A 57,671-nucleotide genomic window follows, 5' to 3' on the forward strand; every position below is an offset into this window, starting at 1 on the left:
CGTCACTAAAGCTTCCGCTTGAGCGCGGGCTAAATCAGGAGAACGACCAGTGGACGCTTCAATATAATGCGTCAGTTCAGAAATAAAGTGCTCGATTTCGCGGGCTACCGCGGCTCTAAAAGCTGCCGAAGTGCCTGAGCGTTCATGCAGCAAAATACGAAACACGTTAGGGTTAGAATCCAGCACTTCCATAAAGGTTTCCACTGAAATTCGGATAACACTGCCACCCGCTTCAGCGCGCTGGCGCCCTTTGCGCATCATCTGGCGCAAGGTTAAGCCGCCCTCATCCACCATGGTCAGACCTAATTCATTCATGTCTTTAAAGTGGCGATAGAAAGAAGTGGGCGCAATATTGGCCTCACGAGCGACTTCACGCAAACTCAAGCTAGAAAAACTCCGCTCCGCACTTAATTGATTAAATGCGGCATCCACTAATGCTCGCCGTGTCTTCTCTTTTTGCTGCGCGCGGATCCCCATGCTGTCTTCCATATTGAGATTGATTTAGCGAATGATACCGTTTTTATTGAGTAAACACAGCCCTCAGTCTTGACCGAAAATCGAACAAAGGCTAAATTAGCTTACAGATGTACGCTCATTTAACATGGAAGCCTTGATGCGCAAACCCCCGATTATTTGGACCAATGTTCTAATCTTCTCAATCACTTTCGCCATTGCCTTTATTTTCGTTCCTTGGCGTGCCATCATCCATGGCTTCGATGGTATGGAATGGCTGGCATTTATCGTGCTGGCATTTTTCAGTGGTTTATCTATTACTGCGGGCTATCACAGACTCTGGTCCCACAAGACTTATAAAGTTCACCCAGTCATCCGCGTGATTTACGCTCTCGGCGGGGCGCTGGCCTTACAAAACAGTGCATTACATTGGTGCAGCGATCATCGCATTCATCATAAGCATGTCGATAATAATGATAGAGACCCCTATTCCGCCAAAATGGGCTTTTGGTACAGCCACATAGGTTGGATGCTACGGGAATACCAACACCAGCGTTATCATGACTACAGCAACGTCAAAGACTTGCAAAATGATGCGATAGTCATGTGGCAACATAAGCATTATGTCAGCCTGTTATTGGTGATGAACCTTGGCCTGCCTTTGTTCTTGGGCTGGCTCAATGGCGACATGCTCTCTATGTTGCTCATGGCTGGTTTCTTACGTTTAGTGGTAGTGCACCACTGCACCTTCTTCATTAACTCGCTGGCCCACATTTGGGGCAAACAGCCATATACAGATAAAAATACCGCGCGGGATAATGGTTTAATCGCGCTGTTAACTTATGGCGAGGGTTACCATAATTTTCATCACATCTTTGAATATGATTATCGCAATGGCATTCACTGGTGGCAGTACGATCCCACTAAGTGGTTGATTAAGCTATTTTCATATTGTGGTCTGGCTAAAGATCTGCGCCAAGTACCGCAAGAGCGCATTGAAACCGCCAAGTTAGAAATGCAGCTGAAGCAGGCGCAAACTCAGCTAGCCAAATTGCCGAATGGCGAAGTGTGGATGAGCAAGCTTGATAATGAGTATGAAGATATAAAACAAGCACTTATCGCATACTACCAAGCAAAGAAAGCCTTGCTGGACGCTAAACGGCAAACCCTCAGCTATTGCGATTTAAAGCAAGAGGTTGCCGAACTGCGGATTAATTTGACGCATAAATTTAAGCATTGGCAGCGGGTGACGCGGGAGCTTCCTTTCTAACCACAGACCTTGTGCTAGGCCGCTTATTTACAAGCCTAAGTTGCATGACGCCTATATCTGGCTATTATGTTCGACATAATATTCCGCTTACAGGTGTCTGCAATGGCAAGTAATATCAAATTAACCGAATATAGCCATGGAGCTGGTTGCGGTTGCAAAATCTCTCCTAAAGTTCTGAGCACCATTTTAGGCTCGCAACTCCCTGAATTTAAAGATCCTAACTTGTTAGTTGGTAATCAAAGTCGTGATGATGCCGCAGTTTATCGTTTAAATGATGAAACCGGCATTATCAGCACTACCGACTTCTTCATGCCGATTGTCGATGACCCTTTTACCTTCGGCCGCATTGCTGCCACTAACGCCATCAGTGATATTTATGCCATGGGTGGCACACCTATCATGGCGATTGCGATTTTAGGTTGGCCAGTGAATAAGCTCAGCGCGGAAGTTGCCCAGCAAGTTGTTGATGGCGGACGTCAAGCCTGCGCCGATGCGGGTATTGTTCTTGCCGGTGGCCACAGCATTGATGCTCCTGAGCCTATTTTTGGTTTAGCGGTTACTGGTCAAATCCCATTAACTGAATTAAAGCAAAACAATACCGCGCAAGCGGGCGATCGCTTATATCTGACTAAGCCGATTGGTGTGGGCATTTTAACCACAGCGCAGAAGCAAAAGAAATTGGCCGATGAAGACTTACATATAGCGCCAGAAGCTATGTGCCAGTTAAACAAGGTTGGCGCCAAGATAGCTAAAATCAGCAGCGTAAATGCCATGACAGATGTCACTGGCTTTGGTCTTGCGGGTCACTTACTAGAAATGTGTCACGGCGCCAATGTTAGCGCGCAAATTGATATGGCGGCATTGCCTTTGCTGACTAAGACCCAACATTATTTGGATCTTGGCTGCATTCCTGGTGGCACCCATCGCAACTTTGATAGCTATGGTGAGCATTTACCAAGCCTGACTGAGCAGCAAAAAGCACTGCTGTGCGATCCACAAACCAGTGGCGGCTTGTTAGTAGCAGTCTCAGCAGAAGGCGAAGCTGAACTGATTAACTTACTGACCGCAGAAGGCATTGCTCCTATCTGTATCGGCAGCTTACTGCCAGCAGACAGCGCGACCACGACTGTGGAGCTCAAATAATGAGTCAAGTCATTCCAGCGAGTCAGTACCGGGATATTTTCCTCGAGGACCGACCGCTGATTGATACTCGGGCTCCGATTGAATTCATCAAAGGCGCATTCCCAAGCTCAGTCAATTTAGTCTTGATGAGCGATGGCGAGCGCCATAAAGTCGGTACTTGCTATAAAGAACAAGGCCCGGAGGCTGCGCTCGCTCTCGGCCATGAACTGGTCAGAGGCAAGCTCAAGCAGCAGCGCGTTGATGCGTGGCTGGATTTTATCAAGGCCAATCCCAATGCCTACATCAACTGTTTTCGTGGCGGCCAACGCTCACGCATTACTCAGCAGTGGATAAAAGATGCTGGGGTGGATGTTGCTTATGTTGAAGGTGGCTATAAGGCCATGCGCCAATATTTGATTGGTGTCATCGATAGTGTGCCACAGCAGTCTATGCAGATATTAAGCGGCATTACAGGTTCAGGTAAGACAGATTTTTTACTGCAGCGCCAAGAAGCGGTTGATCTTGAAGGCATAGCTAATCACAGAGGTTCAAGCTTCGGTAAGAAGCATGAACCGCAGCCAACTCAGATTAATTTTGAGAACAACTTAGCTGTGGCGCTATTAAAGCATCAACAGCGCGCTTGCTCATCACTCTTACTGGAAGATGAAAGCTTTTTGATTGGCCGCTCGGCTATCCCACAAAGCTTTTATGAAAAGATGCAGCAAGCCGATGTATTAGTGCTGGAAGAATGTCAGGATGCGCGCTTACAACGCTTACTTAATGACTACGTGCATATCATGCACCAAGGTTACGTTGAGCGTTTAGGTGAAGAGCAAGGCTTTATCGCCTTTAGCGCCTATCTTGAGCAAAGTATTACTGGCATTAAAAAGCGCTTAGGCGGCAAGCAATATGCTGAGTTCCAGCAGATTATTGCTAGCGCCTTAGATTTACAGCTGTCACGCAATGATACCTCTGGGCATTTAGCCTGGATTTCCTTACTGCTCGATATCTATTACGACCCTATGTATCAATATCAGCTGCAAGAAAAGGCGCCGCGAGTTAAATTCAAAGGCAGCCATGCGGATATGCATCAGTGGCTCGATGAACAAGCCAAATAAACACTAACGCCCTCATCTGAGGGCGTTATTTTTGCCGCTGTTTGCACTTATCTAGCGATTACTTCCGCGTAAATATCTCAGCGCCGCCCGTTTAAACTTGGGCTTAGTTAAACACAGTAAATAAATCACTGGCAGATTAAGCAGCGCAGTAATAGCAAACAGTTGCACAATGCTAAGTTCCAGCACTTGCAGCAACACAATCGCTACTAAGGCCGAGGCAATCATAAAGATGGCATTCAAAATATTATTCGCTGCTATCACTTGCGCGCGCTCCGATGGCCGCGCCTCCGCTTGAATGAAGCTATACAGCGGCACAATATAAATGCCGCCACTCAGCCCCACCATGAATAAATCCACCATTAAGCGCCAGTGACTGCTGCTTTGAATAAAGTAGCTCGCAACATACAACTCGCCATTAGCGAGTGGGGTTACGCCCTGCACTGCCCAGACTAAATCCAGCCCGAATACAGCTAAGCCCAAAAGGCCAATTGGCAATAAACCTAATTCAATCTGCCCTTTAGCAAGCTTGACGCACATAAATGAGCCACTAGCTATGCCAATGGAAAATAGCGCTAACAGTAATGACACCACCCCAGGATTGGCATGTAAAAATAAGCGGGTGAAATTCGGAAACTGAGTAAGATAAATGGCGCCCACAAACCAAAACCAGCTAATGCCAAGCACTGCCGTAAAGATATTGCTTTGCGCTTTAACGCTTTGTAATAAGCGCCAATAGCCTTGATGACTGTTAGCACTTGCCGCCGCTAATGGCGGTAAAGGCGCTATGGCTAAACTGGCTAACCAACCTATGGCGCCAAAGACAGCGACGGCGGATGCACTTAACACAGCAGCATGATTGCTTGCCATCATGATCCCAGCGCCAATAGTGCCAGCTAAAATCGCAAGAAAGGTGCCGACCTCCACCCAAGCATTGCCGCGCACTAATTCACTACTTGCCAGTGATTGCGGTAATAAGGCGTATTTTACTGGGCCAAAATAAGCCGATTGGGTGCCCATCAAAAACAGTAACACCAGCATCCACACATAGCTGTGGGTCATAATCGCCACAGCGCCAGCTAACATAAGCACTAGTTCTATGGCTTTAAGCCAGCGGATCAGCCACGCCTTATCATGGCCATCGGCGATATAGCCCGCATGGGCTGAAAACAACAAAAATGGCAGGATAAATAAGGCGGCCGCTAAATTCACAAAGACGTCGATAGGCATTGGCAAGTCGTTAATGCTGGCCCAAGCCACCATTAACAACAGGGTATTTTTAAAGACATTATCATTAAGGGCGCCAAGGCACTGCACGACAAAATAGGGAAAAAAACGTCGACTGAAAAACATCCGTGTATCCTTTAACGCGTGATGATAAGGACTTAAGTGAGCGTCAGCGCCATCACTAATCGCGCCTGCTCTGGGCCAAAATAGTCCTCCTCAAAGGCTATTTCCACAAACCCTTGGGCAGCGTACATGTGGCGCGCGGGGTTAGTGGGTGACACAGTTAATAAGATGCGCTCAACTCCAGCAGGCGCCTTAGCAATACCCGCATTAATTAGTTGCTTACCTATGCCGCGGCCTTGATAAGAGGTGGCGACGGCTAAGGATAAAATCCAATAATCTTTAGGATCCGATGCCCTCACCGCTAATTGATAACCGACTAAGTTAGCCTGCTCATCTTTTGCCAGCACTAGGCCATCATGCCAGCAATCAAACACTTGGCGAAAGAAAAAGTCAGGATAAGAATGATGGCCAAACACTTGCTGCTCTAGCGCAAAAATTGCTGCGAGATCCGATTTTTCGGCCACAGGTAAAAAAATATTCGTCACTTATTGCTCCTGCAATATTTCATCCCAAGGTAAAGACGGCATGCCTACTACGATGAAATTAGGGTTTTCCATGGTTTCTCTTTCGTTGTAACTCAAGGGTGACAAGCTGATATCCATGATTTGGCCACCCGCTTCTTCAACAATAATTTGCGCCGCACCTGTATCCCACTCACCTGTGGGACCAACTCGTACATAACAATCGGCGCGCCCTTCAGCCACTAAGCAAGCTTTAAGGGCGGCGCCGCCCATGACGACTAACTCACAATGATTAGGGTTAGAAAATAACTTAAGCACTGACTGCGGATCTTGGCGGCGACTCACGGCCAAGCACATATTGCTCTTTTGGCCTTGCGCTAGGGTGCGAGTTTGAATGCGGATTTCTTGATTGGCGGCGCGCTTATAAGCGCCAAGGCCAGCAATGGCGTAGTAACACACATCAGTCATAGGCACATACACTACCCCCATGATCGGGCGGTTATGTTCAACCAAAGCAATGATCACCGAGAAATCACCACTGCCAGCAATAAACTCGCCAGTGCCATCTAATGGGTCCACCAGCCAGTAACGCGGCCAGTGTTCACGCATTGATAGCGGAAGATGACTGTCTTCTTCAGAAATCACTGGAATATCAGGCGTTAACGCCTTAAGGCGAGTGGTAATTAACTGATGCGCAGCAAGGTCTGCCGAGGTCACTGGCGTGTTATCCAGTTTAGTTTGTTGCTCAAAACAGCCATCAAGATAGATAGCTTTGATTGTTGATGCCGCATCACTGGCTATCTCAATCACGGCTTCAAGCCATTGTTCTGGTTGCATGCTTACTCCAGTGGTTAAGGGCCAATGCAAAACCGCTTAACCTCACACAAAATAGGACGGGTTAATCTACTTGAGTATTAAGACTCATGGTTAAGATGCTTAAGCGCTAAAAATAAGGCGCTCACGCTTCTGGATTCGGTAAAGTCGGGATTGTCTAACAGCTGCTCCCACTGCGCCAATGGGCAAGTTTCTATTTCAATGGGCTCAGGCTCATCGCCTTCTAACTTGCTTGGGCTTAAGTCTTGCGCCAAAAAAATCTGCATCTTACTGGAAAAATAACCGGGCGCGAGGGATAGCTCTTTTAGCAAGGTTAAGCGCCCTGCTTGATAACCTATTTCTTCTTGCAACTCACGATTGGCAGCAGTAATAGCATCTTCACCAGGGTCAATTAAGCCCTTAGGGAAGCCTAGCTCATAATTATCTGTGCCAGCTGCATATTCTCGCCCCAGTAACAGCTCATCACCTAATATGGGAACGACCATTACGGCGCCGCGGCTGCCACCTGCCATGCGCTCATACACGCGCTCCACTTGATTAGAGAACTTAAGATGAATTTGCTCAATCTTAAACAAACGACTATGAGCAACGACTTGCCTATGGAGAATTTCTGGCTTTTGCCTTGAACTCATAGCGTCCTCTAATGAGCTGGGTAAATTGAGTTATCTTTTGCTAGCTAATCTTACTATGCTGCTGCTATTGCACAACTGAAAATATCTAGATCATCACAAAGGACACCTATGTTTCCATGGCAACAAATTGATACTGTGTTATTAGACATGGATGGTACCTTGCTTGACCTGCACTATGACAACTGCATTTGGCAGCAATTAGTACCGCAAGCCCTAAGCGCTAAACATCAAATATCGCTAACTGCAGCCCATGCCTTAGTTGATAACGCTTACCAGCAAGTGGCTGGAACATTAGATTGGTATTGCCTAGATTATTGGAGCAATGCTTTAGGCTTAGATATTTTAGCCCTGCATCATGAAGCCGCAGCAAAAATTCAATGGCGCCAAGACAGCTTACCTTTTTTAATAGCCTTAAAGCAGACCAATAAACGCCGAATCTTACTCACTAACGCGCATCCAGATAACTTAGCGCTCAAATTAGCCCACACCGGCTTAGGGACAGAGTTGGAGGGTCAGCTTTCAAGTCATAATACTGGCTTTGCAAAAGAGTGTCCTGAGTTTTGGCAATATGCCATTAAGGCGTTTGACTTGGTGCCAGAGCGCTGCCTATTTATTGATGACAGCCCCAGAATCTTAGCGGCAGCTAAGGCGGCGGGGATTGGTTTTCAGCTCGGAATTACTAATCCAGACTCCCACAAGGCGCCACAAATGATGACAGATTTTATGGCGATCAGTGATTATCAGGTATTACTGCCACCGCTACTTAGCGCCAATGGCTAGATACTGAGTCTGCGATAAGTGTTTGAATGGTTTGAATGAAATATTGATTTTGGTTTAAGACCTCTAGGCAAAGGGTTAGCCTTGCCTAGAGTCTCTACATGATTAAATTACAGCCCAGGAATGCGGCCATTAAATTTAAGCGGGTAATAACCCATATCATCGCTGCGGCCTAAGAAGCTCAAGGCTTTTTTAAGATCGCTTGGCATGGTATCTGTTTCACGTATCTTGGCATCTAGCACTAGTTGCATCTTGTCACCAACAACGGCAGTCCCAGAGATCCCAAGGCCATTGGTGGCTTCATCCATAGCTACTTGCACTTGGCCATCGGTGCAACTCATGGCCACTTGTAACTCACCTAATGGATACTTGCCAAACTGGTTATTAACTTGTAAGTCGGAGGCAAAGGCCTTGCCATCAAGCGCTTCGCACCAAGGCGTGCCTTGCTTAAAGCCTGCGAGCATCACAGTAATATCGCCCTGCGCTTCGGCGCGAAACGGCAAACGCGTATTACCTATTATCCATTTAAGTGGCGCTTCGATTCTGACATCTTTAAGGGCTAAGCCCGCCGCGCTATAACCCAGCCACGCCTTACCATTTACCGCTGAAGCGCGGTTACCTATGATGATTTCTGCCGCCGCTTGGCCTTTTAGTAATTGCGCGGGTAATAATTGCCAGCTCAAATTATCTAGTTGGCGACCATCGATATTCGCCTGCGCTATCTTGCCTGCCCACACACTACCGCTCACGCCTGAGAGCGAGATATTTTTGGGCAGCGTCAGCCAAGAAATAGCGACATTGGCTGGAAACAAGGTCACCATAAACACTAGATACAGCAGGACAAACACGACTAGTTTCTTAAGCACTTTCAAAGCATGTTCCTTATTGCGACAGCTGGATTCGACGCACCTGTACAACGCCAGGGGCATCTGTCTCATTGATATCTAAGCTATCAAGAGACAAGCCTTGCTCTTGCACTAGGTTATCGAGAAAACTCATTAAGGTATTAAAAGGCACATCATCCATCCACAATTGAATCGACTTACCTTGTGGCTGCATCCGGCTAATTTCAAGCTGGAAGTCGCCCGCGGTTTTAGTGACTATATTGCTGATGCTACCGCGATTGCCGCCCTTAGCACCCGCTTGTCGCAAGGCGGTGATTTGATTGGCCGTGGTTTTAACATACTGCAAATTTTGCTGCTGGGTGTGCAAACGCTGCTCGGCGTCTTGCAGAGCATTATTAATTGGACTCCATACACCCCAATAACCTATGCCGATGACTACCATAACCGCCGCCGCGGCGACCATTTGGCGCTCACGCTGCACGAGTGATTCCCACCAGTTCATTAAGCTCTGTTGCATTACATTCTCCTCAAGGTCAGGGTACTGGTCACCGACTGTTCCGCGCTATTCATGGCGCCGGCTTCAACCTTGAAATATTTACTGGCTAACTCGCGAAACTTCTCGATTTGCCCATAACTGCCGGCGGTGACTTGTAAGCGCAACTCACTGCGCTGACTATCAAACCGCAAACCACTCGGCTTAAGGGTTGGCACGGCCTTAAACACAGGTTCAAGCTCACTCAACATAGCAAATAGCTGGCCGCCACCGCCTTGGCCTTGCAATTTACGTAGCTCGCCACCGAGCTGATTACGCAAATTCACTATGCGGCTACTGCCTGGCACCATCTTGGTGAAAATGGTTTGAACTTGCTGCTCGACTTGCTCAGCCTGCTGATTCAGGCGATAAATCGACACGCCTTTATCCACTAAGAACAACACCAGCGCCAGCAGCACCATAGCCGCTACTGGGATCCACCGTTTTAAGGCGGCGCCATAGTGTTTTTGCGGCTTGTAAGCACCTGTGAGTAAGTTGCCAGTGGCACTGGCTATGCCTGAAACCAGCACTTGCATAGGTAATTCAAGGGGCTGCTCACGCATCTCGCAATTCGGTAACGCTAACTCAGTAAAGCAGGCTACAACTGGCGGCTCAGTTACTTTGGCAGTCAATTTAGCCCACGCCAAAGGTACCCAAGAGTTAGGTAATTCAAAGCCTAAGGCTTGATTGGTGCGCAGCAATAATTGATCGCCAAAGGCCATGGCACTCCAATTACAGCCATCCACCAATGGCAGGCATAAGCTATCGGCCAATAAGCTTCGCGCTGTAATGCCGGCATCTGTCAGCCAAGTGAGCCAAAGTTGCATTTGCTGATGACTTACGGCCACTACGCCAAGTAAATCACCATCACGAGCCGATGGCACAAAATGCATATCATCCACATTACCCGCTAGGTTTTCTTCCAGCATAAAAGGTAAGGCCTTTAGCGCCTGACGCTGACCTTTAAGCGGCAAATGCACTTGGGTCAAAGTTAAGCCCGCCGATGACACTAATACGTCAACGGGGCGATGAGCGGCATGCTCGCTAATAGTGGTTAACTGCGCAGGCGTTGCCAGAACACCAGAGGCGATCACTTCATTGACCGCGGCTGACCAAATCAACCAATGGCAAGGGCTCGCATCATCTATGCCTAGACGTATTATCAGGCGTTCACTCACGTTTATTCTCCACTCCTGCATTGGTGCAAGATTGTTATTTTTGTCCACCAAATTGACGGGCTATCACCGCCATCTTATTGCCGCTTTGTCGCTTAAATACTGTGTCCATTAAAAATACGGCATCATCGACCTTGGCCCCAGCCTGCAACAAGAAGTACTGGCTATCGACGACTATGCTCGACTTCATCACATCATTTTGCTGCAGATTAGACACTGAGCCTATCTCCCAAAACTCGGTTATCTTCTCAAAACCGCCATTGGGGCGCTGACCAATAATGTTTTGCGCCTCGCCCACAGAAATTTGATTGTCTAACATGGCAGCAAGCAATGGCGCTTGTTCTGCTTGCAAGGTATTAACGTTCAGTAACTGCCGATCATCGCCTGGAATGGCGCACACATAAGGCTGCAACTTCTGATAAATATCTTGGGTAAAGCCAATGACAGCTCGTAATTCACTGCGATGCTGCAATAGATTATTAGCAGCGCGATAAGGCACAGTTCGCGCTTCATATTCAGCATCTTCCGCGCCCGATGGGCTTACCATATCATCGGCATCCACATAATCTTTAAGGTTATGACTTAAACGTTCGGCGCTATATTCATCCATGCCTAACGCCACTAACAAGGCTTGAAACTGGCGAGTGGGCAAGGGCATTTTAGGCGCGCCGTTCTCAACTTCTTTAGTCTGCTGCGACAAGGCATTAAGGTTAAAACAAGAGCGCATGTCAGTGATCTTGCCTGAGATCTGCCCATGCTCCGCCGGAAACACTACATCGGCTAATGCCCAGTATTGCTGCAAATGCACTGTGCCATCGCTGTCATCAAGATCTTGTTTTAGTACCTTTTTCACTAGCTGTTCGGCGCTCATGGCATACCAATAGGCTTGATCATATTGCGCCAAATTTAAGGTCCGCCGCACTTCTAATTGATTGCGCGAGCTAATGTCTGTGGCTAACGAGGCCAATATCACGACTATCAGCAACACCACTAATAAGGCGACACCAGACTGGCGTTTAGCGCCAATGCCCTTGGTTGATAAGGGCTTAATGACTGTGCGCTTAATGTCTCTGCGCTTAATGCCTTCGCGCCTCATGTATTAGTGTCTCCCTCAGCATCACCGCCTGAGGCATTGCCGTTATAATCGGTATCATTGCTACCCGAGCCATTTTGATCGGTATCGTCCTGGTTGCCATCATTAGGGTTGGCATCATTACCGTCATTATTTGGGGCATCATTTTTAACTAATGAGTTTTCCGGCAGTAAAAACTTACGCTGAATAATGCCATAGCCTTCTTGCTCAACTGAGATGGCAATGGCCAGTGGCATTTGATTGCCATCTATCTTAGTTTGCCAAGCATCATTGATATAAAAGGCATAATTTACGGCTAAGACCTTATCCATCAACACGGTTTTTACGGGCTCAGTACCGATTTCTGGATCTGGGTACGGAAAATGCCAGCGCTCTAAGCGCCCTTCCACTAACACATAGGCAATGGCCTGAATGCTGCCCCTTGGCAATAAGCCATTAGGATTTAACCAGCCTAAGCGGTAAAACACTAAGGCTTCATCATCAGAATCTAATAAGCCTTTACCGGTTTGCAGCACAGTATTACTGCGACTACCATCGGCGCCCCTTGGATGGCGCGGCACCATTTGTTGCAAGTCACGGGCAATGGCACCAAAGCCTATTTGTAAGCCTTGCAAATGCTTAGCAAAGTCTTTGGTGACTTCATTATTTTTCATCACAGCTTGCAGCACTGTATTGGACGCTAAACCCAACAAGGCAAAAATCGCGATGGCAATTAGCATTTCCAGCAAGGTAAAGCCGGCTAGATTGCGCTTATAAGTCTGGGTTAGCCACATAACTACTCACTTGGGCATGAACCCTATCAAAACGGCGGTCATCACTCACACTGATACGGATCATGCGAAAGTTATCATCGGTAGTTTTGACTATTTCGCGGCGCCAAAACCACTCTTTGCCAGCTAACTCTTCTGTGCCTTCTTTCTTGCCGATAGGCAAAAAGTTGGGTTCTAATCGCGCATCGACCATTTGATTGTCAGCCACCCATTGGGCTTGAGTACGCTCTTCTAAAATCGGCATGTTGGCCATCAAGTCGCCCAAGCTTTTGGTAATAGCGAGCGCCGCCACCGCAAAAATACCAAGCGCGACCATGACTTCCAATAAGGTCATCCCCTTATTAAATTTCACTCAAGGACTCCCGACTCACTCGGCCTAAACTGTCGGCAAACACTTTGGCTTGAATAAGCTCTTTGCTATCACCGCGAGTGGAGAAAATCACTTCAAAGGCCGTCACTTCACCGCTAGGAAATAATAATATTTGTGGCTCTGGCTGTTTTTTATCTTGCTCAAAGCCGGCATCAGCCTCTTTAAATGGCTCTTCAAACCAAGAATCATCTTGTTCATCGTCTTGGATAAGCGGCATGCCTTCAACAATCACATCAAGCTGTACTTCTGGCTCTAATTCACGCTTACTCAAGAGCCGGTCTTTCTCGAGAACTTGCCACTTATCCTCATGAAAGACCACAAATTCATAGCTGTCAGGCGCGACCACCACCCCCAAAAACTGGCCGTTGAGTATGGCTTCATCCAGCACCACGCGCACGGCCGTCATAAACTGGTTGGCATGCTTATCTAGTTGTTGCTGCGGGCCGTTACTACCAAGGGACAAAGTAACAGCGCTGGCGGCAATCCCCATTAACAGGACCACCAGCAGCACTTCTAGCAAGGTAAAGCCTAGGTGGCGAGAATTAGCCATTACTGAAATTTCTGTAAATTCCAGTTGCCTATGTCATCTTCAGTACCCGCTTGGCCATCAGGGCCCACACTGAACACATCAATCTTGCCATTTTCGCCCGGGCTTAATAACAAGTAGTCGTTGCGCCATGGGTCTTGTGGCAAACGCTTAAGGTAACCTTCGTTACGATAATTGCGCGGCTCAGGTGAACCACTTGGCTTTTGCACTAAGGCATCTAAGCCTTGCTCTGTGGTTGGATAAATACTGTTATCTAACTTGTACATGTCGAGCGAGTTTTCCAGCGCAACTATGTCGGACACAGCTTTCTGTTGGTCGGCTTTCTCTTTGTTACCCATAAGGTTTGGAACCACCATGGATGCCAAAATACCTAAAATCACAATAACGACCATGACTTCCAGTAAGGTGAAGCCCTGTTGTCTTGTATTTCTTTGCATTGATTACTTCTCCAAAAAAGGCCTGAGGCCAAATAACATCACTATCCACTAATCATATTGTTAAGGGCTAATATCGGCTGCAAAATCGCGAGCACAATAAATAGCACTACCGCCGCCATAGACACTACCAACATAGGTTCAAACACCCCTAAGGCAATATTGACGTTGGCTTCAAACTCATTGTCTTGGTTATCTGCAGCGCGCTCTAGCATCTGCTCTAACTGACCACTCTTTTCACCGGACGCTATCATGTACAGCATCATAGGTGGGAACAGCTTAGTATTGCCAAGCGCCGCGCCTAAGCTAGTTCCTTCTCGCACCCGCGCCGTGGCATCTTCCACCGCTTCGCGCACCCGCACATTTTGCAGTACGTCGCAGGCAATGCGCATGCCCTCAAGTAAAGGCACAGAACTTGCCGATAAAATACTTAACGTCCGGGCAAAACGGGCGGTATTTACCCCTTTGCTGACCTTGCCCACCACGGGCATTTTCAGCAACAAGGTATGATACTTCATTTTAAACAAGGGCTTTTGCAGCAGCTTTTGCATTAATAAACTGCCACCAAGGATTAAGCCCACCATAGCTAGGCCATAGCTTTGCATAAAGTCAGACGCCGCAATCAAGATGCGCGTCGCAGTCGGTAACTCTTGCCCCATGTGCTGAAACTGGCCGACCACTTCTGGCACTACTGCTACCAACAAAATCGATATCACACCTATGGCCACTAAGGTCAGCATGATGGGATAGATCATGGCCTGGGTCAGTTTAGATTTAAGCTGTTGGCGCCGCTCGGTGTAATCTGCCAAACGATTAAGCACAACTTCTAAGTGACCCGACTTTTCACCAGAGGCCACCATGGCGCGGTACAAATCATCAAACACATGAGGATACTCAGCCATGGAATCCGCTAGCGAGTAACCTTCCACCACGCGCGAACGCACCGCCATGATTAAGCTAGCTAAGCGCGCTTTTTCACACTGCTGACCGACGGCTTTAAGGGTTTCTTCAATGGGAATACCCGCGGCCACTAAGGTCGCAATTTGGCGAGTGATCAATGCCAGTTCAGCCACAGAAACCTTAGGCTTAAACCAGCTAAAGCTTTGACGAGTGCGGGTTTCTTTGGCCGCAATTGGTTGAATGTCTAACGGCATCAACTGTTGATCGCGCAGCTGACTACGGGCATGACGAGCACTGTCGGCCTCTATCACCCCTTTTTTCTGGGCGCCTTGTTTAGTGAGCGCCTTATATTCAAATGCCGGCACCTATTATTCCTCGCGCGTAACGCGCAGCACTTCTTCTAAGGTAGTCGCGCCAGCAAGCACCTTGCTCATGCCATCATGACGAATACTCGGCGTTTGTTTACGCAAATGCTTTTCAATGGCAAGCTCGCCGCGACCACTGTGGATGAGCTCACGAATATGATCGTCAACCACTAATAACTCATGGATACCAGTACGGCCACGATAACCATTGTGACCACAAGCGGCGCAGCCATTGGCGCGATAAATCACGACATCGCTGGCATCCTCTTCAATGCCAAGTAACTGACGCTCACGCACATCGGCGGTGTGGGGCAACTTACATTCATGGCATAAGGTACGAATTAAGCGCTGCGCCAGCACCCCGAGTAAACTCGATGACACTAAGAAAGGCTCAACCCCCATATCTTGCAAACGAGTAATGGCGCCAGAGGCGGTATTGGTATGCAAGGTCGAAATCACTAAGTGACCAGTTAACGAGGCTTGCACCGCAATTTGCGCGGTTTCTAAGTCACGGATTTCACCTATCATCACCACATCAGGATCTTGACGCAAAATCGCGCGCAGACCGCGGGCGAAGGTCATATCAACCTTAGTATTAACCTGTGTCTGACCTATGCCATGCAGCTCATATTCTATCGGGTCTTCAACTGTTAAGATGTTAGTATCTTTAGAGTTAATCTCAGTTAAGCCCGCGTAAAGTGTGGTACTTTTACCTGAGCCGGTGGGACCGGTCACCAATAAGATGCCATGGGGTTTACGAATAAGCGCATCAAAGCGCACCCGCACACCTTCGGTCATACCTAACTGTTTTAAATCAAGATTGCCGGCGTTTTTATCAAGCAAACGCAGCACTACCCGCTCGCCATGACTTGATGGCATAGTCGATACTCGCACATCCACCGCGCGGCCACCAATACGCAATGAAATGCGGCCATCTTGCGGCACCCGTTTTTCGGCGATATCAAGCCTTGCCATAACCTTAATACGCGACACCAACAAGGATGACAGCTTGCGATTAGGCTTAAGCACTTCTTTTAAAATGCCATCGACACGGAAGCGAACAATGAGCTGTTTTTCATAGGTTTCAATGTGAATATCTGAGGCTTCTTCTTTAATAGCTTCCGATAACAAGGCATTGATTAAACGAATGATAGGCGCGTCGTCATCACCTTCCAGCAAGTCTTCGGTTTGCGGCATTTCTTCGGCTAAGGTGAACAAGTCCATCTCATTGCCTATGTCTTCCATTAATTGCTGCGCTTCAGAAGAGTTAGCTTGATAAGCGGCGGTTAACCTAGCTTCAAAGGCATCATCGTGTAGAGCAACCAAGGGCAAGGTACGCCCTGAGTAGCGGCGCACTTCTAGCAAGACTGCCAGCGACGTATCGTTACGATGAAACAAGGTGAGCTTGTCGTCTTGCTTATCTAAGGTCACCCCAAAGCGATGGGCGAAAGCAAACGGCAAACGGTCGCGACTGTTGCTAACATAGGCCGCATCAATATCGGCCTCTGACAGCAAGTCTTGGTTAACGTCGGCAAGCTCAGTCGCAAGCCCAGAGATTGGCTGAATATCACTCATCGACTTTATCTTTTTGTTTGTTTTCGTCTAACACTTTTAAGGTGCCATCAGTCTGACGCATAGGCGTTGCTAAGCCTTTACCCTCTTTGTAACGCTCTAAAATCGCATTCACTTCATCGGGTAAATATTCGGCTTGATCCCACTCTTCAAGGATAGGCACATTAGTGTTTGGCATTAAGTTAACGCCGCGCTCTTGCTGCTCTAACTGCAAGGCTCTGAAATAGTTGTACTTACGGCCGGCAATGCCTTCCATAGTAATGCCATCACGAATAATGGTGGGCTTAATAAACACCATCAGGTTTTTCTTTTTGCGGCCCGATGACGATGATTTAAATAAGTGACCAATAATCGGAATGTCACCCAAAAAAGGAACTTTTTGCACGCTTTCTTGCACTTCTTCGTTAATCAAACCACCTAGCACTACGATTTGACCTGAGTCAGCCATCACAGTGGTAGTTAAACGGCGGGTTGCGAAAGTTACGTCGACACCGGTTTTACCGTTAATGCCAGAGACTTCTTGCTCAATGGTGAGCTTAACCGAGGTGCCTTCGTTAATTTGTGGCACTACTTTAAGCTTAACCCCGACCTCTTTACGCTCCACGGTTTGGAAAGGGTTAGAGTTACCGTTTGATGAGTTTTGCGAGCCAGTTAATACCGGCACTTCATCACCGACAATAAATGACGCTTCTTGGTTATCTAAGGTAGTGATAGAAGGTGTGGCCAGTACGTTGGAATTAGTATCACTCGACACCGCTTGAATCAGCGCGCCAAAGTCACCCATAGTAACGCCCCACGCCATGCCGTTCACTTTACCTAACGCCTGCGCCAATAAGGTAATGTCACCGCGCTTAGGTGGATTTTCAGTACATATTGTACCGTCACACACTTTCGAGCCTTCTTCACCTTGGGCTTGCCAAATACCGGCGCCAATTTCACCAATGGTTGGGCCTAAGTTATTAAACTGAGTACCACCGCCTGCGGTCGTAGCCCATTGAATACCAAAGCCAACATCATCGCCTTCGGCAACTTCCACAATAATGGCTTCAACTAAGACTTGTGCGCGGCGAATATCGAGCTGATTTATTACACTTTCAAGTGTGCGCATTTGCTCAGGATCGGCACTGATCACTAACGCATTGGTATCTGTATGCGCCATGATGTTGATTTCGTTGCGGGCGCGGTTATTACCGCCGTTACCTGGAGCGCCGCCCTCTTGGTTTTGCTGCAGTTTTTCAGCAAACCCCGTTAATACTGTCACTAAATCTTCGGCGTTGGCATAACGCAAATAACGCACCTTGGTATTACCACTGCTAGCTTGCTCGGCATCCAGATTTTTAATCAGGCTCACTACGCGCTCGCGGCTTTTTAAATCGCCACTCACAATCACAGCATTCATGCGCTCATCGGCCACCACTTTAGGCGCTTGCCCTGGTAACTGAGCTTGATTGCCACTGGTGCGATATAAACTGTCGATAATACGCACGATTTCACCGGCAGAGGCATGCTTAAGCTTAACCACTTGAGTTTCAGTATCGCCTTGCTTATCAACGCGCTGCACTATCTCAACTAACTTATTCACCACAGCCGCGCGGCCTGTCAGCATCAACACATTCGATGGGTCGTAGTTAACTACGTTGCCGCCACCGGCGTTATCGTTAAGTTGACGCAATAATGGCGCTAACTGCTTAGCTTCAGTGTTATACAAGGGCACTATGCGCGTCACGAGTTCATCACCCACACCCGGCGCAGCATCATCGGCCACGCGAATGGCAGACACTTTAGCGTCCTTGTCCTTCACGACTTTCAAGACATTGTTTTCCATCTCAACAATGGCGTAGCCATAAACCTGCAACACGTTCAGGAAAAACTGGAAATACTGCTCATCGTTGAGCATGTCATAACTGCGGACATCAATCTTGCCACGCACAGTCGGGTCAACAATGATGGTTTTATCGAGGTTCTTACCCACGATATTGATAAACTCTTTAATGTCTGTGCCTTTGAAATTGGCAGCATATTGTTCAGACCAAGCTGGCGACGATAACATCGCCGCGCCAGCGAGCATGGTCGCTACTAGCTTGCGTCGAAACTGGAAGTTTTTCATTGTTCTGTTTTCCCCTAAAACGTGTGTCATTGCGGCAGGCTAAAGGATATTTCGATCAGTTGCCCTTGGCGTTCAACCATCACAGACACATTGGTCAACTCAGGTAGCTGGGCCATCAATTCGATTGATTGGGTCATGTCAGTTAAGTCAAACCCATTGATTGTTTTTGCTAAATCATTGCCTTGAAAACCGGCGCTAGTAAATAGTTGTGGATCTTTGCCAGGGTTCAGGCGATATCCCATTAATTCATCATTTTTTCGCACTGGAGAAATGGCAATGTAGTCGGTGATTTTGCCGGGATTAGCGAGCACGTCATCACGGGTCGCTTTTAGCTCAGAAGCTAATTGGGCATCATTGCTTTTATCTTGTTTAATCGGAGTTTGCCGTTTAGTGGCAACAGGTAAACTAGCATTGCTGGCTGGAGTATAGCTTAAGCCATCAAGCATTAAGGTTTCGTAGCGACCACCATTGGTAATGATGATCCTATCGGCATAGACCTCTTTGAGTGAGGCGGAAGTACCATCTATCTTGTCGCCTATGCTGTAGGTATCTTGATTACCCCGAGATTCAATGACAGCTAAACCATTTTGCAACTCGGTTGATGCCACTACGCCAGTTAACTGAATCGATAAATTGGTTTTTGGCGCATCTATCACCTTGGCGGTTTCTACGACTTTGGGCTTTTCTGCCTTAGCATTGAGTTGACCAAATAAATTTAACTGCTCCAAGGCACTGATATCATGCTGAGATTGGGCGCTAGCCGTGCTGACTGGCTGAGGTTGCCATAGGATGACTTGCTCTTGGGTTGGCATGAGCTTCCAACTGAGCTGGGCACTAATATAAGCAATAACGGCCAGCAGTAACCACAGCAAAGCCTGATTTAACTTACTGATAGGTAAGGCAGTTAATTTTCCCAATAAACGTTCGAGTAGTGTCATTATCACCGGACCCTAGCTAGGCCTCTATTGTCAATTACATTGATGCATGGCATGCCATGCTACCTGAGCCCTACCCGTGCAACAAGTAGTTAACATGGGGGCTGTTGGCGCGTTGGGGTAAATATGATAACTTTCGCGCCAGCGACGTTTGCTATGGCAGTATACTGGCAAACCCGTCGTAAGTCCTTGAACTAGTGTACATGCTATTTCAAATGATGAAATTCCCGCCGTAATCTGCCAGAATACCCGCACCAAGAGGCCTTGTTTGGAGGCACGAATGTCGGAGCAAGATTCCTCTGTTAGACTCGATAAATGGCTGTGGGCCGCCCGTTTTTATAAAACTCGAGCGCTCGCCAAAGAGATGATTAACAGTGGTAAAGTACATTACAACGGCCAGCGCCCCAAATCCAGTAAGAATGCTGAGATTGGAGCCTTGATCAGATTACGGCAAGGCTTTGATATCAAAGAAGTCGTAATAGTTCAATTATCAGGGATCCGCAAAAGCGCCGTCCTTGCCAGTGAGCTTTATCAAGAAACGGCTGAAAGCCAGGTAAAGGCTAAAGCTAACGCAGAAGCAAGACGCTTAAATATCTTGCATAATCCTGCGCCAGATACCAAACCAGACAAGAAACAACGCCGCCAATTGCAGCGTTTTAGAGATGTATAGAAGCGAGATCCAATGACTCAAGATACCTTATACCGCTATTTGTTTGACAATGCGGATGTACGCGGCGAGCTGGTACAGTTGCAAGATACTTATCAAAACATCTTGTCGACTCACGAGTACCCACAAGTACTGCAACAACTGATTGGTGAATTAGTGGCGGCCACATCACTATTAACGGCCACCCTTAAGTTTGAAGGTGACATAGGCATACAGTTACAAGGCAATGGCCCGGTTTCTATGGCCGTAGTTAATGCCAATCACCAGCAAGAATTACGCGGCGTAGCGCGCTGGGATGGCGAGCTTGCAGATGATGCCAGCTTAGAGCAATTATTTGGTCAAGGTTACATGGTTATCACCTTAACCCCGACTCACGGTGAGCGCTATCAAGGCGTAGTGGCCTTAGATAAGCCGAACTTAGCTGCGTGTTTAGAAGAGTACTTTGCGCAATCTGAGCAGCTGCCAACCGCGATTTGGTTATTTACCAGCGCGAGCCACGCCGCCGGCATTATGCTGCAAGTATTGCCATCAGAGACTGATGAAAATACTATGTTTGAGCATTTATGCCAGCTCACTGCCACGATTAAGGCCGATGAAATTCTGCATTTAGATGCCGAAGAAGTACTGCACCGCTTATATCATCAAGAACAAGTACGCTTGTTTGATCCTGTGGCTGTCAGCTTTAAATGCACTTGTTCACGCGAGCGCAGCGCCAATGCCATTCGTACCATAGAACAAAGTGAAATTAACGAGATAGTTAATGACATAGGTTATGTGGAGCTGGGCTGCGAGTACTGCAACAGCCAGTACCGATTTGATGCCATTGATGTTGCGGGTATTTACTCCAACCACAGTGCGCCCAACGTGCAATAACAGCGAGAACCCCATCCTAAAACACGCCTCGATTGGCGTGTTTTTTTATGTCTAAAATTGGTAAGACCCTTTGACATCGCGGTTTTATTTGGATTTATTTCAAACAGCCCCTCCCACTTCACACCCACAGCGAGTTACACTAAACAAACAAAATAGTTACAAAACTGAAATTAATTCGGCGCAGACCGAACCACTCTTAGCCAATAACGGAGACCTTATCATGGCGGCATGTGTACCCCGCGTGTATACCAATCTTGGAATAGCCGAGCTTGTCGAACTTTCTCTTGCCAAGGGAGAAGGCCAACTCACAGCCAATGGCGCATTAGTCGCGACTACAGGTGTAAGAACCGGTCGCTCCCCCAATGATCGCTTTATCGTCAAGGATGCCGATAGCCAAGCCAACATAGATTGGGGCAAAGTAAACCGCCCATTCGATGCCAGCGCTTTCCATGCGCTATGGCAAGAAGTTGAAACCTATCTCAGTGATAAAGACACCTTTGTGTCTGAGTTTGAAGTCGGCGCCGATGCTGAGCACTATCTGCCAGTGCGAGTCACCACAGAATATGCTTGGCATCTGTTATTTGCGCGCAACCTGTTTATTGTTCCCGAGCATTTTAATCAAGCCAATAAGCCGCAATGGCAAATCCTTAATGCGCCTGGTTTTGTCTGCGATCCTAGCCGTCATGGCACCAATTCTGAAGCCTGTGTGATTTTAAACTTTGCTGAGCGCAAGGTGTTATTAGCGGGTTTGCAATATGCCGGTGAAATGAAAAAATCCATGTTCTCAGTGCAAAACTACTTACTGCCAGCCAAAGGCGTACTGCCAATGCACTGCTCGGCTAACGTAGGTGAAGCTGGCGATACCACCTTATTCTTTGGATTATCTGGTACCGGCAAAACCACACTGTCTGCCGATCCTAGTCGCTTCTTAATCGGTGATGATGAACACGGCTGGGCTCAAGGCGGCGTGTTTAACATTGAAGGCGGTTGCTACGCTAAGTGTGTCGATTTAAGCCAGAAGAACGAGCCGGTGATTTGGGATGCCATTCGCTTTGGCTGCGTACTGGAAAACGTAGTGTTAGACGCAAAGCGCGTACCTGATTTTACTGACATTAGCCTCACTGAAAATACCCGCGCCGCTTATCCGCTGGAGCATATTGCTAGACGCCAATTAGAAAATCGCGGCGCCGAGCCTAAGTCAGTAGTGTTTTTAACCTGCGATGTCTCAGGGGTATTGCCACCCGTGTCCTTGTTATCTAAAGAGCAAGCGGCTTATCACTTCTTATCTGACTATACCGCCAAAGTGGGTTCAACTGAAATGGGATCATCAGCGGCCATTGAATCAACCTTCTCCACTTGTTTTGGCGCGCCATTCTTCCCACGCCCTGCCGGCGTGTATGCTGAATTACTGATGAAGCGCATTGAGTCGTTTGGCAGCCAAGTGTACTTAGTCAATACTGGCTGGACTGGTGGCCCATATGGCATAGGTAAGCGTTTTGATATCCCAACCACCCGCGCTGTGATTGATGCCATAGTCCAAGGTAAGCTAGTGGGCGCGGCGACTGAGCATTTAGCCACTCTTAATCTTAATATTCCGCTGGCCGTGCCTGGGGTCGATAGCAAGTTACTTAACCCTATCAATACTTGGCAAGATAAGGCGGCCTATCAACAATATGCCACTAAGTTAGCGCAAGATTTCAATGCTAACTTTGAAAAATACCAAGTGCCTGATTCTATTCGCAGCGCAGGCCCCAAGGTCAGTTAATCTCAGCCAGTGACAGCTGCCAAGGGTTAAGCTTTATGCTCAGCAGCTAACACCACCCAAGGAGGGCTAATGCCCTCCTTGCTTTTATGTGCCAGAATGGCTGCAAATAATTATAGGTGCAGAGATAGAGCATGTTTAGGTTAGTTATGAAGTCCACCTTGGCGGTAAGCTTATTCTTTGCCAACGCGTGTGTTGCGGCCACTGATTTTGCGCATTTAAGTCAAACCCACGAATTATTACCACCAACAACGCCTTGGCAAGGCAGTAGCGAATCCTTATTCCAACCCCAGCACCCCTTAGCCACGGCCTTTGAGCTTAGCCAAGGGTTAACCAGCCCAAACTATCAACAGACTATGGCTTACTTAGATAAGTTAATGGCGCAATCATCCCAAATTAACAAGATGAGCTTAGGTAAAAGCCCGCAGGGGCGCGATATCTGGATGTATGTAGTCTCTAAGGAGGGCGCTGATAATGCCGCCGCCCTAAGGTCCAATCGCAAACCTAGCCTGTTAGTGCAAGCTGGCATTCACTCAGGGGAAATTGACGGTAAAGATGCGGGCATGATGTTAATTCGAGACATAATCACAGGCGCGAAGGCGCACCTGCTCGATAACGCCAATTTGCTATTTATTCCCATATTTAATGTCGATGGCCATGAACGCCAAGGGCAATTTAATCGCGTTAATCAGCGCGGCCCTGAGATTAGCGGTTGGCGCACTACGGCTCAAAATCTCAATTTAAACCGCGACTACGCCAAGAGCGACAGCGCTGAAATGCAGGCGTTATTGCCAGCCATTCATCTGTGGCAACCGTCGTTATATTTAGATGTGCATGTCACTGATGGTATCGACTATCAATATGACATCACCTTTGGCTATAACCTCAAACAAGGCTTAAGCCCAAGCATTAATACTTGGTTTGATAGTGAATATCGCCCGGCGGTGGAGATGAGCCTCAGCCAACATGGCCACATTCCAGGCCCCTTAGTCTTTGCCATTGATAACCGAGATATCAGCCAAGGCATGAGCCACTGGAATCCAGAGCCTAGATTTTCAAATGGTTATGGTGATGCGCGCCATTTGCCTACTGTATTAGTCGAAAACCACAGCTTAAAGCCTTATCGCCAGCGGGTATTAGGCACCTATGTGCTGTTAGAGCAAAGTTTGCAGACCTTAGCCGCTAAGCAAGCCTCACTGAAAGCTGCCATCACTAAAGATCAGAACCGTTACCCAAGCTTAGTGACCTTAAGTTGGATTGATGAAGCGCAGCCACAGAGTTGGGATTTTAAAGGCATAGATTATCGAGTTGAAACCAGCACAATTAGCGGTGATAAAGTGGTGCGCTGGACGGGCGAGCCCAAGCTTTATGAGAACCTTAAGCTCATCGGTAATACTCGCAGCGATAAACAAACTCGGCGACCATCGGCCTATTATGTGTTGCCGCAGTGGACCGAAGTCATAGCTAGACTGCAAATTCATGGCATCGATATGAGCCCACTCATGGGTGAAAGCAAACTCAAATTGCAGCAATACACTTTTACTAGTCGCCAATTTGGCGATAAAGATTATGAAGGCCGGCAACGAGTTAGCACTACCAGTCGCTTAAATGACATTAATGCGACTCTGCCTAAAGGCACAATGAAGATTAGTACTCGCCAGCCACTTGGCGATTTAGCGATATTACTGCTGGAACCCGACTCCCCAGATTCGTTATTGCAATGGGGGCTCTTTAATCCGATTTTTACTCGCACTGAATATATGGAAGATTATGCCGTCGAGCCATTAGCCCAGCAAATGCTCAAAGATAATCCGCAGTTACAAAAAGAATTTGATGCTGCGCTGCAAGATAAAGCGTTTGCGGCCGACCCTAAGGCGCGGCTTGCTTGGTTTTATGAGCGCAGCCCTTATGCTGATGCCCACTATCAAGTGTACCCAGTGTTACGAGCTAAATAGCCTAACTGCCAAATAGTGGCGCAGACATTTGATTAGATGCTTTTAAATCAAAGCATTAATGAAGGGCAAACGCTGCGCCACATGCAGCCATCAGTGATGGTAACAAGACAATGAAGCAACGAATGAGACAACCAGAGACGGCTAACCATGGCTGATTAAAGAGACGGCAGAATTGAGGGCGCTATCAATTAACGCTAACTTTTGCTGACGTTTAAGCTTTTTAACGGCGATTTCGCGGCGCAGCGCATCGCCATGGCTGCCGACCACTTCTTGATAAACTAAGGTCAGCGGCCCTTTACCACGCAGAAAGCGCGCCGTTTTTGGGGAGTTAGCTTGATGCTCACTGAACCTGCGCGCGACATCGAGCGTGATGCCAGTGTAAAGCTGACCAGCATGGCACTGCACTATGTATAAATACCACATTCGAGCCTGAGTTTCAGCGCCCATGCATTTCTTCCTTAACTATCCGTATGCTATTAATAAGCTTTAACTTTCTCACTCGCACCTCTTAGCCATACTAGCGCTATCAACTGGCCCATAGCACTGGTGCAAGCCATAACGGCCTATTCCATAAAAGCTTATAGATTAAAGCAAATACTTAAATAGCTAATACATGGCAAAGTTTGGCTAAGCATAGTAACGGCGCACTTACTGCGAATGCGAGGTTAAGGATTTTACACTGGGTATTGTTGGCTTTAAATAAACAAAGAGCCTAGTTTAGGCTCTTTGTTATGGATTTAAGCTTAAGTCGCTGCTGGACTCATGATGCTCGCGCTTGCTTGGGTTGCCATTGCATCGAGCTCTTTATCAATGAAGAATAAGGCTTTGCCGTCTTCACCCACTAAAATGATGCGATCGACAATCGATTTAAACAGCTTTTCTTCTTCGTGCTGCTCGGCCACATACCACTGTAAAAAGTGGAAGGTGGAGTAGTCTTGGGTCATAAAGGCCGTATGTGCTAACTCGTTAATCTTGCGGGTAATTAACTGTTCATGCTCTAAAGTTTGCTGCATTAATTGCAGTAGCGACTGGTAGTGATGGGCAGGAGCGGCAATGGCGCCAATTAACGGTACGCCTCCAGTTTCACTCACATAAGTAAACAAGCGGCGCATGTGCTGCATTTCTTCATCAGCATGGCTGCGCATAAATTTGGCGGCGCCTTCAAAGCCCTTGTCTTCGCACCAGGCGCTCATCTGTAAATACAAATTAGAGGAATAAAATTCCATGTTAATTTGCTCATTTAACTTGTCGATCATTGCACTTGCTAACATAACACTTCCCTTTAACGACACAGATTCTTGTGCGTTATTGTGCCAACCTAAGCTCAAATTGCAACCACTGATAAAATTAACATATTGATTTAAAATAATAATTAATCTTATTCGCCGCTAACCATTAATACGATTGGTTTAAGTGCACACTTTTCACGGATATCTGCGCACAATTCATGATCATCCTTGGCTACCGTGGCATAATATTGCCAATTTTTACAGCCCAGAGAACTTCCTATGTCAAGCCGCCATGACCCATGTAGCCAACCAGGTTTGCTTCATCCTGACGCCGCAATTCCTTTATTGCTGGAACAAGTCAATGCTATTACTGCAACCGAAGTGGTATTACTGCCTCAGGCCTTAGGTCGGGTACTGGCTGAAGATCTGGTTTCTGCCATTGATTTGCCTCCATTTGCTAATTCCGCTATGGATGGCTTTGCCTTTCGCCATCAAGACTGGCAGGCAGGCCAAGCTCTGACCTTAATCGGGCAATCATTTGCAGGCCACCCTTACCTTGGCGATTATCAGCCCGGCACTTGTATCCGCATTATGACTGGCGCGCCAGTGCCTGCGGGTTACGATAGTGTGCAGATGCAAGAACTCGCGCAAGTCAATGGCGACCAAGTGCTACTTGAGGCGGTTAAGGAGTTAGGCGAAAACGTGCGCCAGCGCGGTGAAGAACTCAGCCAAGGCACTAAAGTTTTACATAAAGGCTGCCACATAGGCCCCGCCGAAATGGGCGTGCTCGCGACCATAGGGATTGCTCAGCTTAAAGTGCTGCGCCGCCTTAACGTGGCGTTTTTCTCTACTGGCGATGAGCTTATGCCTGTGGGTAGTGAGTTAGGTCATGGTCAAATTTATGATTCTAATCGTTATTCTCTGCAAGGCTTACTGAGCCGCGCCGGTGTTGACGTTATTGATTTGGGCGTGATTAAAGATGATCCAGAAGCCATTCGCGAAGCCTTTATCAATGCGGCTAGCAAGGCAGATTTAGTGTTAACCTCAGGCGGCGTGTCTGTGGGGGAAGCCGATTACACTAAGCAAATTTTGGATGAAGAAGGCCAAATCACTTTCTGGAAACTCGCCATTAAACCCGGCAAGCCTTTTGCCTTTGGTCATATTGCCAAAGCGATTTTTTGCGGGCTGCCAGGTAATCCTGTGTCTTCCATGGTGACTTTTTACAAGATAGTGGTGCCTATTCTCAATAAATTACAAGGCTTACCACAAACGCCACCAGTGCGAATTAAGGCCACGCTGCAACAAGCGATTCGCAAGCAAGCGGGACGAGTTGAATATCAGCGCGGTATTTTAAGCACTAGCGCCGATGGTGTTGCCAAGGTTGCCACCACTGGCAGCCAAGGCTCAGGCATGCTCACCTCTATGACCCTTGCCAACTGCTTTATAGTGCTTGAGCAAATGCAAGGGGACACGCCAGCGGGCAGTGAAGTGTTAGTTGAGCCTTTTAATTACCTATTGGATTAATCCCTATGTCGCACTCTGAAGAAATCCTTAGCGATGCTGAAATGCTAAGGTATAGCCGCCAAATTTCGATTAAATCGATTGATCTTGATGGCCAAGAAAAGATCAAGCAAGCCAAGGTGTTGATGATAGGCGCAGGCGGTTTAGGCTGCACGGCCAGCCAATACTTAGTGGTTGCTGGCATTGGCGAGCTCACCTTAGTGGATTTTGATACGGTTGAGCTATCAAACTTACAACGCCAAGTGCTGCATCAAGACCACAACATTGGCCAAGCCAAGGTGGATTCTGCCAAGCAAAGCTTAGAGCAACTCAATCCTTATACGCGCATAGTGACAATGCAAGCCGTTCTCGATGATGAGCAAATGCAGCAACTGATAGCTGAGCACGACATAGTGGTGGATTGCACCGATAATGTGGCGGTACGCGAGCAATTAAACCTCGGCTGCTATCGTCATAAAGTGCCGTTGGTGTCAGCCGCCGCGATTCGCATGGAAGGCTTAATCACAGTCTTTGACTATCAAGACCATACACCATGCTATCAGTGCTTTAGCCAGTTGTTTGGCGAGCAGCAATTAACGTGTGTGGAATCAGGCATATTAGCCCCTGTGGTTGGCCTAGTGGGCTGCCTACAAGCCACTGAAACCATTAAGCTGATTACCGGCATAGGTCGCAGCTTAAGTGGCCGCCTGTTAATGATAGATACCATGACCATGGAATTTAGAGAAATGAAATTACTGGCGCAGCCCAATTGCCCAGTATGTGGTTTGCACTAACTGCCAAGTTTGATGACCAAACTTCCATTAAAAAACCGCCATTAGGCGGTTTTTTTAACTACTTATGCTTTGGCCAGCTTAACGCCTCAGGCACTTGCCATGGGGTTAACACTGGAGTTAGCACTTCTTCGCTAAACCACTCGCCACTTGTGGGCAGCGCGGCAAACTGACAATCGCGGCCATTAAAACAAAAGCGCAATTGCCAAGCGTGTAAGTAACCGCGGTCACTATCATCGCCGCCATAAAGCTTATCCCCTAAAATGGGCACAGCTAATGAGGCTAAAGCCACGCGCAATTGATGGGTCTTGCCACTTAAGGGCTTAAGCAAATACAGCCGCTTACCTGAGACTAAAGATTGCGAGAAAAATTGGGTAATTGCTGGGTTTTCTTTGGTGCGCAATAACTTGTATTGGCTGCGGCGCGATTTGGCCATATCACCAATCACACTGCCCTGCTTTTTCACTGGCTTGCTACCGGCGATGGCTAGGTAGTATTTCTGCACTTGATGCTGACTAAAAAGCTCACCAAATTGCTGCGCAGCCAGCAATGTCTTAGCAAAAATCAATAAACCTGAGGTAATGGTATCGAGCCGATGGACTGGATATAAGTCCATGCCCAAATCCAAGGCTAATTGCGCGGCAACGCCAGCATGGCCGTCTTGAGAGTGAAAATGTACGCCTGCGGCTTTATTGATCACCACAAACTCTGGCTCATTGGCCACGATTTGATACATAACTGTCTTAGTCGTTAAAATCGAATGCTTACTATCAAGCCGGGATGGTTGTCAGTGAGTTCGATAATGGCATGGTGGCGCGATAGTATCGCTTTTACCATCGACAGTCCAAGACCAGTGCCAGCATGATGTCGACTTGGGTCTAAGCGCACTAAGCGATCAAACACTTTATCTTTGGCTTCATCAGGAATGCCTGGGCCGTTATCGCAAATTTGGATAAGATTGCCTTGCTGAATAATTTCAATGCGCGCGCCATCACCAGCATATTTAATGGCATTATCGACCAAGTTAAATAAAGCAGTAAATAGCAGGTATTTATCAGCCTTAATGCTGTAATCATCGCCGCCAATAAAACTTAAGGTTTGATCTCTATCTTCTGCCACGGCTTGCGCCATATCGAGCAAATCGGCGCATAACTCATGCAAGTTTAATGGCTGCAATTCTAGTTGCTGCTGGCCTTCTTCAATGCGGGTGATAGATAACATGGCATTGAACGTGGCTAAACAGTTATCTAATTCTTCCAGCAATATGGCGCTGTCTTCCGCGATATTATTAGTGTCTGTCGTCGCTAACTTCTCAATCCCTATGCGGATATGAGATAGCGGCGTGCGTAGGTCGTGGGCGATATTATCTGTCACCCCTCGCACTGCCAACAAGTTGCGCTCAAAGGCATCGAGCACAGTATTAAACTGATTAGCTAATACATCAATTTCATCGCACTGCCGGCTAATAGGTAAGCGCTTATCATACTGACCTTGCTGGATTTTCTGGCTGATTTTATTGTATTGCACTAAGCGCATGAGTAAGGCTTTAGAGAATAAATAGCCAGCGGCCAAGGTTACGACAATCGTAAACATTACAGCCCAAGTGGCGGCATTTAAAAACTTATTGATTAAGGTCGCCAACTGGTCGGTGCGGCTCGCAATCAAGACATCGCCATAGCGCGTATTAAGCAAACCACCGCGATAGAGATTCAGCTTTTCATGGCCTAAGGTCAAGATAGGAAACTCGCGGGTTTCGGGCAGAAAAGGTAAGTGTTCCGGCAAAAATGATAAAGCGCCGCGCGTAACATCACCGTCTTCCCACGCCACTAAAATGCCATTGGGATCGGGCGCACTCACTTGAATCGCAAAGTTTTGGCGATTCACAGTATCAGCCAATTCTTGATAGCGCTGATACTCACTTTGGAGGTGAAATTCCAACTGATGTTGCTGCTCTATCACCAGTTGGCGATACAGCGAAAATAACAAGGTGCCAATAATGATCGTCACAAGCGAAGTAAATATGATGGTAATTCGCCACACACTACTGTGGTAAGGACGGATATTTTTCATGTCACCCAGTTATCTTTTAATGATGATTCAAACAAGAAGCGGCCGAAGCCGCAACCAAGCTTAATGGCGATGACGTAAGCGATAACCGGCGCCACGCACAGTTTCAATCAACTCGCCATGGCCGTATTCTTCAAACTTACGACGCAGCTTAGCAATATGTACATCAATCACATTGGTGCGCGGATCGAAGTGATAATCCCATACTGCTTCAAACAATAAGGTGCGGCTAATCACTTGATTAACATGCTCCATCAGATACTTAAGCAACTGAAACTCTTTTGGTTGCAGCATCAACTCATTGCCATCTAAGGTCACTTGGCGAGTCAGCAATTCCATTTCTAATGGGCCGACTTTCAAATCTGTCATCACTTGAATGGTTTGACCGCGTTGCATCAACTTTTCGGCGCGCACTAACAGCTCAGAGAAGGCAAATGGCTTAGTCATGTAATCATCGCCGCCGGCACGCAGGCCTTTAACGCGCTCATCTACATGGCTTAGTGCCGACAAAATCAGCACAGGAGTTTGACTGCCAGTCGCACGCAGCGCGGCTAACAGTTTCAGACCGTCAAGTTGCGGCAACATGCGGTCTAACAAAATAAGTTCATAATGGCCTGTGGTTGCCATTAATAACCCCTGATGGCCATCAGACGCAGTTTCGATATTGTAACCTTGCTCCTGAAACCCTTTGACTATGTAATCTAGGGTGGTGGCATCATCTTCTACTAATAATATTTTCATGCAAATTCCTCAGTGCCGGGTCAGTAATGGGATTGGCTGCATTCGATCGATATCAAATGCCTGCGTCTGCGCCTTACTGCCATTTAAAATAGTAAATTCGAGATAATTAATGCCAAGATCATTATCAAGCTTCATGTAGATCAACTTACCAGTATTTTTACCTATGGCTGAAGTGAGTAACTGCTTCATTTTATGGTTGCTAGCAACCAGTGAATTGGCCGCTCGGTATTCCGCCATATCTTTTGCTTGTAGTTTACTGGTGAATTTATGCAGCACTTGGCCAGTTTCGGCATTAACAACAAATTCTGTGTGTGATTTATCTTTGGTATCAACTAGCTCAATCTGGTAAACCAAACCCTTATCTTCAAGGCGGGTCTCAAACTCAGACACCACCCCTGGGGATAATTGCGCGACCTCAGCTATCACATTTAATGGTGCGCGCACGTCACTCTGATTCAGTGACTTATATAAATTAGCATCGGCTAGCGCGCCTAAACTCAATGTGGGTAATAGCAAGCCTAAGCCATAAAGCCAAGGTTTCATGGTCTCTCCGATTGTCGAGCTAAATAGTCTCAATCCAGAATATCTGAATTGCACCAAGAATAGAAAAATTTAACACTAGGCAGTAACGACAATGGCAACGAGGAGAAGCTATTTGCCATGGTTTAACTCATTAAACAATGGCAAATATAAATCAAGAATCAACTACTTAACACTTTTAGTATTGTTAACAGGAACCAAAGTGATAGTTTCAACGTCGACTTCTTGACTACCAATATCGCTGTCCACTTCACCCACTAAAGTCACAGGTGTGGTCGCGTCAATGTCAAGTTCACGTAACAATTTATCATCAATATCCACTTGTACTTGACCAGTTTCATCTTCAAACAAGTAATTGTCATCACCGAGATCCTGAATAAGATAACCTGTGATTTCCACATTAACCTTATCATCAGCTGACGCGGCAGTTTTCGCATCCGTCACTTTAGCGGTAGTGCCTGGGCCAGTATACGCTGCCATTGCAGGCAAAGATAAACAACTGCCAAGCACTAATGCGATACTCAATTTCTTTAACATTTTTGAAGCCTCCGTTAGATAAACTTCACTGAGTGTAGCTTAAGAGGATGGACTGCATATGTGGGTGGATATTAACTTTAAATCATTAGTTAAATTATGCTGAAATAATAACTAATTGAGCACCAAATGATGGTGAACACCAGATTAACTCTAGATCATTTAACAACTTCATCCCCAAGAATGTGAAGTTGATCCGACTTTAATGCTACCTCAGTTTCAACATTGACCGCTAATTGTAACTTTTCGAGTAAATGCAGCGGGATTTCAGCATTCAAAATACCATCAACCCCATGAATACTGGCCTGAAGGCGCGCCGATTCGCCCATCAACAACACGCTAGTAATTTTGACGGTTAATTTGTTAAAACTGCGGCACAAGCGCCCCTGACTAATAGAGTTAAAGCGAATGCCGGCATTAGGAATGACCCATAATACCGATTGCCCAACCTCTAACCCTGCCGTGCCTTCACAGGCTATCTGCTGATTACCCAATCTTAACCAAGTAAGATTGTTGCCTTTATCTATGACGGTGACTTGCGATGTAAACATATTGCGCAGTCCCATTTGCCGCGCAACTATGGCAGTTTTTGGCCGAGATAATACTTCCCGCGGCGCCCCTTGCTGCAGCATTTGCCCTTGGCTAATGAGCACCATGTGATCGGCCAGCAATAAGGCTTCATTAAGGTCGTGCGTTACCATGATCACAGGTAACGCGAGCTGTGACTTTAGCCGCGCTAACTCTAAATACAAGCGCTCACGCGTCTCTCTATCAACCGCCGAAAACGGCTCATCGAGCAGTAAAATATTAGGCTCACGGGCTAAGGCGCGCGCTAACGCTACACGCTGCTTTTGGCCGCCCGATAACTGGCTCGGTAATCTCTCGGGTAAACCATCAAGGTTGACCCGCTCTAACCAATCTAAAGCGCGCTGACGGCGCCCTTCTTTAGGCAAATGATCAAGGCCAGACATCACATTCTCAAGCACAGTGAGATTGGGAAATAAGCCAAAATGCTGCGGTACATAGCCGATATGACGCTGCTGCGGGCTTAATTGCACCCCAAGCTTGGCATCACTCCACGGGGTATCGCCAAGATAAATCTGGCTCGAACCTGCGGCGCCAAGACCGGCAATCATGCGCAGCAAGGTAGTTTTACCGCCGCCAGAGGGGCCAACAACCGCTAAGATCTCGCCAGCTTTACAGCTAAATTCAGCTTGCAGCGGAATGGGGCTGGTTTGGGAAATAACACAATGCAAATCAGCGGCGTTCACTATATTGAGCTCCCAAGCGTCGCGATAAACTGGTGGTAATAATTAAGGCGCTAATGGCAAATAGCAGTAGTACTAGCGACATCATGCCGGCCGCATCAAAATCAAAGCCTTGCACACTGTCATAAATGGCAATGGATATGGTTTTGGTTTCGCCAGCAATATTGCCGCCCATCATCAAGACCACGCCAAATTCACCCAAAACGTGCGAAAAACACAGTACCAGCGCAGTTAATACCCCAGGCCAAATTAGCGGTAATTCGATGCGCCAAAATGTGCGCCAACGGCTCATGCCACAGCAAGATGCGGCGTCGCGCAGTTCCGGCGGAATACTTTCAAAAGCCCGCTGAATGGGCTGCACCGCAAAAGGTATGTTCACTATGATGGAAGCGACCACTAGGCCAGAAAAATGAAATACCAGCGCCTGACCAAACCAAGATTCAATCAATTGCCCTATCCAGCTCTGATTACCTAGCCCCACCAGCAAGTAGTAGCCGATAACAGTCGGTGGCAGCACTAAGGGCACCATGATTAAGGCTTCAACGGCTGACTTACCGTTAAAATGTCGATACGCCAGTAAGCGCCCTGCACCTATCGCCAGCGGCACCAATATCAGCACTGTGACTGCGGCCAGCTTGACCGATAGCCATAAGGCGGTCCAATCCATGATTAAGGCTTTCCTGACTCTGGCACGGCAAAGCCATAATGTTTGAAAATAGTCTGCGCCTTATCGGACAAGATAAACTGATAAAACGCCTTAGCGGTATCGCCAGCATTAGGCAGCAAACTCATGTATTGAGTGAGTGGCTGATGATAGCTTTCGGGTAATTCCAGAATATTGGCTTTAGCGGCAAATTGCGGCGCCTTGGCCAGTGACAAGGCGACAATGCCAGCTTGGGTGGAGCCACTAATGGCAAACTGCGCCGCTTGCGAGGCGTTTTCACCTAAGATGAGAAACGACTCCATCGGCTGCCATAAGCCATAATGCTCGAGCACTTCTTGGGCGCGCTCGCCATAAGGAGCGTGCTCAGGATTAGCGATAGTAAAACGCTTGATTTGACCTTGAGCGAGCGCTTGTTTAATCCCTTGTAACTCAGGGTCTAAACTTATTGGGCTATTTTTAGGCGTCACTAAGGCGAGCTTACCGCTGGCGTATAATTGCGGCGCCGTAATAGCAACGCCGTCTTGGCTTAGTTGTTGTAGATATTTGTGATCGGCGCTCAGAAATAATTCAAACGGAGCACCGTGACGAATTTGCGCCACAAAGTTACCCGATGACCCATAAGAAATTCGCACTTGCTGACCTGTTTGCTGCTGAAATTCAGCGGCTATTTCATCAAGCGCAAACTTGATATTGGCAGCGGCAGCAATCGCAGGTGGCTGCGCCCAAGCGCTCGGCGCTAATAACCCCATAACAACTAACACTAAGCTAGCACGCAAGCCTCGGCGCATTTGATCCCAAATATTCATACATCATCCTAATTTTGTTGCCACATACTCGCGGCTTGCTCGTCGCTATCGCGAGCTTCAACCCACAGCTGTTGGTCGCCCTTGCCTTCTAACTTCCAAAAAGGCGCTTTGGTCTTAAGGAAATCAATCAAGAACTCACAAGCCGCAAACGCGGCCTTGCGATGAGCACTAGTAACCCCGATAAATACAATTTGCTCACCTAACCCCATGGTGCCAACACGGTGAATGATGGTGACTTTATTAAGCGGCCAGCGCGCTCTTGCATCAGCCTCTAACTGATTAAGCACGGCCTCTGTCATGCCAGGATAGTGCTCTAAGGTCAGATCGCTCACTTCACTGCCATCATTAAAATCGCGCACCTTGCCAATGAAATTAACCACAGCGCCATCGCTATTATCATTGGCTAATAAGGCATATTCAGCGGCAACATCAAAATCTTGCTGTTGAACTCGGATCATAACTTAGCCTCCGGTCACTGGCGGGAAGAAGGCCACTTCGTCACCGGCCGCCACTGCGCTTGACCACTGACTCATGGTTTGATTAACAGCAACCAGCAATTTATCTGAACCTAACACTTGAGCCCATTTGACATCTTGCGCCGCTAAATGCGCTCGCAATTGCTCAGCAGTGGTGATGCCTTCACTTGGCACTTGGATTGAGGCTACGCCTAACAGCTCGCGCACTTGGGCAAAAAATAAAACATTAATCATGAGATTACACCTTGAAATGGCCAGACTTGCCGCCACGTTTTTCTAATAAGCGTACTTGAGATATCACCATATCTTTTTGTACCGCCTTACACATGTCATAAATGGTTAATGCCGCGACAGCCGCTGCAGTTAATGCTTCCATCTCAACCCCAGTTTTACCGGATAACTTGCATAAGCTTGTGATCTTAACGCGGTTATGGGCAGGCTCAGCTTCCAATTCCACTTCAACCTTAGTCAGCATTAATGGATGGCATAATGGGATAAGATCTGAAGTCTTTTTAGCAGCCTGAATACCGGCAATACGCGCAGTGGCAAACACATCACCTTTATGGTGGCTGCCACTCATGATCATGGCTAAGGTTTCTGGCGCCATTTCAATATAAGCTTCGGCGCGAGCTTCACGCTCAGTCACTTGCTTATCAGTAACATCGACCATATGGGCATTGCCATCGGCATTAATGTGGGTGAATCCTGTGGTCATAAACATACCTTTTTCAATCTAAGTGAGTCCGCAGATGAGTATTGCTGACAATATTAATGCGGCACAAAATTACTGCGGTGATGGCAGCTAAGCGTTACTACAGAGTGTTGATAGTGATAACGCCGCGCTAGCCTCGTCAACGACGAGTACTAGTATTAGCCGCCAATAGAAGCCAGATGCTGAGTCACGCCAGTTAAGCCATCATGCAATAAATGGGTTTGCTTCTTTTGCACTAATTGCTGCTGTAAGCGCTCAATCAGTTCAGGGCGCTGCTCTGGTGTCTGCAATAAGTCGCGCAGTTCAACCCCAGATTCAGTAAATAGGCAAAGGTGCAATTTACCCATAGCCGATACCCGCAAACGGTTACAGCTTGCGCAGAAGTTTTGCGCATAAGGCATGATAAGACCAATGCGGCCTTGGTAATCTGGATGACTAAAGTTTTGCGCTGGGCCATCATCTGGCGCAGGCATATCGTAGTGCCAACCATTGGCGAGCAGATGCTGTTTGATATCAGCACCGGCTAAATGATGGGCTTGAAAGTAATCGCGACCTAAACCCGTTTCCATCAGTTCGATAAAACGTAAGTCGATAGGAGAGTGCTTAATCCAAGCTAAAAAGCGGGGCAAATCTTTATCATTAAGATCTTTAAGCAATACAGCATTGACTTTAACGCGCTCAAAACCGGCAGTTAAAGCGGCATCTATCCCACGCATCACAGTATCAAATTTGTTCTCGCCTGTGATTTGATAAAACATGCGCGGATCTAAGCTATCTACCGAGACATTAATGCGTCTAAGGCCGGCATCAAACCATTCTTGAGCATGCTGCTCGAGGCGATAACCGTTAGTGGTAGTGGCAATTGTCTTGATGTTAGGTTCAGCGGCAACCACTCGAATAATGTCAGTAAAATCTTTGCGCAGTGAAGGCTCACCGCCAGTGATACGAATTTTTTGAGTGCCAACAGCCCCAAACGCGCCCACGAGGTTGCTAATTTCGTTCAAAGAAAGAAATTTAGGCTTGCCGTCGGGACGATACCCATCGGGAAGGCAATAAGTGCATTTGAAATTGCACACGTCAGTCACTGACATCCGCAAATAGTGAAATTTACGACCGTAGCTGTCTTGAAGCTGGGACATGTTAACCTTTCCAAGTGTGGGAGGTGAGTGCATTTCTTTACTCACCCCGGTGGCAAAATTACCACGGCAATCAGTCCGTATCTGTAGTGACGTAGGACAAAAAGCTCGGAGAACCGTCAATAGCCCATTATAGCCAAACTCCGAGTTTCAATCCCATGCCCCTGTACCAAATTTTCAAATAAGCTCGTTAAAAATGGCTATAAATGTGACCATCATCTGATTGCTAACACCTTAAAACGGATAGATAAAGCATTATTACCTCTGTGATAGACCATGAATTTCGGGTAAAGTGAATAAAAAGAAAACAACAAGTTGACTTATTGAGGTTGCAAGATGGAACGTGAATCAATGGAGTTTGATGTCGTTATCGTCGGTGCAGGGCCTGCGGGTTTAGCCGCAGCCTGCCGACTGATGCAAATCGCAGCCGGCGCCAAAAAAACTATTAGTGTATGCGTGGTTGAAAAGGGATCGGAAGTCGGCGCGCATATAGTGTCTGGCGCCGTATTTGAACCAAAAGTACTCAAAGAGCTCTTTCCTGATTGGCAGAACCGCCAAGCCCCCCTTAATACCAAGGTCAATGTTGACGAAATTTATTACCTAACGTCGGCGCAAACCGCTAAAAGCGTGCCCCACTCAGTCACGCCAAAAACCATGCACAATCAAGGCAATTATATTATCAGCGTCGGCAATCTAAGCCGCTGGTTGGCCGAACAAGCAGAAAGCTTAGGCGTGGAGATTTTCCCGGGATTTGCGGCGAGTGAATTACTTTATTATCAAGATGGTAGCGTTAAAGGCATATTGATTGGTGATATGGGGGTTGCCGCCAACGGCGAGCCTAAAGATAGCCATATGCCTGGCATGGAATTACACGCTAAATACACCTTACTCACCGAAGGCTGCCGTGGCCATTTAGGCAAGCAAGTTATCTCCAAATTTCAGCTAGATAAAGGCAAAAGCCCACAGCATTATGCCCTCGGTTTCAAAGAAATTTGGACTGTGACCAATGACAAGCATCAAGCCGGTAAAGTGGTTCATACCGCAGGTTGGCCATTAGATGCTGGCGCCTCTGGTGGCGGCTTTATGTATCACATGGAAAACAACCAAGTGTTGGTGGGGCTCATTGTTGATTTGAATTATGACAACCCGCACTTAAGCCCGTTTGATGAGTTCCAGCGTTATAAGACTCACCCCATTATTGCCAATACCTTACAGGGCGGCGAGCGTATCAGCTATGGTGCCCGCGCCATCACTAAGGGCGGCTTAAATTCATTACCTAAAATGACTTTTAATGGCGGCATGCTGCTAGGTTGCGATGCCGGCACCCTCAACTTTGCCAAAATTAAAGGTACACATACCGCCATGAAGAGCGGCATGTTAGCAGCTGAGACTTTGGCTCAAGCATTGATTTCAGGGGTTCGAAGCGGCAAAGATCTTGACTGTTTTCAGCAGAAATTAGAGCAAAGCTGGCTGTATAAAGAACTTTATCAATCGCGCAACTTTGGACCAGCGTTACATAAATTTGGCACCTTAATGGGCGGCGCCTTTAATGTTATCGATCAAAACTGGTTTAATGGTCAATTGCCATTTACCTTGCGTGATAACGAAGCGGATCATTTAAAGCTAAAACCTGCGGCAGCTGCGGTGAAAATTAGCTACCCCAAACCTGACGGTAAGCTCACCTTTGATAAATTGTCGTCCGTGTATTTAGCCAATATTTATCATGATGAAGATCAGCCCTGCCATCTGCGCTTGCAAGATGCTGCAATTCCCATCACGGTCAATTTAGCCAAGTTTGATGAGCCAGCGCAGCGCTATTGTCCTGCTGGAGTGTATGAAATTCAGCAGTTTGAAGGTCAAGATCAGCTAGTGATTAATGCGCAAAACTGTATTCACTGCAAGACCTGTGACATTAAAGATCCGAGCCAAAATATCACTTGGGTCACGCCCGAAGGTGGCAGCGGCCCCAATTACCCCAATATGTAAGCAAGCATAAGTAACCACACCACAGAGTCATGTGCTCTGTGGTGTGGTTACCTTATTGACTCTGGGCATTCATTCTGCCCATTCACTCAGATCATTGCTGCCTTAAGGCCATGCCACAAACACGGTTTATCGTTCATTAAGCACTAGCAACAACTTAAATACTGATTGTTTGTATGCCAAAACTAAACAATCACTCTAATGTATGGCCTAAGTAATCCGCTAACGGTTGACCTGGAATCGATGAATTTGTTGCCACGGCCAATGCGCCCCAACGGGCAGCTTCTTCCATCGCCAGCGCTAATGGCTGCTTAAGCATCAAGCCATGAATTAGCCCTGCGGCATAACCATCACCCGCGCCGGTGCTATCAACGACATGAGTAGCGACAACCGCGACTCGTGTCACTAAGTTTTCCTGATACAACACAGCGCCATCGCCGCCTTCGGTCACGATAAATGCTTGCAAACTGTCACCCGCTATTTGCTTAGCAAACTCCCACGGCGGTAATTGGCTGCATCCAGCTAAATCTGTGGCTGAGGTAATTAAGATATGGCATGGGCGATCACGATCATCTTTAGCCAATTGCGCTACCACTAAGCAATGAGGCAAAGCAGTTTTGGCCCAGCTGGCCGCGCCTTGGGCCGATGAGTTGATATATAGGGCATCATAACTTGACCATACGGGCGGCGCAGGGAGCTGAAATGTCGGTCGCAGTGGCCGCACTATAGTGCGCTCTTTATCGGGAGTAATAATAAGCAGCATTTCACAGGTATTAGCCTGATAACGCTTAATATAATGACAATCCATGCCCATCATACTAATTTGCGCCACCAGCCAATCCCCTAAGGTATCTGCGCCCACTTGCGTGGCTAAAGACACTTGATGACCTGCCCACAACAAGCCAATGCCAGTATTGGCTCCACCGCCACCAATACGCTTGCCACCGTCTTGATAGTGATAACGCCCTCCGACAGATAACGCCTTATCTAAAATCAATAACCTATCGCAATTCAAATTAGCGGAAAGCATGATGCGAGCCATATTCACTTCCAATGTAGGGACCAAATTTGATGGTAAGGGATATTGGCACCAGCAGCAAATATTGCTGGCTTTTGAGGCTATTTTGGGGGTATTCGCGTTAACAATTATAAAACATTGTTCTCGTTAGAATTTTTTGCATGAGACTGTCAATTTAACTCACTTTACCTTGCCAATTATTGCCAGTAAAGTCCGTCAAATTTTGCCATAGCGCCCCCCAATTAACTCATATTTGGAACCTTAAATCAGTGCCCACAGATATTAAAACTGCCCCCCAAACTAGCACCTTAGTTCCTGTCATGGGGTTAAGTTTATTTGCGTTGGCCTCGGGATTTTTAATGAGCTTAATCCCACTCTCGTTACCGGCATTTAATATAGGCACTCACCTAGCCCCTTGGTTAGCCAGTAGTTTTTATTTTGGCTTACTCATAGGCGCCACTAGCATAGAAGCCATAGTAGCTAAGATTGGCCACAGAATGGCATTTATTGCCTTCTTATTACTGCTGTTACTTACTGTCATCATAATGCCCGCTTTTCCTGACGCTAATCTGTGGTTAGCGGCGCGATTTGTGGCAGGTTTCGCGGTGGCAGGTGTATTTGTGGTGGTTGAGTCTTGGTTATTAATGGCTAATAGTGCCAAACAAAGAGCCAAGCGTTTAGGCCTGTACATGACATCCTTATATGGTGGCACTGCCACAGGACAGTTGGCGGTTGGGCCCTTAGGCACTGAAGGTTGGCTGCCTTTTTTAGTAGTCGCGGCATTACTGCTACTGGCGTGTTTACCGCCATTACTTATATCTAAAGGTCAGCCAGCAAAGCAAGCTCGTCACGGTATTAGCTTGAGTGCAGTTAAAGATATTTCGCGCCCAGCGATTATGGGCTGCTTAGTGTCAGGATTAGTGCTGGGGCCGATTTATGGCTTATTACCGCTCACCTTGCAAATGCAGGCCAAGACCGAGGCTGAAATTGGGGTGATCATGGCCTTAGTGATAGTAGGCGGCATGCTCATTCAACCGTTAGTGAGTTATTTATCCAGCCGTCTTGGCAAGAAATGGTTAATGGCGATGTTTTCACTGCTGGGTGTGGCAGCATTAGGGATTATTTTAACTAGCCAGCAAGCTCAACTGCAGGCTGGCGCTTACATGATTGTCGGAGCGAGCGCTTTTGCTCTGTATCCTATTGCCATCAGCTTGGCTTGTGATAATAGCGCGCCCAGTAAAATAGTTTCTATTACGCAGTTAATGCTATTTAGCTACAGCGTCGGCTCAGTAGCGGGCCCTATCTTAGTTGAGTTTATGCCTAAAGACAGTAATGCCCTGCTCCATTATTTACTGATTTGCCTTATCACCACCAGCTTGTACATGATGATCAAAAGTTATCGCACTCGCCAAAGCAAACCTATATTGCCCTCCATCTAAACGAGCGCTACAGGCTAAATATTTAAACAAAGACTATGCCCATAAATGCTTAGATGAAATCTTTGATAACTGCCTAGAAAAACTCTCTAGGCCGTTATTCATCACTGTATTTAGCCGCTATGTGCTGAAACTCAGTTTCAATTTCAAAAAACACATCGATTAAATCAGGATCGAAATGCGTGCCACGGCCATTGCGGATGATATCCATGGCTTGATCATGGGTCATAGCATCTTTATACACCCGCTTACTAATCAGCGCGTCATACACGTCGGCAATCGCCATTAACCGCGCGCTTAATGGAATGTCTTCACCACTGAGGCCATCGGGATAACCACTACCATCCCACTTTTCATGGTGAAAATGGGCAATATCTTTAGCCGCCGCTAAGAAAGAATCCTCATAACCTATGTCTTCTTCGGCTTCAACTAACGCCCTAAATCCGAAGAAAGCATGCTGCTTCATCACAGTAAACTCATCGTTAGTCAACTTGCCAGGCTTAAGCAAAATATTATCGGGAATACCGACTTTACCTATGTCATGCAATGGCGCTGATTTGAAATAGGTAGAAATCACCTCAGGGGTCAGACGTTCACTGAATCTTGGTAAAAACCTAGCCTTTTCAGCTAACAATTTTACGTACCACTGAGTACGGCGAATATGGTTACCGGTTTCTTGATCGCGCGTTTCGGCAAGGCTTGCGAGCGCCGCTATGGTGACATCTTGCACTTGTGATAATTGATGAATACGGCGCTGAACTTCGGCTTCCAAAAAAGTATTTTGATCTTTCAAAAAGTCTTGGGAAGCTTTAATTTGCAAATGAGTTTTTACCCGCGCAAACACAATCGGTGGACTAATTGGCTTAGCAATGTAATCGCTGGCCCCCAGATCTAGGCCAAATTGTTCATCTTTAGTGGAATCTTTAGCGGTTAAAAAAATCACCGGAATGGAGCGAGTCGCTTCATTTTGTTTGAGGCGGCGACACACTTCATAGCCATCCATGCCAGGCATAATGACATCGAGCAAAATGATATCAATGGGCATTTTGCTCACAACATCAAGTGCAGATTCACCGGAATTAGCGGCTCTAACGAGATAACTATCTTTAAGTAACCCATGAAGAAGCGCTAGGTTCTCAGGGGCATCATCCACTATAAGCACGCAGGGTTTAGAGTCCATCGTGTGTTCTATCCTTGTAATATCATTCACTCAATCCGTTTCGAGCAATATCGATTAACTAACCTACACTTAGTATCAAGCGTCAAAGAGTTAGTTTAAATCTAGACGCTTTATGGAAGAAATTACAACTTTCAAGGAATGAGGTTTGTTTATGGGTTCGATCCGCACAATTTTTATTACGCTTTGTAGCTTAGTCGCGATACTGCTACTGAGTATTGGCTATTTTTCTTACCAGCTTCATTTCAATACCGCGCAATTAGATAAACAGGTCTTAACCATACAAGAGCGTATTATGCTGGCGCACGAGCTCAAGCAAAGCTCAGATCACCTGACTAAATTTGCTCGTACCTATGCCGCCACTGGCAATCCTAAATGGAAAGAATTATTTAATCGGGTCATTGCCGTACGCAATGGTGTGGCGCCGCAACCACCTGGGAATAATTTTGAATATTGGGACGTAGCCTCAGATCCCAATGAGTTACTCATTCCTCACAATAACTCGAATCAAGCGTATCCGAGTTTACTTGAGCGCATGGAAAATGCAGGTATTGCTTCCAGCCAAATTATTTTACTGCGCCAAGCCATAGCGCTATCTGACAACTTAATTAATCTAGAAAGAGAAGCCTTTGATGCCATTGAAGGCATAAAGCGTACCGATAAAGGACTGGTTAAGGTCGACCCCAATCCAAATAAAGCCATTGAGCTGTTATTTAGTAATGCCTACTTTCAAGAAAAACGAAAAATAATGGCGCCCATCGGTGAGTTTTATCGCTTACTCAATGAATCCACCCGCAGTGAATTAACCCAATCTCAACAAAGAATTCATGAGTTATTTGATTATCAGATTACCGGCTTAATTCTATTGTCGGTTTCAGCTCTGGTTTCATTTCTCTTATTGTGGCTCTACGTATTGTCACCTGCCTATCGGATGCAGCGTAAGTTAGTGAGACAAGTCAACAATCATGATTTCGGCTTCCAACTGACGGAAAGCAACAAAGGGGCGCTGCGCCCCTTAGCGCGGGCGCAAAATTTAATCCTGCAAGAAGTGAATCAGCAATTACTGATGAACTCTTCCATCAAAGAATTTACCGACGTAATGCGTGACTCCGCCGACGCCAATCAATTGGGGAGTAATGTGATTAATTTCTTGGCTGAACGCTTTGAAATCCCCTTGATTGGTATTTATAAATTCGTTGATAACCAACTCACACGAGTAGCAGGTTGCGGTTATTCTGGCCGCGGCAGTCAAACCATCGCAGATAAGGATTCGATTCAGATAAGCTTATTGCGTAGCCGTAATCACTTCTCGCTGCGGGATCTCGATGGCAAATATCGCATCCCACTGCTGGATGGTGAATTAGCCTTGGCAGAATTACATTTCTTCCCGCTCAAGGTGAATGACAATATTGTTGGTCTGTTAGAGCTAGGCCTCACGAGTCCGCTCACTGAGTCGCAATTATCATGGCTCAATAAGGTCCAAGATGACTTAGCCATTAATTTTGAACTTGCCCGAAATAGTGAACTGCAAGCCGCGGCAGAGCGGCGCATTGCTGAACAGCTTGAGTTCAACCAACAAGTACTCAACGCGATTCCAAGCCCGATGTATTTTAGAAATGCCAATGGCCGCTATCTTGGGGTCAATAATGGCTTTAGTGATTTTCTTGGTTTGTTTGAAGCCGACATTTTGGATTGCACCCCTGCCGATTTATTCCCCGCCGAAGCCACGCTGGTTTTCAATAATGCCGAAAAAACCTTATTGCAAACCCCAGGCACCACTCAATACGATCTCAACCTTAAAAATGCCGACAATGAACAACGTCATATCAGTATTTTCGAGGCTACTTACTACTCAAGTAAGGGCGATCCCAAGGGCATTGTGGGGCTATTTGTTGATGTGACTGACCAAAAAGAATTGGAGATTGAGCTGCGCGGCGCCAAAGATGCTGCCGATGAAGCCAGTAAGGCTAAGGGTGAGTTCTTAGCCAATATGAGCCATGAAATCCGCACTCCAATGAACGCCATTATTGGTATGTCGCATCTAGCCCTGCATTCTGGGCTATCGGAAAAACAGCATCACTACGTCAGTAAAATTGATCATGCCGCTAAGTCTCTGCTTGGCATCATTAATGACATTCTCGACTTTTCTAAAGTGGAAGCCGGTAAACTTAGCATTGAAAATATCGATTTCTTACTCGATGAAGTGTTAGATAACCTCGCCAACGTGATTGGCATGAAGGCCGATGATAAACACCTCGAGTTTTTATTTGATATCGACCCACACCTACCTTCAGCCTTAGTCGGCGATCCGCTGCGTCTAGGCCAAGTGCTAATTAACCTTTGCGGTAACTCAATCAAGTTTACCGAGAAAGGCGAAATTATCGTTAAAGTTAAGCAGTTAGAAAGCAAGGATTGCGACAACATAGTTATCCAATTTGAAATTATCGATAGCGGTATTGGCATGAGTGAGGAGCAACTTGGACGTCTGTTCAAATCCTTCTCGCAAGCAGACGGTTCAATCACCCGTAAATATGGCGGCACTGGCTTAGGCTTAACTATCTCGAAAAGCTTGGTCGAATTGATGGGGGGCAGCATTTGGGTGAAGAGCGAGCCAGGTAAAGGCTCAGTCTTTGGTTTTACCATTGAAGCCGGCCTGCAAGATGTTAAAGCCAGAAAATTCTATCAACCTATCGATGACCTACAGGCCAAGCGCGTGTTAGTAGTGGATGATAACGATGCCGCCCGAGAAATCATGATGGGCCTGCTCAAGGCCATGAATTTTAGGGTCATGACTGTCAGTAATGGTTTTGAAGCTTTGACCGCCGTAGAAAAAGGCATTAATGAGTTAGACCCTTTTGATGTCGTGTTTATGGACTGGATGTTACCCGGCATTGATGGCATAGAAACCACTAAACAAATTCGCGAAAAAATTGCTGAAGATAAACTGCCGAAACTCATCATGGTCACCGCCTATGGCCGTGAAGTCGGGCTTAGCGGTGATAACGAGAAGTTATTCGATGGCCTAGTCATTAAGCCGGTTAACCCGTCCTTGATATTTGATGCCATCATGAATGCCTTTGGTGTCATGAAGACCACAGAATCACTCAAAGCACGCCGCGCCGAACCTGAGCAAAATGATTACAGCATTATCAATAAGGCCAAAGTGTTATTAGTGGAAGATAACGAAACTAACCAAGAAGTAGCCATTGGCATACTTGAGCCTTATGGCCCTGAGATTAAAGTTGCCAACAATGGCCAAGAGGCACTCGATTGGCTCGAAAAGCAAAGCTTCCAACTGATATTGATGGATATGCAAATGCCGGTGATGGACGGTATTACCGCCACCAAGAATATTCGCAATAAGCTGAAGCTCAATGTTCCTATCATAGCCATGACAGCCAACGCCATGAGCCAAGATGTGGAAAACTGTAAAGCCGCGGGCATGAATGACCATCTCGGTAAGCCGATTAACGTCAATGAGCTGTTGAAAAAAATGACGCGCTGGCTGAATGAAAACCCCAACAATATTACTTATACCTCGCCAACCCTACATAATGCCACGCCAGCCAACCATGCTGTCAGCGCCATTCCCGTGATAGAAATTGCCGATGACCCTAATGACATCTGTGAGTTCTTCCAAACGTCACCGAGCCAACATAACGACGACGACTCCAGTTTTGATGAAAGTATGCCCGCCATTATCAATCTTAATCAGCAAGATGATGTGCCTGCTGAGATTGAAGATACTGTTTATAGCCACCCCCTTGGCGGCGAGCTGCAAATTCTTAATATTGACGATGGCATAAGCCGCTTAGGTGGCAATGCCAAACTCTATTGGCAAATTGTCAGTTCATTTATCAATAGTCGCCTCCAAGAACAAAACGCCCTGCAACAAGCTGTGGCTAGCAGTGATTGGGAGTTTATTGGTCGTGTCGGCCATACCATTAAAGGCGCCGCCGCCAATATCAGTGCCGATAGCTTGTCTGCGATTGGTAAAGAGCTCGAAGATTTAGGCCATAAGCAAATTTTGCCATCCGTTGAGTTTTTATTGCGACTAAGCGACATGCTTCGCCAGTTACAACAAGAAGTACTGACCTTTGGGCCCGTGGTGGCGCCAGCGCCAACAGCCACCACGGCAGTGAAAGCTTATGATGCCACTGAGCTCATGATTGAACTGCAACAACTGCAAATGCTGCTAGATAACTTTGATACTCAAGCGATAGATTTTATTGCTCTGATGAAGCAAAACGCTGTGGCCATTAATGCCTTAGGCATTGATTTTGCCGCCTTAGAAAAGGCGATTGCTGAGTTTAACTTTACGGCCGCACAGGAAGAGTTAAATAAACTGATTACTCAGTCAAAATCGGCGTAGTGACTCAGTCCTAATTTTGTCATAGACAACAGCGATTGCGAGGGATGTGTTACTAACACACTTCGCCATCGCCTGCGGCTATCAAGCCAAGCTTGCCGCTCGGGCTAACAATCAACAAGTATAAGATTAAGATTAGGCGGGGAGATACACGCGAAGGGATACTAAAATCCGTGAAAAATTAGTAAGTCGCTGCTTTTTTAAGGGCCTCAGCCACAATCAAATGACTCATGGCCAAATGAAAAACTTCAAGTTTAGCTTGGTAAACCTTGTACAAGCGGCGGCTATCCTGACAAGTTTCATCCAAACCATAACGCTCACAAAAATCGCTAAATAATAGTATTTGTTCCATGTTCAATCACCGTTTCAACCCCACTTGCTGGCGAGACTAAATCAATCGAAATCACAAATCAATTGGGCTTAATTTAACCGCTATATTACTAATATATCCCACAAGGATGAAAATTAACTACATTTGATCGTGCTACATGTCACATTTACGATTGCTTTCATGAAGTTAGAATTTTCACGCTGTAACTTAACTACCTCGCTGGGATAAATAAAGTTTAATAAAAAAAGACGCCAGCGGCGTCTTTTTTTTATCCAAATGCAAGGATTACATATCTTGCTGCTGCAGCGGTTTACGCAATTGCGCTCTAACGTTATCCATGCCCGAATAAAACTCTTTCATCATCAACAAGCCCATCATCTTACCGTTATCGGTGACGATCAGATTATCAGGATCCATTGGGTCATTTTTAATGGCGCCAATCAGCTTCATCGAGGTCATTTCTTTAAATAAGCTGGTATCTAAATTCACCCCAAACGTCTCTCTGAAATACTTACGAGATAACCGCCCAGAGAACATGCCAAGCAAGAAGCGATACTGCATCACGTCTTTCTTGGAATACAGCTTTTGCTGCTCTACGCTCATCTTACCTGCAGCAATACGCTCTTGGTATTTACGCAGTGAGAAGGTATTGACGTGCAAAGTATCGTTTAAGAAACTGAACGAGCCAGAACCCACACCTAAGTACTCATCATAATCAATGACGTATTCATCAAGACCTTCGTTGTTCGCTTTGCCAAAGGCCCATGCGGTTAACTGGTTATATTGGCCATTAAGATTATTAAGAATTTGACGGTATTGATTGGCCATCTCGCCTTGCGGCGCGGCAAGGGTACCTTTCACGCTTTTGCGGGTTTGATGAGTGATCATCAAAGGATAAGTCGTGATTTGGCGGGGATCTAAACGCTTAGCCATATCTAAATCGTGCTGAATAACCGCTTCAGTTTGGCCGCGGAAACCAAAAATCAAATCGACGTTAATGATCGGGAACAGCTCTTTCGCTGCCATGATCTTATCGAACGTCTGCTGGCCAGTACCAAACTTCTCTAACCTATCGGTCATCTTTAAGATGCCATCATCAAAGCTTTGCACGCCAATGGACATTCTATCCACCAGCCCTTTTAAGTCTTTAAAGCCTGGGCTATCTAAATGCACAGGATCCGACTCGCACGAGACTTCCTTGATAGAGGGGAACAGTTTACGCGCATGCTCAATGGTGCGGGCTAACTCATCTTCTAATACTGTCGTGGTGCCGCCACCTATGTACATGGACTCAAAGTCATAACCTAGGGATTTGACCATTTCCATTTCTTTACGCAGCGAGATGAAGTAAGCGCGAGCTTTATCTTCATTAAACAAGAAGCGATGGAAGGTGCAGTAAGAGCACAAGGTATGACAAAAAGGCACATGGGCATACAGCATGTACTTCTTGCCTTCAATCGGTGCTGGCATAACATCAGCGGATTGGGTGTCTAATCTTAGGTTCTTATCGACATAGAACTGCATCACGCGTTCCATCGAGCTCAGCATCCAATCTGGCACAGTAATATTGGCCTGATATGGGGTAACTATGGTTGAATCTAAGGTTTGAATGATTTGTGACATACCCTTTCCTAAAAGTGAGCCCGTTAACTGTCAGTCGGCCCTGAATACTCTGACCCCCTCAGGCTATCCATTTTGAGATAGTTAAACCGTGAACTGACTAGAAAATAACGCCTCTCATTTCGCTAACCATTAAATTTTTTTAAGATAGATCACACTTTTTAGCGCCAACGCCACCAGAGCCGCGTTTACCTATCACAGCTTTCCCACTAACTCTTTGCACTAGAACACAGAGTTATTGAAATCTCGCACTTCCACTAAGGGAGTATCGAGTACTACGGCCACGGGGGTCTAACTTAACCAAACAGCCCAGCGCAACCAAACTCGCCAGATGCACCCAAGGGTTAGCCCCCCTGACTTTGCAATGCATCCAGCCTGCTGCCATATCCACTTAACTCACCTCGACATTTATCCCCAGTGATGCGATTACAGCACTTATTCTCATCACCGTATGATTAGATTAAGCAAGTTATTCAACTCACAAAGTGATTAAATTAAGAGGGTGATTTGAATCAATCGCGTGGATTTAATGCGCCAAGTGGTTCGCGCAGTTTGGCCAATCTAACCACTCTTGCCGTCAGCAGACCCCCCCCATTGCCGACAGGCAACAAAAAGCCCCGCATCGGCGGGGCTTTTGAGGCGCTAAAGTGTTAAGACTTAGTCTTTATACTTCAGGGTACCGTTCTCTTTGATTTCATCAAACCACAGGTTGTGGTGTTGTGAAGCCCAGTTCTCATCACAGTAGCCAGACACCATACATTCCATACCACCTTCAGACATAACAGTTGCCATGAAGATGTGAACAATGGAGAAAGCACAGATGATGATGGCGCTAACGCCATGAACAATCAGAGCCAATAAGCTTAAGTTGCGGCTTGGTTCAAACAGGTTAGGGAACAATAACATCATGCCAGATACTGAGATCAGTAAACCGAACATGGCGAAAGTCCAGAACCATAACTTCTCACCCGCGTTGGCAAAGCCAGCATCAGGGTGTTGGCCTTTGAAAGGACCGAAGTTAATGTAACCACCAACAACCATGAACCACTTAACGTCGTACATAGTTGGGATTTGGTTTTTAGCCCACAGCACTGTCATCAGTGCCCAACCCAGCATAAATGGAATCGCTACCACGTCATGCACTTGCTTAGCACCATAGACTAAACCAGCCCATACGCCTTCACCCAAATAAGGTTGGAAGAAGAAACGACCTGCCAGCAGTACTAGACCTGTGACAATCAGCAGTAAGCACGGGATGGCGCCTAACCAGTGAATGGCAACATCGGATTTGGACCAGCGAAATACCATCTTGCCTGAATAACCGTGGTGCAACTTAGAAATACCGTTGACCGCAATAAACAGAACAAAAATGATAATCATGCCAAATAATGAGGCCATTAACGCTGGCGCTAACCAGTCGGCACGGGCTTCCAATACTCGTAAATCATAAGTATTGATAGCTTGACCGTGAAACTCACTCTTAGAGTCGGTGTAACCAACCACGCCATCCTTCAGCTGCGCCCATACCTGCGCATCCTGAGACTGGGCCACGGCCGCGTCACCACCATTGGCAAAAGCGACGGCACTGAATAACAGTGCGATGGCTAAGCCTATGTGTTTGAACAGTTTGTTCATAATCTATCCTCTAGGGTTGTCTCTGCCGTAACAGAGACAACTTGATGGACTGTCCTAAACTTGGAAAATTAATCCCAAGCTGCGTTCTTGGCGCCACGGTAAGCCACACGCTCACGGAAGATGGCAGAAACTACATCTGCATCACCCGCTAACAATGACTTAGTCGCACACAATTCAGCACACATTGGCAGCTTGCCTTCAGCCAGACGGTTAGCACCGTACTTCTTCAGTTCAGCTTCAGAGTGGTTCTCTTCTGGGCCACCGGCACAGAAAGTACACTTGTCCATCTTGCCACGGCTGCCGAAAGCACCGCTTTTCGGGAACTGAGGCGCGCCGAAAGGACAAGCATATAAACAGTAACCACAACCAATACAGGTGTCCTTGTCATGCAGTACCAGACCATCTTCAGTCTGATAGAAGCAGTTCGCAGGACATACCGCCATACATGGGGCATCGCTACAGTGCATACATGCCACAGAGATAGAGGCTTCACCACGTTGACCATCATTGATGGTTACTACGCGACGACGGTTAATACCCCACTCTAAAGCAGAGGCGTTTTCGTTCTTACAAGCAGTGACACAGCCGTTACATTCGATGCAGCGCTTGGTATCACATAAAAATTTCATTGTAGCCATAATGGCAATTCTCCTAGCTTATGCAGCACTTACGCTTTGGCAATCTGACACAGAGACGCTTTAGTCTCTTGCATCTGAGTCACAGGGTCATAACCATAGGTCAGAGCCGTGTTACAAGATTCACCGATCACGTAAGGCACTGTGCCTTCTGGATAGTTAGGTGCCAAGCTTTCGCCGTGCATCACACCTGCGAAGTGGTACGGCATAAAGGTTACGCCAGGCTTAACTCGAGGAGTTAACATAGCTTGTACCTTAATGCGTCCGCCTTCAGCGCCTTCCAGCCATACGTCATCACCATTACGGATGTTACGATCAGCGGCATCAGCTGGGTTGATTTCAACAAACATTTCTTGCTGAAGTTCTGCCAACCATGGGTTAGAACGAGATTCTTCACCACCACCTTCGTACTCAACCAGACGACCAGAAGTCAGTACCAGTGGGTACTTACCAGACAGGTCTTTTTCTTGGATTGACTTGTACAGAGTTGGCAAGCGATGTACTTGCATATCGTCATACGTTGGGTACTTAGATACCAAATCGCGACGAGCAGTGTACAGAGGCTCACGGTGTAACGGGATTTCGTCAGGGAAGGTCCATACGATACAACGCGCTTTAGCGTTACCAAATGGAATACAACCATGCTTAATCGCTACGCGCACGATACCGCCAGATAAGTCAGTCTTCCAGTTTTTGCCTTCAGCAGCCACTTTCTCTTCTGCAGTCAGCTCATCCCACCAGCCTAATTGCTTAAGCATTTGGGCAGAGAATTCTGGGTAACCATCTTCGATGTCAGAACCTTTAGAGAAGGTACCTTCGGCTAAGAGGTTTTCACCTTTGTATTCCACACCATAACGTGCACGGAAGTTACCACCACCGTCTTTAACGTGTTTGCTTGTGTCATACAGGATTTGGGTACCAGGATGCTTCATCTCTGGGGTGCCCCAACATGGCCAAGGCATACCATAGGTATCACCCTTACATGGGCCACCAGTGGCTTCCAGCGTCTTGTTGCTGAAAGTGCCCCAGTTCATGGTGTGCTCTTTGATACGCTCAGGGCTTTGACCTGTCATACCAATAGTCCACATACCACGGTTGATTTCGCGGGTAATGTCTTCAATGACAGGAACGCCATTTTCAACAGGAATACGCTTAGTTAACTCTTTATCGATACCGACTTTTTGTGCCAGACGGTACATGATTTCGATGTCAGTCTTAGATTCGAATAACGGCTCGATAACCTGCTCACGCCACTGCACTGAACGGCCTGAGTTAGATACTGAACCACGAGTCTCAAACTGAGTCGCCGCAGGCAGTAAGTACACGCCATTCTTACGGCGATGCATAACACCCGCCATAGTTGGGAATGGATCGACAACAACGACTGTGTCCATCTTGTCTAAGGCGTCACGCACTTCAGACTGACGAGTTTCAGTGTTAACTGATTGACCCCAGAAGAAAGCTAAACGGATGTTATCTTTCTGCGCCAGCTTAGCCTTGTCTTCTAACACACCGTCGTGCCAGCGTGAACAAGGAATACCTGGAGTAGTCATAGGCTCACGACCTAAGTAGGTACCGTGATCGAAGCGGCTCTTCATCCACTCCATATCCAGTTCCCATACGTTGGTCCAGTGCTGCCATGCAGCAGTAGTCAAACCGTAGTAACCTGGTAAGTTGTCAAACAGCAGACCTAAGTCAGTCGCTGCCTGTACGTTATCGTGGCCACGGAAAATGTTAGTACCGCCACCAGATACACCCATGTTACCCAGAGCCAACTGCAGAATACAGTAAGCGCGAGTGTTAGAGTTACCCACGTGATGCTGAGTACCACCCATACACCAAACTACGGTACCTGGACGGTTATCGGCCATCAGTTTAGCGGCTTGATAAACCACTTCTTCTGAACAACCAGTAACGTTTTCAACTTCTTTCGGGTTCCACTTAGCCACTTCTTCACGGATAGTATCCATTTCGAATACGCGTGACTCGATGAATGCCTTATCTTCCCAGCCATTTTGGAAAATGTGCCATAACATACCGTAGATAAACGGAATGTCAGTACCTGGACGAATTGGGCAATGCAGATCAGAGTGAGCAGCAGTACGAGTGAAACGTGGATCAACTACGATGATCTTAGCGTTGTTCTTCTCTTTAGCGATCAGAATGTGCTGCATGGCCACTGGGTGGGCTTCAGCTGGGTTAGCACCAATGAAGAAAATCGCATTGGCATTCTGAATGTCGTTGAAAGAGTTAGTTTGCGCACCATAGCCCCAAGTGTTAGCAACACCGGCTACCGTGGTAGAGTGACAAATACGTGCTGAGTGGTCGACGTTGTTCGTGCCCCACATTGCCGCCAGCTTACGGTAGAAGTAACAGCCTTCGTTAGAAAACTTAGCGCTACCCATGAAGTAAACTGAATCTGGACCTGATTCCTTGCGGATGTCCAACATCTTGTCGCCAACTTCATTGATGGCTTGTTCCCATGACAGACGCTTCCACTGACCGTCAACCAACTTCATTGGGTACTTCAGACGCTTTTCACCGTGACCATGTTCACGCAGTGCAGCACCTTTAGCACAGTGACCACCAGCGTTAAATGGGTGATCGAATGCTGGCTCTTGACCAGTCCACACGCCATTTTGTACTTCTGCATATAAACCACAACCAACAGCACAAGCAGAACAAATAGTACGCTTAACTTCGATTGGAGCATCATATGGAACGTCAGCCGCTTCAGCGCGACGCATCATACCAGTACCCAGTAATGAGGCAGCCGCAATACCACCAGTGGCGATACCAGCATGCTTCATAAATTGACGACGGCTAATACCTAGCGTCGGCTTGTCAGCCACAGTGGCGACATTTGACTTGCGAGTTAATTTCATCGCGAATTCTCCTGATTAGCTGCGCAGGCTATTGTAATAAGCACGAATATGCGCAGTTTCGTGGTAACCATCTTCCGATTTAGCTACCTTACTGCTCTCACTTGCCTGAGCGACGCTGACACCTGCGGTAGCAATCACGGCACCGGCCGCACTACCTACTGTCAGAGCCTTCAGCAGCGATCTGCGGTTCAGATCTGGCTGTTGTTTTTTCATTGTTGCTCCTGATTAATCGACGTTGAAACACATAGACAACGCCTTGATAAAGCCAATTCACCGCAAGCACAACTTGTTGCGAATTGGTTAAAAACTCACGATTTTTCATGGTCTTAAAAAGCGAGTTAACTATAAAAGTTTTATCTGAATAAACCTTGATCAGGGTGGGGTTTCCGGGTTGTTTTCGCCACAATTCGGCCAAGAGTGCGACCTTGATCACATTGTTAATCAGGCTGACATGGTGGGAGCGGCAAAAAACTTTCAAAGATTAGTTACAAATGAAAAACACTTAAACTCTTGGTATAAAAAGCCACCATTTAGCGAGTGTATGTGCGCCTAATTGGCGACTAAAACAGCGAAATTAAACGGTTACACGAGTCAAAGGCGGGGGTAGCCATAAAAATACCCAGCACTTAGGCTGGGTATGGGGCTTGATATAGGCCACTAAATTAACGGTAACTAAGGCAGTTAAGTTAGCCCATTGGGCTTGTATTTCAGCAGACCTTGGCTTTTAAGTTCGTCATACCAAAGGTTGTGGTGCTGCATCGCCCAGTTCTCATCACAATAACCGGACACCATAGACTCAAGTCCACCTTCACTTAATACGGTCGCCATCCACACATGCACTATGGTGAACGCGATTAAGATCACAGCGGCCGCATCATGGGCCAGTAATGCCAGCACAGAAACATCCCGCGCTAGCTCTAATTTGGGCAATAACAGCAATAACCCCGACACCACGACCACTAGTCCAAACAGAGTTAAGGTCCAAAACCACATCTTTTCACCGGCATTGGCAAAGCCGCTATCAGGATGCTTACCCTTGAACGGCCCAAAGTTAATATAGCCGCCCACGGTCGCAAACCATTTAAGGTCGTACATCTTAAAGGTCTGTAGTGGTAGCCATTTCACTATGCACATTATCCAAGACACCATAAACACTGGGCTTATCCAATCGTGAATCGTCTTGCTGCCATAAATCAGCGCCGCCCAGATGGAAGCTGGCACTAAAGGTTGCAGCACAAAGCGCCCCAACAGAATATTAAGCCCAGTAAACATCAAGGTTAAACAGCTAATAGCCATCAACCAATGCAGCCAAATATCGAGCTTACTCCAGCGTTCCACCATTTTTCCGGAAAAGCCATGAGCCAATTTGGCTGGACCATTAATTAGAAAAAACAATAAGAACAAACCAAAGACACCGACAACCGCAAACGCCATCGCTGGCATCATGTACTCACTGCGAACTAGCTTACCCTCATTGCCAACCACATTAATGAGCTGGTCGGCCCCTGTGGTTTGCGCTGAGGTTACCCCTTGATCGCCATTTTTAATGGCCGACCACAACTCGACCTCAGCTTGCTGCGGATGCAACTGTATGGTTTGCATCGCTTGCTGCTGCGCTGCGAGCACTTGTTGTTGCTGCGCCATTAACGCCTGTTCTGACACTGCCTGCTCTGACGGCGCAGGCTTAGGGCTAGCGTCAGCGGCATAAGCCATGGGCGCTGTCACCAGTAGCACTAATGCCAACAGGTGACGGATTTGTTGAATCAACATCTGCATCTCCTTACCTAACACTTAGGTGGCATTACTGCGCTGGGATGCCCCCAGTCTCTGGCACATAGCCCCAAATGGCATTTGGGTTGCTGCGCGCCGCGACTCGAGCGCGGTATATGTTTGAAATCACTTCAGCATCGCCTGCCAGCAGCGCCTTGGTGGAACACATCTCAGCGCATAGCGGCAACTTGCCTTCGGCAATCCGGTTAGCCCCATAGAGCTTTTGCTGTTGCTCTGAGAAGTTATCCCCGGGACCACCCGCGCAAAAGGTGCACTTATCCATTTTTCCGCGCGAACCAAAACTGGTTTTTTGCGGAAATTGAGGCGCACCAAAGGGACAAGCGTAAAAACAATAGCCGCAGCCAATGCAGGTTTCCTTATCGTGCAGCACTATGCCTTCATCGGTTCGATAAAAACAATCGGCAGGACACACGGCCATGCAAGGCGCATCACTGCAATGCATACAGGCCACAGATATTGACGCTTCCCCAGGTTCACCATCGTGCAAGGTCACCACGCGCCGACGCTGAATGCCCCAAACTAAGGCCTCAGAATTGGCATTAGAGCAAGCCGTGACACAACCGTTACACTCGATGCAGCGCTTGGTGTCACATAAAAATTTCATGACTGCCATGATAGCAATCTCCTCATCAAGGGTTATGCCCGACTAATCTGGCACAGGGTGGCTTTGGTTTCTTGCATTTGAGTCACCACATCATAACCATAGGTCATGGCGGTATTGGCGGACTCACCGATCACATAGGGCTCTGTGCCTTCAGGGTAATCCTTAGCCAAACTCTTAGACTCAAACACACCCGCGAAATGAAATGGCATAAAGGTTTCACCGGGAATTACCCTAGGTGTCACCATGGCCGCCACTTCAATGATCGCCCCTTCTGGACTATGCACTTTGACCTTATCACCATCGCGTATGCCCCGGTCTTGGGCATCCTTAGGATTAAGTTCTATGTACATTTCTTGCTGTAATTGCGCTAACCAAGGGTTTGAACGCGTCTCTTCACCGCCGCCTTCATATTCCACTATCCGCCCTGTGGTCAGCACTAGCGGAAAGCCTTTCGCAAAGTCTTGTTTTTGAATGGACTCGTACAAAGTTGGCAGCCGTGCCACATATTGATCAGCATAAGTTGGGTATAGCGGCACTAAGTCGCGCCTTGGGGTATAAAGCGGCTCTCTATGAATTGGAATCTTGTCGGGGAAGGTCCAGACAGTGCAACGCGCCTTAGCATTACCATAAGGAGTGCAGCCATTGGCTATCGCCACACGCTGAATACCCCCCGATAGATCTGTCTTCCAGTTTTTACCTTCGGCGGCGCTTTGCTCAGCTGGAGTTAACTGATTCCACCAGCCCAGTTGTTTAAGCATGGCATCGGTGAATTCTGGATAACCATCTTCAATGGCGCTGCCCTTAGAC

54 protein-coding genes, 1 pseudogene and 1 riboswitch (2 of these 56 only partly in view) are annotated in these 57,671 nt (G+C 47.0%); of the genes and pseudogenes, 13 read left to right on the forward strand and 42 right to left on the reverse strand.

From position 1 onward, the window contains the following. Positions 1 to 477 carry the 5' portion of an HTH-type transcriptional repressor FabR gene (fabR, locus tag FJQ87_RS00685; RefSeq protein WP_140933916.1) on the reverse strand. Its footprint begins 144 nt before the window's first position, so only the first 477 of its 621 coding nucleotides appear in the window; the start codon lies at positions 475 to 477; its stop codon lies beyond the left edge, outside the window. A 136-nt stretch (positions 478 to 613) separates the two neighbouring features. Between fabR and FJQ87_RS00690 the strand changes: the two genes are divergently transcribed. From FJQ87_RS00690 to mnmH, 3 genes are all read left to right on the forward strand, one after another. After that, positions 614 to 1,723, forward strand: coding sequence for a fatty acid desaturase (locus FJQ87_RS00690; protein ID WP_140930051.1), 1,110 nt, complete (start codon positions 614 to 616; stop codon positions 1,721 to 1,723). 102 nt (positions 1,724 to 1,825) lie between these two features. After that, a complete protein-coding gene (gene selD / locus FJQ87_RS00695; RefSeq protein WP_140930052.1) occupies positions 1,826 to 2,866 on the forward strand; it encodes a selenide, water dikinase SelD in 1,041 nt (346 codons plus the stop codon). Then, a complete protein-coding gene (mnmH, locus tag FJQ87_RS00700) occupies positions 2,863 to 3,963 on the forward strand; it encodes a tRNA 2-selenouridine(34) synthase MnmH (protein WP_140930053.1) in 1,101 nt (366 codons plus the stop codon). The genes selD and mnmH overlap by 4 nt, the downstream gene beginning before the upstream one ends. A 51-nt stretch (positions 3,964 to 4,014) precedes the next feature. Here mnmH and FJQ87_RS00705 read toward each other — a convergent pair whose 3' ends face one another. The 4 genes from FJQ87_RS00705 to nudE form a co-directional block, all read right to left on the reverse strand. Further along, positions 4,015 to 5,313, reverse strand: a complete 1,299-nt coding sequence (locus FJQ87_RS00705; RefSeq protein WP_140930054.1) for an MFS transporter — start codon at positions 5,311 to 5,313, stop codon at positions 4,015 to 4,017. Positions 5,314 to 5,345: 32 nt separating this feature from the next. Continuing rightward, entirely contained in the window at positions 5,346 to 5,795 is a 450-nt protein-coding gene (locus FJQ87_RS00710; RefSeq protein ID WP_240778787.1) for an N-acetyltransferase, read from the reverse strand. Then, the gene (gene cysQ, locus FJQ87_RS00715; RefSeq protein ID WP_140930055.1) at positions 5,796 to 6,608 is read right to left on the reverse strand and encodes a 3'(2'),5'-bisphosphate nucleotidase CysQ; all 813 of its coding nucleotides are present in this window, start codon (positions 6,606 to 6,608) and stop codon (positions 5,796 to 5,798) included. 77 nt (positions 6,609 to 6,685) lie between these two features. Continuing rightward, positions 6,686 to 7,237, reverse strand: coding sequence for an ADP compounds hydrolase NudE (nudE, locus tag FJQ87_RS00720; protein WP_140930056.1), 552 nt, complete (start codon positions 7,235 to 7,237; stop codon positions 6,686 to 6,688). A gap of 108 nt (positions 7,238 to 7,345) precedes the next feature. Between nudE and yrfG the strand changes: the two genes are divergently transcribed. After that, positions 7,346 to 8,017: a GMP/IMP nucleotidase gene (yrfG, locus tag FJQ87_RS00725; protein WP_140930057.1), complete on the forward strand. Its 672-nt coding sequence runs from the start codon at positions 7,346 to 7,348 to the stop codon at positions 8,015 to 8,017. A 107-nt stretch (positions 8,018 to 8,124) separates the two neighbouring features. On the opposite strand, the gene FJQ87_RS00730 is transcribed toward yrfG, so the two are convergent. The 12 genes from FJQ87_RS00730 to gspC are packed head-to-tail and all read right to left on the reverse strand — an operon-like array spanning position 8,125 to position 19,662. Beyond that, positions 8,125 to 8,880, reverse strand: coding sequence for a type II secretion system protein N (locus tag FJQ87_RS00730; RefSeq protein WP_240778886.1), 756 nt, complete (start codon positions 8,878 to 8,880; stop codon positions 8,125 to 8,127). Positions 8,881 to 8,896: 16 nt separating this feature from the next. After that, on the reverse strand, positions 8,897 to 9,376 hold the full coding sequence (locus FJQ87_RS00735) for a type II secretion system protein M (protein WP_140930059.1): 480 nt from the start codon (positions 9,374 to 9,376) through the stop codon (positions 8,897 to 8,899). Next, positions 9,376 to 10,569 (reverse strand): type II secretion system protein GspL, encoded by a 1,194-nt coding sequence (gene gspL, locus FJQ87_RS00740; protein ID WP_140930060.1) that lies wholly within the window; start codon positions 10,567 to 10,569, stop codon positions 9,376 to 9,378. The genes FJQ87_RS00735 and gspL overlap by 1 nt, the downstream gene beginning before the upstream one ends. A 34-nt stretch (positions 10,570 to 10,603) precedes the next feature. Then, positions 10,604 to 11,662 (reverse strand): type II secretion system minor pseudopilin GspK, encoded by a 1,059-nt coding sequence (gene gspK / locus FJQ87_RS00745; protein WP_140930061.1) that lies wholly within the window; start codon positions 11,660 to 11,662, stop codon positions 10,604 to 10,606. Continuing rightward, positions 11,659 to 12,432: a type II secretion system minor pseudopilin GspJ gene (gene gspJ, locus FJQ87_RS00750; RefSeq protein WP_140930062.1), complete on the reverse strand. Its 774-nt coding sequence runs from the start codon at positions 12,430 to 12,432 to the stop codon at positions 11,659 to 11,661. The genes gspK and gspJ overlap by 4 nt, the downstream gene beginning before the upstream one ends. Further along, positions 12,410 to 12,781, reverse strand: a complete 372-nt coding sequence (gene gspI / locus FJQ87_RS00755) for a type II secretion system minor pseudopilin GspI (RefSeq protein ID WP_168195114.1) — start codon at positions 12,779 to 12,781, stop codon at positions 12,410 to 12,412. The genes gspJ and gspI overlap by 23 nt, the downstream gene beginning before the upstream one ends. Next, on the reverse strand, positions 12,771 to 13,349 hold the full coding sequence (gene gspH / locus FJQ87_RS00760) for a type II secretion system minor pseudopilin GspH (RefSeq protein WP_140930063.1): 579 nt from the start codon (positions 13,347 to 13,349) through the stop codon (positions 12,771 to 12,773). Before gspH ends, gspI begins: the two co-directional genes overlap by 11 nt. Continuing rightward, a complete protein-coding gene (gene gspG, locus FJQ87_RS00765) occupies positions 13,349 to 13,783 on the reverse strand; it encodes a type II secretion system major pseudopilin GspG (protein ID WP_140930064.1) in 435 nt (144 codons plus the stop codon). The genes gspH and gspG overlap by 1 nt, the downstream gene beginning before the upstream one ends. Before the next feature lie 41 nt (positions 13,784 to 13,824). Then, complete coding sequence (gspF, locus tag FJQ87_RS00770; protein WP_140930065.1) at positions 13,825 to 15,045, reverse strand: type II secretion system inner membrane protein GspF; 1,221 nt, start codon at positions 15,043 to 15,045, stop codon at positions 13,825 to 13,827. Positions 15,046 to 15,048: 3 nt separating this feature from the next. After that, complete coding sequence (gene gspE, locus FJQ87_RS00775) at positions 15,049 to 16,620, reverse strand: type II secretion system ATPase GspE (protein WP_140930066.1); 1,572 nt, start codon at positions 16,618 to 16,620, stop codon at positions 15,049 to 15,051. After that, a complete protein-coding gene (gspD, locus tag FJQ87_RS00780) occupies positions 16,613 to 18,724 on the reverse strand; it encodes a type II secretion system secretin GspD (protein WP_140930067.1) in 2,112 nt (703 codons plus the stop codon). The genes gspE and gspD overlap by 8 nt, the downstream gene beginning before the upstream one ends. A gap of 26 nt (positions 18,725 to 18,750) precedes the next feature. After that, the gene (gene gspC / locus FJQ87_RS00785; RefSeq protein WP_140930068.1) at positions 18,751 to 19,662 is read right to left on the reverse strand and encodes a type II secretion system protein GspC; all 912 of its coding nucleotides are present in this window, start codon (positions 19,660 to 19,662) and stop codon (positions 18,751 to 18,753) included. 277 nt (positions 19,663 to 19,939) lie between these two features. On the opposite strand from gspC, the gene hslR reads away from it, so the two are divergent. The 4 genes from hslR (at position 19,940) to FJQ87_RS00805 (ending at position 24,916) form a co-directional block, all read left to right on the forward strand. Continuing rightward, positions 19,940 to 20,329 carry a ribosome-associated heat shock protein Hsp15 gene (gene hslR / locus FJQ87_RS00790; protein WP_140930069.1) on the forward strand — a complete coding sequence of 130 codons (390 nt, stop codon included), beginning with the start codon at positions 19,940 to 19,942 and terminating at the stop codon, positions 20,327 to 20,329. Positions 20,330 to 20,341: 12 nt separating this feature from the next. Beyond that, positions 20,342 to 21,199: an Hsp33 family molecular chaperone HslO gene (gene hslO, locus FJQ87_RS00795; protein ID WP_140930070.1), complete on the forward strand. Its 858-nt coding sequence runs from the start codon at positions 20,342 to 20,344 to the stop codon at positions 21,197 to 21,199. A 220-nt stretch (positions 21,200 to 21,419) separates the two neighbouring features. Further along, on the forward strand, positions 21,420 to 22,964 hold the full coding sequence (locus tag FJQ87_RS00800) for a phosphoenolpyruvate carboxykinase (RefSeq protein ID WP_140930071.1): 1,545 nt from the start codon (positions 21,420 to 21,422) through the stop codon (positions 22,962 to 22,964). A gap of 131 nt (positions 22,965 to 23,095) precedes the next feature. Then, on the forward strand, positions 23,096 to 24,916 hold the full coding sequence (locus FJQ87_RS00805) for a M14 family metallopeptidase (RefSeq protein ID WP_140930072.1): 1,821 nt from the start codon (positions 23,096 to 23,098) through the stop codon (positions 24,914 to 24,916). 141 nt (positions 24,917 to 25,057) lie between these two features. Here FJQ87_RS00805 and FJQ87_RS00810 read toward each other — a convergent pair. Together FJQ87_RS00810 and ftnA are read right to left on the reverse strand one after the other, a co-directional pair. After that, positions 25,058 to 25,339: pseudogene (locus tag FJQ87_RS00810) on the reverse strand (GIY-YIG nuclease family protein); the annotation flags it as partial. 320 nt (positions 25,340 to 25,659) lie between these two features. After that, entirely contained in the window at positions 25,660 to 26,187 is a 528-nt protein-coding gene (gene ftnA, locus FJQ87_RS00815) for a non-heme ferritin (protein WP_140930074.1), read from the reverse strand. 237 nt (positions 26,188 to 26,424) lie between these two features. Between ftnA and moeA the strand changes: the two genes are divergently transcribed. Together moeA and moeB are read left to right on the forward strand one after the other, a co-directional pair. After that, positions 26,425 to 27,669, forward strand: coding sequence for a molybdopterin molybdotransferase MoeA (moeA, locus tag FJQ87_RS00820; protein ID WP_140930075.1), 1,245 nt, complete (start codon positions 26,425 to 26,427; stop codon positions 27,667 to 27,669). A gap of 5 nt (positions 27,670 to 27,674) precedes the next feature. Further along, complete coding sequence (gene moeB / locus FJQ87_RS00825; RefSeq protein ID WP_140930076.1) at positions 27,675 to 28,439, forward strand: molybdopterin-synthase adenylyltransferase MoeB; 765 nt, start codon at positions 27,675 to 27,677, stop codon at positions 28,437 to 28,439. A 58-nt stretch (positions 28,440 to 28,497) separates the two neighbouring features. Here moeB and FJQ87_RS00830 read toward each other — a convergent pair whose 3' ends face one another. From FJQ87_RS00830 to moaA, 12 genes are all read right to left on the reverse strand, one after another. Further along, positions 28,498 to 29,172 (reverse strand): TIGR01621 family pseudouridine synthase, encoded by a 675-nt coding sequence (locus FJQ87_RS00830; RefSeq protein WP_140930077.1) that lies wholly within the window; start codon positions 29,170 to 29,172, stop codon positions 28,498 to 28,500. A 14-nt stretch (positions 29,173 to 29,186) separates the two neighbouring features. Continuing rightward, positions 29,187 to 30,443, reverse strand: a complete 1,257-nt coding sequence (locus FJQ87_RS00835; protein WP_140933922.1) for a HAMP domain-containing sensor histidine kinase — start codon at positions 30,441 to 30,443, stop codon at positions 29,187 to 29,189. Positions 30,444 to 30,566: 123 nt separating this feature from the next. Beyond that, a complete protein-coding gene (locus FJQ87_RS00840) occupies positions 30,567 to 31,244 on the reverse strand; it encodes a response regulator transcription factor (RefSeq protein WP_140930078.1) in 678 nt (225 codons plus the stop codon). Positions 31,245 to 31,253: 9 nt separating this feature from the next. Further along, positions 31,254 to 31,787, reverse strand: coding sequence for a PepSY domain-containing protein (locus FJQ87_RS00845; protein WP_140930079.1), 534 nt, complete (start codon positions 31,785 to 31,787; stop codon positions 31,254 to 31,256). A gap of 162 nt (positions 31,788 to 31,949) precedes the next feature. Continuing rightward, positions 31,950 to 32,321, reverse strand: coding sequence for a NirD/YgiW/YdeI family stress tolerance protein (locus FJQ87_RS00850; RefSeq protein ID WP_140930080.1), 372 nt, complete (start codon positions 32,319 to 32,321; stop codon positions 31,950 to 31,952). A 155-nt stretch (positions 32,322 to 32,476) separates the two neighbouring features. Next, entirely contained in the window at positions 32,477 to 33,592 is a 1,116-nt protein-coding gene (locus tag FJQ87_RS00855; RefSeq protein ID WP_140930081.1) for an ABC transporter ATP-binding protein, read from the reverse strand. Continuing rightward, complete coding sequence (gene modB, locus FJQ87_RS00860) at positions 33,576 to 34,253, reverse strand: molybdate ABC transporter permease subunit (protein ID WP_140930082.1); 678 nt, start codon at positions 34,251 to 34,253, stop codon at positions 33,576 to 33,578. Before modB ends, FJQ87_RS00855 begins: the two co-directional genes overlap by 17 nt. 2 nt (positions 34,254 to 34,255) lie before the next feature. Next, positions 34,256 to 34,999 (reverse strand): molybdate ABC transporter substrate-binding protein, encoded by a 744-nt coding sequence (gene modA, locus FJQ87_RS00865; protein WP_240778888.1) that lies wholly within the window; start codon positions 34,997 to 34,999, stop codon positions 34,256 to 34,258. Between the two features lie 65 nt (positions 35,000 to 35,064). Further along, the gene (gene moaE, locus FJQ87_RS00870; RefSeq protein ID WP_140930084.1) at positions 35,065 to 35,514 is read right to left on the reverse strand and encodes a molybdopterin synthase catalytic subunit MoaE; all 450 of its coding nucleotides are present in this window, start codon (positions 35,512 to 35,514) and stop codon (positions 35,065 to 35,067) included. A 3-nt stretch (positions 35,515 to 35,517) separates the two neighbouring features. Then, complete coding sequence (gene moaD, locus FJQ87_RS00875) at positions 35,518 to 35,766, reverse strand: molybdopterin synthase sulfur carrier subunit (RefSeq protein WP_140930085.1); 249 nt, start codon at positions 35,764 to 35,766, stop codon at positions 35,518 to 35,520. A gap of 4 nt (positions 35,767 to 35,770) precedes the next feature. Further along, positions 35,771 to 36,247, reverse strand: a complete 477-nt coding sequence (moaC, locus tag FJQ87_RS00880; RefSeq protein WP_140930086.1) for a cyclic pyranopterin monophosphate synthase MoaC — start codon at positions 36,245 to 36,247, stop codon at positions 35,771 to 35,773. Between the two features lie 155 nt (positions 36,248 to 36,402). Beyond that, positions 36,403 to 37,383 carry a GTP 3',8-cyclase MoaA gene (gene moaA, locus FJQ87_RS00885; RefSeq protein ID WP_140930087.1) on the reverse strand — a complete coding sequence of 327 codons (981 nt, stop codon included), beginning with the start codon at positions 37,381 to 37,383 and terminating at the stop codon, positions 36,403 to 36,405. Continuing rightward, positions 37,371 to 37,506: riboswitch (molybdenum cofactor riboswitch) on the reverse strand. (Overlaps the previous gene by 13 nt.) A 210-nt stretch (positions 37,507 to 37,716) precedes the next feature. On the opposite strand from moaA, the gene FJQ87_RS00890 reads away from it, so the two are divergent. Next, positions 37,717 to 39,366, forward strand: a complete 1,650-nt coding sequence (locus FJQ87_RS00890; RefSeq protein WP_140930088.1) for an electron transfer flavoprotein-ubiquinone oxidoreductase — start codon at positions 37,717 to 37,719, stop codon at positions 39,364 to 39,366. A 190-nt stretch (positions 39,367 to 39,556) separates the two neighbouring features. Here the strand turns inward: FJQ87_RS00890 and FJQ87_RS00895 are convergent, their stop codons facing one another. Then, positions 39,557 to 40,405 (reverse strand): PfkB family carbohydrate kinase, encoded by an 849-nt coding sequence (locus FJQ87_RS00895; RefSeq protein ID WP_140930089.1) that lies wholly within the window; start codon positions 40,403 to 40,405, stop codon positions 39,557 to 39,559. Positions 40,406 to 40,701: 296 nt separating this feature from the next. Between FJQ87_RS00895 and FJQ87_RS00900 the strand changes: the two genes are divergently transcribed. After that, the gene (locus FJQ87_RS00900) at positions 40,702 to 41,820 is read left to right on the forward strand and encodes an MFS transporter (protein ID WP_140933924.1); all 1,119 of its coding nucleotides are present in this window, start codon (positions 40,702 to 40,704) and stop codon (positions 41,818 to 41,820) included. A gap of 94 nt (positions 41,821 to 41,914) precedes the next feature. Here the strand turns inward: FJQ87_RS00900 and FJQ87_RS00905 are convergent, their stop codons facing one another. Beyond that, on the reverse strand, positions 41,915 to 42,997 hold the full coding sequence (locus FJQ87_RS00905) for a two-component system response regulator (RefSeq protein ID WP_140930090.1): 1,083 nt from the start codon (positions 42,995 to 42,997) through the stop codon (positions 41,915 to 41,917). A 151-nt stretch (positions 42,998 to 43,148) separates the two neighbouring features. On the opposite strand from FJQ87_RS00905, the gene FJQ87_RS00910 reads away from it, so the two are divergent. Further along, complete coding sequence (locus tag FJQ87_RS00910; protein ID WP_140930091.1) at positions 43,149 to 47,366, forward strand: hybrid sensor histidine kinase/response regulator; 4,218 nt, start codon at positions 43,149 to 43,151, stop codon at positions 47,364 to 47,366. Positions 47,367 to 47,544: 178 nt separating this feature from the next. Here FJQ87_RS00910 and FJQ87_RS18650 read toward each other — a convergent pair whose 3' ends face one another. From FJQ87_RS18650 to FJQ87_RS00950, 9 genes are all read right to left on the reverse strand, one after another. After that, complete coding sequence (locus FJQ87_RS18650; RefSeq protein ID WP_168195116.1) at positions 47,545 to 47,715, reverse strand: hypothetical protein; 171 nt, start codon at positions 47,713 to 47,715, stop codon at positions 47,545 to 47,547. Positions 47,716 to 47,979: 264 nt separating this feature from the next. After that, on the reverse strand, positions 47,980 to 49,317 hold the full coding sequence (locus FJQ87_RS00915; RefSeq protein ID WP_140930092.1) for a coproporphyrinogen III oxidase family protein: 1,338 nt from the start codon (positions 49,315 to 49,317) through the stop codon (positions 47,980 to 47,982). A 654-nt stretch (positions 49,318 to 49,971) separates the two neighbouring features. Then, a complete protein-coding gene (locus tag FJQ87_RS00920; RefSeq protein WP_140930093.1) occupies positions 49,972 to 50,949 on the reverse strand; it encodes a formate dehydrogenase subunit gamma in 978 nt (325 codons plus the stop codon). A 68-nt stretch (positions 50,950 to 51,017) separates the two neighbouring features. Beyond that, positions 51,018 to 51,587: a formate dehydrogenase FDH3 subunit beta gene (gene fdh3B / locus FJQ87_RS00925; protein ID WP_140930094.1), complete on the reverse strand. Its 570-nt coding sequence runs from the start codon at positions 51,585 to 51,587 to the stop codon at positions 51,018 to 51,020. Between the two features lie 29 nt (positions 51,588 to 51,616). Beyond that, entirely contained in the window at positions 51,617 to 54,469 is a 2,853-nt protein-coding gene (locus tag FJQ87_RS00930) for a formate dehydrogenase subunit alpha (protein WP_140930095.1), read from the reverse strand. Between the two features lie 15 nt (positions 54,470 to 54,484). After that, positions 54,485 to 54,682 (reverse strand): twin-arginine translocation signal domain-containing protein, encoded by a 198-nt coding sequence (locus FJQ87_RS00935; RefSeq protein WP_140930096.1) that lies wholly within the window; start codon positions 54,680 to 54,682, stop codon positions 54,485 to 54,487. A gap of 468 nt (positions 54,683 to 55,150) precedes the next feature. Beyond that, on the reverse strand, positions 55,151 to 56,239 hold the full coding sequence (locus FJQ87_RS00940; protein WP_240778788.1) for a formate dehydrogenase subunit gamma: 1,089 nt from the start codon (positions 56,237 to 56,239) through the stop codon (positions 55,151 to 55,153). A gap of 31 nt (positions 56,240 to 56,270) precedes the next feature. Continuing rightward, positions 56,271 to 56,873, reverse strand: coding sequence for a formate dehydrogenase FDH3 subunit beta (gene fdh3B, locus FJQ87_RS00945; RefSeq protein WP_140930097.1), 603 nt, complete (start codon positions 56,871 to 56,873; stop codon positions 56,271 to 56,273). A gap of 23 nt (positions 56,874 to 56,896) precedes the next feature. Next, positions 56,897 to 57,671 carry the end of a molybdopterin-dependent oxidoreductase gene (locus FJQ87_RS00950; protein ID WP_140930098.1) on the reverse strand. It continues 2,072 nt past the right edge of the window, so 775 of the gene's 2,847 nt are visible here — the last part of the coding sequence; its start codon lies off the right edge, out of view; the stop codon is at positions 56,897 to 56,899.

Origin of the sequence: Shewanella sp. SNU WT4, from assembly GCF_006494715.1 — a bacterium.
Classification (GTDB): Bacteria; Pseudomonadota; Gammaproteobacteria; order Enterobacterales; family Shewanellaceae; genus Shewanella.

Bases quoted from the DNA above. Each gene is read 5' to 3' on its own strand.
- FJQ87_RS00690 (WP_140930051.1), top strand. From the start codon at position 614: ATGCGCAAACCCCCGATTATTTGGACCAATGTTCTAATCTTCTCAATC.
- selD (WP_140930052.1), top strand. From the start codon at position 1,826: ATGGCAAGTAATATCAAATTAACCGAATATAGCCATGGAGCTGGTTGC.
- FJQ87_RS00705 (WP_140930054.1), bottom strand. From the start codon at position 5,313: ATGTTTTTCAGTCGACGTTTTTTTCCCTATTTTGTCGTGCAGTGCCTT.
- cysQ (WP_140930055.1), bottom strand. From the start codon at position 6,608: ATGCAACCAGAACAATGGCTTGAAGCCGTGATTGAGATAGCCAGTGAT.
- nudE (WP_140930056.1), bottom strand. From the start codon at position 7,237: ATGAGTTCAAGGCAAAAGCCAGAAATTCTCCATAGGCAAGTCGTTGCT.
- yrfG (WP_140930057.1), top strand. From the start codon at position 7,346: ATGTTTCCATGGCAACAAATTGATACTGTGTTATTAGACATGGATGGT.
- FJQ87_RS00735 (WP_140930059.1), bottom strand. From the start codon at position 9,376: ATGCAACAGAGCTTAATGAACTGGTGGGAATCACTCGTGCAGCGTGAG.
- gspK (WP_140930061.1), bottom strand. From the start codon at position 11,662: ATGAGGCGCGAAGGCATTAAGCGCAGAGACATTAAGCGCACAGTCATT.
- gspJ (WP_140930062.1), bottom strand. From the start codon at position 12,432: ATGTGGCTAACCCAGACTTATAAGCGCAATCTAGCCGGCTTTACCTTG.
- gspH (WP_140930063.1), bottom strand. From the start codon at position 13,349: ATGGCTAATTCTCGCCACCTAGGCTTTACCTTGCTAGAAGTGCTGCTG.
- gspG (WP_140930064.1), bottom strand. From the start codon at position 13,783: ATGCAAAGAAATACAAGACAACAGGGCTTCACCTTACTGGAAGTCATG.
- gspE (WP_140930066.1), bottom strand. From the start codon at position 16,620: ATGAGTGATATTCAGCCAATCTCTGGGCTTGCGACTGAGCTTGCCGAC.
- gspD (WP_140930067.1), bottom strand. From the start codon at position 18,724: ATGAAAAACTTCCAGTTTCGACGCAAGCTAGTAGCGACCATGCTCGCT.
- gspC (WP_140930068.1), bottom strand. From the start codon at position 19,662: ATGACACTACTCGAACGTTTATTGGGAAAATTAACTGCCTTACCTATC.
- hslR (WP_140930069.1), top strand. From the start codon at position 19,940: ATGTCGGAGCAAGATTCCTCTGTTAGACTCGATAAATGGCTGTGGGCC.
- hslO (WP_140930070.1), top strand. From the start codon at position 20,342: ATGACTCAAGATACCTTATACCGCTATTTGTTTGACAATGCGGATGTA.
- FJQ87_RS00800 (WP_140930071.1), top strand. From the start codon at position 21,420: ATGGCGGCATGTGTACCCCGCGTGTATACCAATCTTGGAATAGCCGAG.
- FJQ87_RS00805 (WP_140930072.1), top strand. From the start codon at position 23,096: ATGTTTAGGTTAGTTATGAAGTCCACCTTGGCGGTAAGCTTATTCTTT.
- ftnA (WP_140930074.1), bottom strand. From the start codon at position 26,187: ATGTTAGCAAGTGCAATGATCGACAAGTTAAATGAGCAAATTAACATG.
- moeA (WP_140930075.1), top strand. From the start codon at position 26,425: ATGTCAAGCCGCCATGACCCATGTAGCCAACCAGGTTTGCTTCATCCT.
- moeB (WP_140930076.1), top strand. From the start codon at position 27,675: ATGTCGCACTCTGAAGAAATCCTTAGCGATGCTGAAATGCTAAGGTAT.
- FJQ87_RS00830 (WP_140930077.1), bottom strand. From the start codon at position 29,172: ATGTATCAAATCGTGGCCAATGAGCCAGAGTTTGTGGTGATCAATAAA.
- FJQ87_RS00840 (WP_140930078.1), bottom strand. From the start codon at position 31,244: ATGAAAATATTATTAGTAGAAGATGATGCCACCACCCTAGATTACATA.
- FJQ87_RS00845 (WP_140930079.1), bottom strand. From the start codon at position 31,787: ATGAAACCTTGGCTTTATGGCTTAGGCTTGCTATTACCCACATTGAGT.
- FJQ87_RS00850 (WP_140930080.1), bottom strand. From the start codon at position 32,321: ATGTTAAAGAAATTGAGTATCGCATTAGTGCTTGGCAGTTGTTTATCT.
- modB (WP_140930082.1), bottom strand. From the start codon at position 34,253: ATGGATTGGACCGCCTTATGGCTATCGGTCAAGCTGGCCGCAGTCACA.
- modA (WP_240778888.1), bottom strand. From the start codon at position 34,999: ATGGGGTTATTAGCGCCGAGCGCTTGGGCGCAGCCACCTGCGATTGCT.
- moaE (WP_140930084.1), bottom strand. From the start codon at position 35,514: ATGATCCGAGTTCAACAGCAAGATTTTGATGTTGCCGCTGAATATGCC.
- moaD (WP_140930085.1), bottom strand. From the start codon at position 35,766: ATGATTAATGTTTTATTTTTTGCCCAAGTGCGCGAGCTGTTAGGCGTA.
- moaC (WP_140930086.1), bottom strand. From the start codon at position 36,247: ATGACCACAGGATTCACCCACATTAATGCCGATGGCAATGCCCATATG.
- moaA (WP_140930087.1), bottom strand. From the start codon at position 37,383: ATGTCCCAGCTTCAAGACAGCTACGGTCGTAAATTTCACTATTTGCGG.
- FJQ87_RS00890 (WP_140930088.1), top strand. From the start codon at position 37,717: ATGGAACGTGAATCAATGGAGTTTGATGTCGTTATCGTCGGTGCAGGG.
- FJQ87_RS00895 (WP_140930089.1), bottom strand. From the start codon at position 40,405: ATGGCTCGCATCATGCTTTCCGCTAATTTGAATTGCGATAGGTTATTG.
- FJQ87_RS00900 (WP_140933924.1), top strand. From the start codon at position 40,702: ATGGGGTTAAGTTTATTTGCGTTGGCCTCGGGATTTTTAATGAGCTTA.
- FJQ87_RS00905 (WP_140930090.1), bottom strand. From the start codon at position 42,997: ATGGACTCTAAACCCTGCGTGCTTATAGTGGATGATGCCCCTGAGAAC.
- FJQ87_RS00910 (WP_140930091.1), top strand. From the start codon at position 43,149: ATGGGTTCGATCCGCACAATTTTTATTACGCTTTGTAGCTTAGTCGCG.
- FJQ87_RS18650 (WP_168195116.1), bottom strand. From the start codon at position 47,715: ATGGAACAAATACTATTATTTAGCGATTTTTGTGAGCGTTATGGTTTG.
- FJQ87_RS00915 (WP_140930092.1), bottom strand. From the start codon at position 49,317: ATGTCACAAATCATTCAAACCTTAGATTCAACCATAGTTACCCCATAT.
- FJQ87_RS00920 (WP_140930093.1), bottom strand. From the start codon at position 50,949: ATGAACAAACTGTTCAAACACATAGGCTTAGCCATCGCACTGTTATTC.
- fdh3B (WP_140930094.1), bottom strand. From the start codon at position 51,587: ATGGCTACAATGAAATTTTTATGTGATACCAAGCGCTGCATCGAATGT.
- FJQ87_RS00930 (WP_140930095.1), bottom strand. From the start codon at position 54,469: ATGAAATTAACTCGCAAGTCAAATGTCGCCACTGTGGCTGACAAGCCG.
- FJQ87_RS00935 (WP_140930096.1), bottom strand. From the start codon at position 54,682: ATGAAAAAACAACAGCCAGATCTGAACCGCAGATCGCTGCTGAAGGCT.
- FJQ87_RS00940 (WP_240778788.1), bottom strand. From the start codon at position 56,239: ATGTTGATTCAACAAATCCGTCACCTGTTGGCATTAGTGCTACTGGTG.
- fdh3B (WP_140930097.1), bottom strand. From the start codon at position 56,873: ATGGCAGTCATGAAATTTTTATGTGACACCAAGCGCTGCATCGAGTGT.